Annotated in this window: 45 protein-coding genes and 2 pseudogenes; 19 read left to right on the top strand and 28 right to left on the bottom strand. The window is 65.8% G+C overall.

The genetic code is table 11. The features are described 5' to 3' along the window. Nucleotides 1–216 precede the first annotated feature (216 nt). The 9 genes from CFR72_RS17235 to CFR72_RS11230 form a co-directional block, all read right to left on the bottom strand. A complete protein-coding gene (locus CFR72_RS17235; protein WP_146220715.1) occupies nt 217–417 on the bottom strand; it encodes a hypothetical protein in 201 nt (66 codons plus the stop codon). Nucleotides 418–735: 318 nt separating this feature from the next. After that, nucleotides 736–1,689 carry a ribokinase gene (locus CFR72_RS11265; RefSeq protein WP_208630024.1) on the bottom strand — a complete coding sequence of 318 codons (954 nt, stop codon included), beginning with the start codon at nt 1,687–1,689 and terminating at the stop codon, nt 736–738. Nucleotides 1,690–1,732: 43 nt separating this feature from the next. Then, nucleotides 1,733–2,128, bottom strand: coding sequence for a GFA family protein (locus CFR72_RS11260; protein ID WP_233044377.1), 396 nt, complete (start codon nt 2,126–2,128; stop codon nt 1,733–1,735). A gap of 55 nt (nt 2,129–2,183) precedes the next feature. Then, nucleotides 2,184–2,651 carry a hypothetical protein gene (locus CFR72_RS11255; RefSeq protein ID WP_146220714.1) on the bottom strand — a complete coding sequence of 156 codons (468 nt, stop codon included), beginning with the start codon at nt 2,649–2,651 and terminating at the stop codon, nt 2,184–2,186. Between the two features lie 114 nt (nt 2,652–2,765). Continuing rightward, nucleotides 2,766–3,209 carry a hypothetical protein gene (locus CFR72_RS11250; RefSeq protein WP_110914037.1) on the bottom strand — a complete coding sequence of 148 codons (444 nt, stop codon included), beginning with the start codon at nt 3,207–3,209 and terminating at the stop codon, nt 2,766–2,768. Beyond that, nucleotides 3,194–3,832 (bottom strand): 5,6-dimethylbenzimidazole synthase, encoded by a 639-nt coding sequence (bluB, locus tag CFR72_RS11245; RefSeq protein ID WP_110914036.1) that lies wholly within the window; start codon nt 3,830–3,832, stop codon nt 3,194–3,196. Before bluB ends, CFR72_RS11250 begins: the two co-directional genes overlap by 16 nt. Before the next feature lie 62 nt (nt 3,833–3,894). Continuing rightward, nucleotides 3,895–4,533, bottom strand: a complete 639-nt coding sequence (locus tag CFR72_RS11240) for a hypothetical protein (RefSeq protein WP_110914035.1) — start codon at nt 4,531–4,533, stop codon at nt 3,895–3,897. 217 nt (nt 4,534–4,750) lie between these two features. Continuing rightward, nucleotides 4,751–4,945 (bottom strand): hypothetical protein, encoded by a 195-nt coding sequence (locus tag CFR72_RS11235; RefSeq protein WP_110914034.1) that lies wholly within the window; start codon nt 4,943–4,945, stop codon nt 4,751–4,753. Nucleotides 4,946–5,109: 164 nt separating this feature from the next. After that, nucleotides 5,110–5,988 (bottom strand): aldose 1-epimerase family protein, encoded by an 879-nt coding sequence (locus tag CFR72_RS11230; protein ID WP_110914033.1) that lies wholly within the window; start codon nt 5,986–5,988, stop codon nt 5,110–5,112. Between the two features lie 275 nt (nt 5,989–6,263). Between CFR72_RS11230 and CFR72_RS11220 the strand changes: the two genes are divergently transcribed. Next, entirely contained in the window at nt 6,264–7,349 is a 1,086-nt protein-coding gene (locus CFR72_RS11220; protein WP_146220713.1) for a hypothetical protein, read from the top strand. Nucleotides 7,350–7,825: 476 nt separating this feature from the next. Here CFR72_RS11220 and CFR72_RS11215 read toward each other — a convergent pair whose 3' ends face one another. Continuing rightward, nucleotides 7,826–8,539 (bottom strand): Crp/Fnr family transcriptional regulator, encoded by a 714-nt coding sequence (locus CFR72_RS11215; protein ID WP_110914030.1) that lies wholly within the window; start codon nt 8,537–8,539, stop codon nt 7,826–7,828. A gap of 381 nt (nt 8,540–8,920) precedes the next feature. Then, nucleotides 8,921–9,607: a TetR/AcrR family transcriptional regulator gene (locus tag CFR72_RS11210; RefSeq protein ID WP_110914029.1), complete on the bottom strand. Its 687-nt coding sequence runs from the start codon at nt 9,605–9,607 to the stop codon at nt 8,921–8,923. Between the two features lie 844 nt (nt 9,608–10,451). Between CFR72_RS11210 and bcsA the strand changes: the two genes are divergently transcribed. The 5 genes and pseudogenes from bcsA (at nt 10,452) to CFR72_RS11185 (ending at nt 23,784) form a co-directional block, all read left to right on the top strand. After that, nucleotides 10,452–14,948 carry a UDP-forming cellulose synthase catalytic subunit gene (bcsA, locus tag CFR72_RS11205; protein ID WP_408869974.1) on the top strand — a complete coding sequence of 1,499 codons (4,497 nt, stop codon included), beginning with the start codon at nt 10,452–10,454 and terminating at the stop codon, nt 14,946–14,948. A 225-nt stretch (nt 14,949–15,173) separates the two neighbouring features. Next, nucleotides 15,174–15,857, top strand: coding sequence for an SGNH/GDSL hydrolase family protein (locus CFR72_RS11200; RefSeq protein ID WP_110914028.1), 684 nt, complete (start codon nt 15,174–15,176; stop codon nt 15,855–15,857). A gap of 70 nt (nt 15,858–15,927) precedes the next feature. Beyond that, nucleotides 15,928–17,088 carry an acyltransferase family protein gene (locus tag CFR72_RS11195; RefSeq protein ID WP_110914027.1) on the top strand — a complete coding sequence of 387 codons (1,161 nt, stop codon included), beginning with the start codon at nt 15,928–15,930 and terminating at the stop codon, nt 17,086–17,088. Continuing rightward, nucleotides 17,060–22,540, top strand: a pseudogene (locus CFR72_RS18380) (cellulose synthase subunit BcsC-related outer membrane protein). The gene CFR72_RS11195 and the pseudogene CFR72_RS18380 overlap by 29 nt, the downstream one beginning before the upstream one ends. Before the next feature lie 206 nt (nt 22,541–22,746). Then, the gene (locus CFR72_RS11185) at nt 22,747–23,784 is read left to right on the top strand and encodes an MBL fold metallo-hydrolase (RefSeq protein WP_110914026.1); all 1,038 of its coding nucleotides are present in this window, start codon (nt 22,747–22,749) and stop codon (nt 23,782–23,784) included. Between the two features lie 50 nt (nt 23,785–23,834). Here the strand turns inward: CFR72_RS11185 and CFR72_RS11180 are convergent, their stop codons facing one another. Continuing rightward, entirely contained in the window at nt 23,835–24,446 is a 612-nt protein-coding gene (locus tag CFR72_RS11180; RefSeq protein ID WP_167400358.1) for a TetR/AcrR family transcriptional regulator, read from the bottom strand. Between the two features lie 682 nt (nt 24,447–25,128). On the opposite strand from CFR72_RS11180, the gene CFR72_RS11175 reads away from it, so the two are divergent. Further along, nucleotides 25,129–25,326, top strand: coding sequence for a hypothetical protein (locus CFR72_RS11175; RefSeq protein WP_110914024.1), 198 nt, complete (start codon nt 25,129–25,131; stop codon nt 25,324–25,326). A 72-nt stretch (nt 25,327–25,398) separates the two neighbouring features. Here the strand turns inward: CFR72_RS11175 and CFR72_RS11170 are convergent. Continuing rightward, a pseudogene (locus tag CFR72_RS11170) lies at nt 25,399–26,940 on the bottom strand (alginate export family protein). 726 nt (nt 26,941–27,666) lie between these two features. On the opposite strand from CFR72_RS11170, the gene CFR72_RS11165 reads away from it, so the two are divergent. The 4 genes from CFR72_RS11165 to CFR72_RS11150 are packed head-to-tail and all read left to right on the top strand — an operon-like array spanning nt 27,667 to nt 31,482. Further along, the gene (locus CFR72_RS11165; RefSeq protein ID WP_110914023.1) at nt 27,667–28,692 is read left to right on the top strand and encodes a sulfate ABC transporter substrate-binding protein; all 1,026 of its coding nucleotides are present in this window, start codon (nt 27,667–27,669) and stop codon (nt 28,690–28,692) included. Beyond that, a complete protein-coding gene (gene cysT / locus CFR72_RS11160) occupies nt 28,689–29,576 on the top strand; it encodes a sulfate ABC transporter permease subunit CysT (RefSeq protein ID WP_110914022.1) in 888 nt (295 codons plus the stop codon). The genes CFR72_RS11165 and cysT overlap by 4 nt, the downstream gene beginning before the upstream one ends. Before the next feature lie 8 nt (nt 29,577–29,584). Then, nucleotides 29,585–30,400, top strand: a complete 816-nt coding sequence (locus CFR72_RS11155; RefSeq protein WP_110914042.1) for a sulfate ABC transporter permease — start codon at nt 29,585–29,587, stop codon at nt 30,398–30,400. Further along, complete coding sequence (locus CFR72_RS11150) at nt 30,397–31,482, top strand: sulfate/molybdate ABC transporter ATP-binding protein (protein ID WP_110914021.1); 1,086 nt, start codon at nt 30,397–30,399, stop codon at nt 31,480–31,482. Before CFR72_RS11155 ends, CFR72_RS11150 begins: the two co-directional genes overlap by 4 nt. 259 nt (nt 31,483–31,741) lie before the next feature. On the opposite strand, the gene CFR72_RS11145 is transcribed toward CFR72_RS11150, so the two are convergent. Then, nucleotides 31,742–31,921, bottom strand: a complete 180-nt coding sequence (locus tag CFR72_RS11145; protein WP_110914020.1) for a CsbD family protein — start codon at nt 31,919–31,921, stop codon at nt 31,742–31,744. Between the two features lie 349 nt (nt 31,922–32,270). Continuing rightward, nucleotides 32,271–32,492: a hypothetical protein gene (locus tag CFR72_RS11140; protein ID WP_110914019.1), complete on the bottom strand. Its 222-nt coding sequence runs from the start codon at nt 32,490–32,492 to the stop codon at nt 32,271–32,273. Nucleotides 32,493–32,601: 109 nt separating this feature from the next. Here CFR72_RS11140 and CFR72_RS17230 point away from each other — a divergent pair, with 109 nt between their 5' ends. Next, nucleotides 32,602–32,820 (top strand): hypothetical protein, encoded by a 219-nt coding sequence (locus CFR72_RS17230; protein WP_146220712.1) that lies wholly within the window; start codon nt 32,602–32,604, stop codon nt 32,818–32,820. A gap of 41 nt (nt 32,821–32,861) precedes the next feature. On the opposite strand, the gene CFR72_RS11135 is transcribed toward CFR72_RS17230, so the two are convergent. Then, nucleotides 32,862–33,146 carry a hypothetical protein gene (locus CFR72_RS11135; RefSeq protein WP_110914018.1) on the bottom strand — a complete coding sequence of 95 codons (285 nt, stop codon included), beginning with the start codon at nt 33,144–33,146 and terminating at the stop codon, nt 32,862–32,864. A gap of 179 nt (nt 33,147–33,325) precedes the next feature. On the opposite strand from CFR72_RS11135, the gene CFR72_RS11130 reads away from it, so the two are divergent. Next, nucleotides 33,326–34,549: an MFS transporter gene (locus CFR72_RS11130; RefSeq protein WP_110914017.1), complete on the top strand. Its 1,224-nt coding sequence runs from the start codon at nt 33,326–33,328 to the stop codon at nt 34,547–34,549. 33 nt (nt 34,550–34,582) lie between these two features. Here the strand turns inward: CFR72_RS11130 and CFR72_RS11125 are convergent, their stop codons facing one another. The 3 genes from CFR72_RS11125 to CFR72_RS11115 all read right to left on the bottom strand — a co-directional run bounded on the left by CFR72_RS11125 (nt 34,583) and on the right by CFR72_RS11115 (nt 36,117). After that, nucleotides 34,583–34,783, bottom strand: coding sequence for a hypothetical protein (locus CFR72_RS11125; RefSeq protein WP_227744461.1), 201 nt, complete (start codon nt 34,781–34,783; stop codon nt 34,583–34,585). Nucleotides 34,784–34,840: 57 nt separating this feature from the next. After that, nucleotides 34,841–35,146 carry a hypothetical protein gene (locus CFR72_RS11120; RefSeq protein WP_244182262.1) on the bottom strand — a complete coding sequence of 102 codons (306 nt, stop codon included), beginning with the start codon at nt 35,144–35,146 and terminating at the stop codon, nt 34,841–34,843. Between the two features lie 167 nt (nt 35,147–35,313). Further along, nucleotides 35,314–36,117 (bottom strand): SDR family NAD(P)-dependent oxidoreductase, encoded by an 804-nt coding sequence (locus CFR72_RS11115; protein WP_110914015.1) that lies wholly within the window; start codon nt 36,115–36,117, stop codon nt 35,314–35,316. A 172-nt stretch (nt 36,118–36,289) separates the two neighbouring features. Between CFR72_RS11115 and CFR72_RS18310 the strand changes: the two genes are divergently transcribed. From CFR72_RS18310 to CFR72_RS11105, 3 genes are all read left to right on the top strand, one after another. Then, the gene (locus CFR72_RS18310; protein ID WP_261310160.1) at nt 36,290–36,418 is read left to right on the top strand and encodes a hypothetical protein; all 129 of its coding nucleotides are present in this window, start codon (nt 36,290–36,292) and stop codon (nt 36,416–36,418) included. Nucleotides 36,419–36,472: 54 nt separating this feature from the next. Further along, nucleotides 36,473–36,655, top strand: coding sequence for a hypothetical protein (locus CFR72_RS11110; protein ID WP_110914014.1), 183 nt, complete (start codon nt 36,473–36,475; stop codon nt 36,653–36,655). 131 nt (nt 36,656–36,786) lie between these two features. After that, nucleotides 36,787–36,972, top strand: coding sequence for a hypothetical protein (locus CFR72_RS11105; protein ID WP_146220711.1), 186 nt, complete (start codon nt 36,787–36,789; stop codon nt 36,970–36,972). 120 nt (nt 36,973–37,092) lie between these two features. Here CFR72_RS11105 and CFR72_RS11100 read toward each other — a convergent pair whose 3' ends face one another. Together CFR72_RS11100 and CFR72_RS11095 are read right to left on the bottom strand one after the other, a co-directional pair. Then, nucleotides 37,093–38,013 carry a metallophosphoesterase gene (locus CFR72_RS11100; RefSeq protein ID WP_167400357.1) on the bottom strand — a complete coding sequence of 307 codons (921 nt, stop codon included), beginning with the start codon at nt 38,011–38,013 and terminating at the stop codon, nt 37,093–37,095. Nucleotides 38,014–38,431: 418 nt separating this feature from the next. Continuing rightward, entirely contained in the window at nt 38,432–38,584 is a 153-nt protein-coding gene (locus CFR72_RS11095; RefSeq protein WP_110914011.1) for a DUF3309 family protein, read from the bottom strand. 251 nt (nt 38,585–38,835) lie between these two features. Between CFR72_RS11095 and CFR72_RS11090 the strand changes: the two genes are divergently transcribed. Further along, nucleotides 38,836–39,123 (top strand): hypothetical protein, encoded by a 288-nt coding sequence (locus CFR72_RS11090; protein ID WP_110914010.1) that lies wholly within the window; start codon nt 38,836–38,838, stop codon nt 39,121–39,123. 10 nt (nt 39,124–39,133) lie between these two features. On the opposite strand, the gene CFR72_RS11085 is transcribed toward CFR72_RS11090, so the two are convergent. From CFR72_RS11085 to CFR72_RS11060, 6 genes are all read right to left on the bottom strand, one after another. Next, nucleotides 39,134–39,565, bottom strand: a complete 432-nt coding sequence (locus CFR72_RS11085) for a hypothetical protein (RefSeq protein WP_110914009.1) — start codon at nt 39,563–39,565, stop codon at nt 39,134–39,136. Between the two features lie 450 nt (nt 39,566–40,015). Beyond that, complete coding sequence (locus CFR72_RS18070; protein ID WP_233044357.1) at nt 40,016–40,606, bottom strand: hypothetical protein; 591 nt, start codon at nt 40,604–40,606, stop codon at nt 40,016–40,018. Between the two features lie 98 nt (nt 40,607–40,704). Continuing rightward, nucleotides 40,705–41,208, bottom strand: a complete 504-nt coding sequence (locus CFR72_RS11075; RefSeq protein ID WP_146220710.1) for a hypothetical protein — start codon at nt 41,206–41,208, stop codon at nt 40,705–40,707. A gap of 631 nt (nt 41,209–41,839) precedes the next feature. Beyond that, entirely contained in the window at nt 41,840–42,163 is a 324-nt protein-coding gene (locus CFR72_RS11070; RefSeq protein WP_146220709.1) for a hypothetical protein, read from the bottom strand. Nucleotides 42,164–42,288: 125 nt separating this feature from the next. After that, nucleotides 42,289–42,795 (bottom strand): hypothetical protein, encoded by a 507-nt coding sequence (locus CFR72_RS11065; RefSeq protein WP_110914040.1) that lies wholly within the window; start codon nt 42,793–42,795, stop codon nt 42,289–42,291. A gap of 141 nt (nt 42,796–42,936) precedes the next feature. After that, the gene (locus tag CFR72_RS11060) at nt 42,937–43,950 is read right to left on the bottom strand and encodes a Gfo/Idh/MocA family protein (RefSeq protein WP_110914006.1); all 1,014 of its coding nucleotides are present in this window, start codon (nt 43,948–43,950) and stop codon (nt 42,937–42,939) included. Here CFR72_RS11060 and CFR72_RS11055 point away from each other — a divergent pair. Both CFR72_RS11055 and CFR72_RS11050 read left to right on the top strand, forming a co-directional pair. Beyond that, entirely contained in the window at nt 43,949–44,251 is a 303-nt protein-coding gene (locus tag CFR72_RS11055; RefSeq protein ID WP_146220708.1) for a hypothetical protein, read from the top strand. The genes CFR72_RS11060 and CFR72_RS11055 overlap by 2 nt on opposite strands. Nucleotides 44,252–44,264: 13 nt before the next feature. Beyond that, nucleotides 44,265–44,678 carry a hypothetical protein gene (locus CFR72_RS11050; RefSeq protein ID WP_110914004.1) on the top strand — a complete coding sequence of 138 codons (414 nt, stop codon included), beginning with the start codon at nt 44,265–44,267 and terminating at the stop codon, nt 44,676–44,678. A gap of 201 nt (nt 44,679–44,879) precedes the next feature. Here CFR72_RS11050 and CFR72_RS11045 read toward each other — a convergent pair. Continuing rightward, nucleotides 44,880–46,089, bottom strand: a 1,210-nt coding sequence (locus tag CFR72_RS11045; RefSeq protein ID WP_208630023.1) for a phosphoethanolamine transferase, incomplete at its 5' end; no start/stop codon positions are given.

Below are 46,089 nucleotides of genomic sequence, written 5' to 3'. Positions count from 1 at the left end.
GGATGATCAGATGCCTCGAGCATGGTTCTGCCCTCCAGAGAGTTTCAGCAAGCACACTCTGACACGGCGCGGCTCGCTATCCACTCCTCATGGAATCTGAATGTGCGAGGCCGTGGGCGCAGGGAACATCCGGGCGGCCTGATCCCGCCCCGGTGGGCCGGATGTCAGGATATCCGTAAATATCCTGACATGAACGGGGCCTGAAAAATGATCTGGTTAGCGTTGGTTATAAATGAGCGCGGAGAGAAGGTTGCCATTTCCAACAATATTGGAACTTGCATCCAGTGTCCGGTTCAGGATCTTGTCGTAATTTCCGATAACGACGCCATTCTGGCCCTTTGCAAGTACACGGTCGCCCATGTCGTCGATATATCCAATAACCCTGTTGCTGGAATCTCGTACTACTTCTGTGGCCATTGTTATATTTCTTCCCTAAATGCCTAGTTATTAAATAACTATAATCAAAATTCGCAATCAGTAATAATGTTAAAACCCCATGCCTAACCCGCGTTTTTCCAATGCATTCTCTCCCCTTGTTCCCCGCACCTGTGTAAAGGTCATGGTTTCCAAAGGTCCGCGACCTTTGGTGGGGGTTCGGGGGCAAGGCCCCTGAATGTGCAGGGCCGTCGGCGCATGGAACATAGCGGCCTGCCCCGGCCCCGGCAGGCACACGCCCCCTGCACCCTGATCCATTAAAACGCATGGTGTCCAGAGGCCCGCGACCTCTGGCGGGGTTCAGGGGCGCGGTCCCTGACGGTCAAGCAACGCTTCGACCTCCTCCGCCGTGGGGGCGGCGTCTGCCGCGCCGGGGCGGGTTGTCGCCAGTGCGCCGCACGCGGCGGCATAGCGCACGGCCTGCTCCATTGGTGCGCCACAGGCCAGCATGCGCGCCAGTCCCGCGCCGAAACAGTCGCCCGCCGCCACGCTGTCCACCGCCGTTACGGCGAAGGGGGGCACGAACCCGTCCGTCCCGTCGCGGCGGGAATGGAAGACGCCGCGCGCGCCCATCTTGATGATGGCGCATTCCACCCAGCGCCGGTGCAGGATGGCGGCGGCCGCGCGGGCGGTGGTGGCGTCGGTGGGCAGGATACCGGTCAGGGCCTGCGTTTCGGTCTCGTTCGGGGTCAGGATGGTGGCCAGCGTGAACAGCGCATCGGGCAGGCCGTCGGGCGGGACGGGCGCGGGATCGACGATGATGGTCATGTCCTGCGTCCGTGCCTGGTCACACAGGCGCACGACGATGTCCGGCGGGATTTCCATCTGCATCATCACCACGCGCGCGCCGTCGAACACACGCGCCAGTGCCGGGACATCATCGGGGCGCAGCGTCATGTTCGCCCCGCCATGGACCAGGATCTGGTTTTCGCCCGCGTCATTGACGGTGATGAAGGCGCGCCCCGTTTCGCCCCCGGTTTCGGTGTGCACGAAACGCAGTCCCACGCCCGCGTCGGTCATCGCGGTGCGCGCAACCTGCGCCAGCGGGTCATCGCCCATCTGTCCCGCCAGTTCGACCACGCTTCCCAGACGCGCCAGGGCGACCGCCTGGTTTGCGCCCTTGCCGCCCAGTCCTGTTGTCGCGCTGCGGACATGCATCGTCTCCCCCGCATGGGGGAAGCGGTGCACGCGGCAGACGAAATCGACATTGATGCTGCCGATGACGGCGATATGGCCGGTGGGGAGCGGGATCATGACGGACCTCGTGCTGCAATCGGGGGAAATGGGAACGCGCGCGTCATGACGTGGCGGGAATGTCCTCCACATCAATGCACCAGCGCGCCTTGGACGCGGTGAAGATCTGGTGGCGTGGCGTCAGGCCCGGATCGGTATCCAGCGTGCCCGCCGGTACGATCATCCGCCCGCCGTCGCGCGTGGCATGGGGCAGGGGTGTGTGGCAGGTGGCGCAGGTCGCGGTGGCGAAGCTGCGCGCGGTGGGCAGGTCCCAGCGCCGGACCTGTCCCGCGCCGGTGCGCCAGTGCAGGTCGGCGGGACGGACGATCAGGTTGGCGGCAAAGGACGAACCGGTCGTCTTGCGGCACCGTTCGCAATGGCACAGCACGAAATCCAGTGGCGCGGCGGTGATGTCATAGGTCACGTCGCCACACAGGCAGCTTCCGCTGATGATGTCCATGAGCATGTGTCCTGCGAACGGGTTGGTGAAGGAGTGAATGTTTTTCAGGCAGTCCCTAGCCCTTCCACAGGGGGCCGGGCATTTCGTCGTAATGGTCCACCAGCATGTCCAGCAGCAGCGCCAGCGCGCCGGCGACATGTGTCTGTTCCGTGCCGAAATGCGCGGCGATGGCGGGCATGGTGCGTCCCTCCACCATCAGCAGCACCAGCAGGCGTTCGCATCGCGTGCCGATGGCGGTGCGGATATACTTGTAACGCTCGATCGCGCCCAGCCTGCTGTGCGACGGGCCTTCATGCGCGGGGCGGCGTCTGGGGTCGCGCTCCATCTGCGGGTCGTTGTGGCCCATGAAGCCGATGGCATAGTCGATGGCCCAGAATTCGGCGGCCAGCGCATGCGCATCCACGATCGCCCCGCTGCGGCGCAGCGCCGCAAGTGCTGGACGATGCTCGTACACCGCGGCGACATCGGGCCGTTCGGGCGGCGGCACCGCAGACGGGTGGCAGGACGGAACGGCAGCCGACACGCAGGAATTCTCCGGACTGTGGCGGGACCGGCGCAGGGGGCCGGGAATGTTAATGCAACCCTATCATACCTTCGGCGCAGATGCGATGGCCTGCCGCCGGGCATGCGCGCGACGTCAGGGGATGTTGCGCATCTGCTGGCGCAGGCGGGCTTCCTCGCGCTCGAAACGCGACCAGTCGCGGGCATAGGGATCATCGCCGGGGACATCTGATGCGATGGCGGGCCTGTCGGTATTGTCGGGCGCGTCGCGGCCGGGGGTGGGGCGGTTCATGTCCTGCCGCGCGGCGGCACCCGCGCGGGCATCGGCGGACCATGCGGCGCGGGCGCTGTCGTGCTGCGCGCGCATGTGGGCCATGGTGCCCTGCCATGCCTGCGCGCTGCTGGCGGCCTGCTGGTGCATGATGCCCGCCATGGGCGATGACAGCGCGCCGGGCCATCCCGCATTGCCCCACGCCTGCGCCCGGGCGTCATGCCCCGCACCGGCACAGCCCAGCAGCACGGCCAGCACGATCCCGCCCCATCCGGCGTGGTGGCGGCGGGGCGTCAGCGTGCGATCCATTGCTGGCGCGCGGGATCGCGCCGTTCCCAGCCACGCCGTTGCAGTTCCGGCGTGTCGGAAGGGTCCTGCGGATATCCGACACACAGGTACGCCACCAGTTCCCATCCCGGATCCACGTCCAGCATGCCGGCGACATGCGCGGGGTCGATGATGGAGACCCAGCCCACCCCCACCCCCGCCGCTGTCGCCGCCAGCCAGAAGGTGTGGATGGCCATGACCGTGGACCATGTGGTGGTCTGCGGCATGGTGCCCCGGCCCAGGCCACGCCCCTGCGCCGGGTCGTTGTCGGAAAACACCGCGACATGGTGCGGCGCATCGTCCAGGCCGGCAAGTTTCAGCCGCGCGTAATCGCCCGCGTCGGACCCGTCGCGCGCGGCGAGGGCTTCGGCATTGCAGCGCGCGAAATCCTCCCGCACGGCATGCCTGCGCGCGGGGTCGTCTACCCGGACGAAGCGCCACGGTTCGCTCAGCCCTACCGACGGCGCAAGGCACGCCGTCGCCAGCAGCCCGTCAAGCACCGGGGCGGGGACGGGATCGCGCCGGAAATGGCGCACGTCGCGCCGCCAGCGCAGCAGGGTTTCGAATTCCTTGGTAAACGTGCCGGAAAATCCGGGCTGGGTCATGACTGTTCCTTCGTGTGGCGGGTGCGGGCGGGGCCGCCATGGATCGCGCGCAGGCGTCGCGTTCAGTACCGGCGGCCATAGGCTGCCGGGCCGGGTTCCTCGGGCTGTGCCGGGCCGGCGAAGGCCGCGTCCTCCCAGAACCCGCCCGCCACTTCGTGCAGTTCGTCGAAGCTGGCCTTGTACCAGTCCACCTGGGTCGCGGTGCGCGCGGTGATGGTGAATTTCATGAACGGCTTGCCCGTGTCCCCACCATACGACCATCCCTCGCGCGAGAGGAATTCGAAATTGCACTGCTCACGGTGGCCAAAGCGCTGGAAGGCATGGTCCACCACGACGGGGGCGATCTCCTCCGCCGTGGCGCGCATGTAGAAATTGGTCCGCCGGCGCAGCAGGGGCGTGTCCACGTTGTCGAGGATGCCCATGCTGTCGAGTTCATTCGCGCTTGAGGCGAAGCGCCCGGCGTCAAAGGAGACCTGCACCGTGCAGCGGCCATACGCGCCATTGCCGGTGACGGTGACCCCGAAGCGCGCGTAATCGCCAAGGCCGGGGATGCCGACGCTGGCGGCATGGGCCACGGGGGCGGGGACAAGGGCGGGAAGGGCCGCGGACAGGCCCAGCACCAGCGCCCCCGACAGCGCGGTGCGCGACGTGTGGCGGAATGTGCCCCGGTGGAAACGGGGGCGGATACGACAGCGCGCCATCACGAATGTCCGGGCCTGTATCGGTCGTTCACGCGGGGTTCCTTATGCTGTGGTGCCGGCGGCGCATGGCGTGGCGCATGGCGCAAACAGATGTGGCGGCGCATCGCTGCGCCGCCACACATTATGGCATCATGGGCATGGAAAAGCATTATCCCCGATGCGCTTTATCGCGCCCCTTCCCCGATCGCGGGGGCCGGGGGCGCGACAGGCCGGGGCCTCAGCCGCGAATCGTGGCTTCGATGGCCGTGCGGACCGACATCGGCACCGCGACGCTGTTGAGCGTCGCGAGTTCCGTCATGCCGCGACGGCGGAACGCGGCGGCGAACCAGGCGAACAGACCGGCGGTCGCCTGGCGGGTTTCCTGCGTGCCGGGGGGAAGGCCGGTTGCGGGGACAAGGTGAAAAGTACTCATCTGAGCGTTTCCATGAGCCTTGGCGGGCACGATTGCCGCAAGCTGCTCCTGAGGCGGACGCTACGCCGTATTTCGCTGCTGGCAATATGATATTTTCGCAGCGTTTTCCCCCGTCCCATGATGTTTTTGCAATGCTTGTCCCGCAGGCGCCGCCGGGGGCGGTTTCAGACCGGGGCGACGTTCCATCTCGCGTGCCATTCCTGTCCGGGCGGCAGGTGGAACAGGCCGGGCTTGGTGGCGAATTCGCCCCTGAAATCCTGCGGGCTGCTCATGCCGTACCACGGTTCGATGCACAGGAAGTCGGCCCCCGGCTTCATCCACAGGCCAAGCTGGCGAAAACCCTTCCATGTGAAGCGCAGGCCCGGGCCGTTGGGGATGCGGTAGGTCAGGCCGTGGCTGGCGGGATGGTCGAGGATCAGCGCATCCTTTGCGAACAGGCTTTCCGACAGGGCGAGTTCACGTCCCACGATGGGGGTGGGGAACAGGTCGGGCGACAGCAGGCCGCCTGCGACGCGGCGCACCTTTTCGGGTTCGGGCTGGTCGAATTCGATGATGTGCGCATCCTTGGGCACGTCGGGGCGCAGCGGCCACACGAAGGCCGGATGCGCGCCGAGCGAGGCGGACAGCGTGCGCGTGGGGTCGGGATTGATGACGCGGTAATCCACCTCCAGCGCGCCATTGGCGATGCGGTAGGCGATCTTCAGCCGGAAGGCAAACGGGAACAGCGCGCGCGTCTGTTCATTGTCAGCAAGTTCGAGCACGCAGCCATCGGCATTGCGTTCGATCCAGCGGAAATCCATGTCGCGGGCGAAGCCGTGCTGCGTGATGCGGTAGGGTTTTCCGTCGAACAGCGCCGTGTCGTTGTCGAGCCGCCCGACAATGGGGAACAGCACGGGGGAGTGGCGCTTCCACGCGTCCCCGGCGTTCCACAGCAGGTCGCACCCAGCAAGTTCGTCATGCAGCGCGCACAGTTCCGCCCCATGCAGCGCCACCGTGGCGCGCAGGCGCGAATCGCCAAAGCTGTGACTGACGTCTTCATTCATCGCGTGTTTCCTTCTGCCGTGCGCATCTTCATGCGCGTCATGCGGGCAGGATGCCCGATTGTGCGGCCACGCCGCCAGCCTTGTGACAACAGGTGTGGTGTGCGCCCCCAAAAACATTCAGGAGTTTTTGGTGAAGCTTTTTTCAAAAAGCTTCGAAAGACGCCGCCTTTCTGGAAAAATCCGGCACCCCAAGACTTTTATTACTTTCGCCCTGTTTGCGCGGACACAGGCGCGGCGGTAGAAAGCCCCATATTCACCACAGCCACGGGACAGGCATGACGACGACGCCATCCTCCATGCCCCGGACATGGCGCGCCTTCGCGCTCACGCTGCTGGCCGTGGGGCTGTCGGGGGTGGGGGTGGTGTTCGCCTTCATCGCCGGCATGGATGCGTGGAATGTCCTGCCGGTGCACCTGCCGCTGTCGCGCGTGCCGACGGGGGGCAACGCGCGTTACACCATGGGGGCGCTGGCGCGCGACGGGCGGTTCGATGCGGCCATGCTCGGCACCTCCACCGCGCGCCTGATCCGGCCGGACATGATGGGGCCGCTGTTTGGCGCGCACTTCGTCAACCTCGCCATGAATAACGCCACCGCATGGGAACAGGACCGGCTGCTTGAGGTGTTCATGCAGGCCCATTCCGCCCCGCGGGTCGTCATGCTCGACCTTGACCATGTGTGGTGCCTGTCGGGCGATGACGCCGCGCGCGGACCGCATGAGCAGTGGACGGAATGGGTCTATTCCGCGCCGCCATGGCAACGGTACGGCCATATGCTCGACCTGTATGCGTTGCAGGAGGCCGCGAACCAGGCGCTTTACCAGCTTGGGCTGAAGGCCGACCATGCCGGGGCGGACGGATACCAGAGCTTCGTCCCCGATGACGCGACCTATGACCGTGCGCGGGTCAGCGCCAATTTCGCGCTGTGGCTGTCGGCCACGCCGGTCGCATCCCCCACGGCGCGGGTGGCGGCCGCGCCCTCGCTCGCGCTGCTGCCGCGCCTGCTGGCGCGCATCCCGGCCGATACGCTCAAGATCGTCTGGTTTCCCCCCGTCGCGCGGGAAATGAAGCAGCATGCAGGTCCCGCCCGCGCCATGGCCATCGCACAGTGCCGCGCGCGCATCGTCGCGGACATGGACCATGTGCCCAACGCCATCGTGGTCGATTTCGACATTCCCGGCCCCATCGCCGACGTGCGCGACAGTTTCTGGGACCCGCTGCATTACCGTACGGGGGTGGCGGCACGCATCACGCGCGACCTGGCGCGGGCGGTCCATGACCCGGAACGTCCCGCCGGGGAGTACGTGGTCCGCGTGGCGCACCTTTCTCCACAGGTCCGCGACATGGCGCGGCCGCCATCATGATGGTGTGTCCGGGGCATGGAAAGATGCCCGCATGAAAGGGGTGGACATAGCTTGCTTCACGAGTCGTTGCAGGCATCCGGGGACGTGCGCGGCGGGTGTGGATTCTTTTTGGCAGACAGGACTCGTATCTTGGCCTGCTTGGTCATATAACCGTTCCCCTTTTGGATCGGTATGCGATTCCTTGGCGGTTTTCCGCCATTTTTCAGAATCGCCGCAGAAGGCCGCCCATGCAGGATGCTCACAGATTTCCGGAAAGGTCTGTGGATAACTTTGTGTATAGTTTGTCGGGTGTGGGGATTGTCGGGGGTGGTCCGCGTCATTTCCCGGTTTGTTCCGGCGGATGTTCCGCCCGGTGTTCTCCTGCGCGCGTGGTCTCTTGCCCGGTATGCGCCCTGTCGGCCTGTTGCGGGCATGGGCGCGCCGGTCCGCGCCGGCCATATCGGCCGCAGGGGGCAGGGCAGGGCGGGCGGGCGCCCTTACAGGATCGTGCAGGACATCGCGGCAAGGCGCGACGGGGCCAGTAGCTGGATGACCTGGCGGGAGCGGTGGATCATCTTTTCCTGGTGAAAGACGCTCATCAGTCGCGACACGGTTTCCGTGGACAGGCCGAGGTAATCCGCAATGTCCGCGCGCGACATCTGTAGCGAGAACGGAAGGTGGATGTCGCTGCCATTGTTGCGCGTCGCCTCCCTCAGCAGGAAACCGGCCAGCTTTTCACGCGCGGTCTTGCGCCCCAGCGCCAGCAGGCGTTCCTGTATCATCACCAGTTGCGATGTCGTCTCCTCCAGCAGGCGCGACAGGATATCCGGCGCGTTGACGAGGATATACTCGAACATCGTGCGGCTCAGCCTGTTGACCGTGACATCGGAGATCGCCTCCGCCTGGAACATGTAGAGTTCCTGCGAACTGGTGCCCAGGATATGCCCGCTGCCGACAAAGCCGACGATCTGGCTGCGGCCGTTGGGCATGGATTTCGACAGCTTCACCGTCCCGTGGCGCACAAGGAAGGTGTAATGCGCGGTGGCGCTTTCCTCGATGATGACGTTGCGGGGGCGAAAGCGCGTCTCCCGGCAGGTGGTGTGGTGCTTGTTGCAGAAGTCCACGATGTCGCGGCACAGGCGGTCAGGCATCGGGGGAAAGGACGGTATCCCGTTGTGCGCCGCCGGGGAGGTGAAGGGGGTCGTGGGCATCGCGATGCTGTCTTCTTCTGCCGGTGAAAGGGGGAAGCAGGCCGTTGGGACCGCCTCTCGTCAGCCTGTCTCTTGTGGCCGTCATGCGCTGCGGGTCAGGGCGCGGCATGGATGGGGCGTTCCATCATGGCGGCCCCTGCGGGCGTTACGAAGGGGCGGACACGCGATGTCGGCACGAAACAGGCATGGGGATAACAGCATCACACATGCATCGTGTCAATAATTTATGTATTTTTATTTAAAGATTCCTAAAAAATACATTAATAATTCAAACTATTTTTTATGAATAACCATTATTGTTACAGGTTTGTAAAGCATTTGTGTGCAGACATCCCCATCTGTCGCCACGAATGCTGTAACATGTCCCCCGTCCGTTCCGTATCAGCACGGCCCATCGGGGCGGGCGACGTCGCGGGCGGCCATCATGCCCGCTGGCGCATGCCCCTGCAGCAGGCGGTTGGTCGTGAACAGGTCGAGGATATGCGCGACGAAGGTGCGGATGCTGTCCTCGCGCTGCTGTTCCAGCGGGATGTGCCCTTCGGCGATCATCCCCGCGAGGCCGTGGCTCATGGCGAAGATGCAGTATCCGGTATGCGCGACGCCCTCCCCCGCCGGGGCGGTGGCGCAGTCCGCCGATTCGGCGCAGGGGAATTCCTCCGCCTCCATCAGGTCGCGCAGGCGGTTGAAGGTGCGTTGCGCCGCACGGCTATAGCGCGGGTGCTGCGCCGTGTCGGTCAGGTAGCCGAACATCATGCGGTAAAGCTGCGTATGGCGGCATGCGAACTCCACATAATGCGTGACCGTGCGTTTCAGCGCGTCATGGCGGCTGGCGGAGCGGTGGGCGATATGGCCGATCATGTCGGAAAAATCATCCAGGCAGTCGGCCGCGATCTCCACCAGCAGCATGTTGAGCGACGCATAGTGGTTGTAGAAATTGGCGGGCGCGACCCGGACCTCCCGCGTCAGGCGTCGGACCGACAGGTCCTCCAGCCGTTCGTTCTGCAGGATGCGCAGCGTGGCCAGGCGCAGGTCCTCGGCCACGTTGCCCTTGTGATAGGGGCGCGCCATGGGGCTGGTTCATGTCAGATATTGCATTTCTGATATCAGATTCTTGCATATCCATGGCTTTGTGCGATCTTGCTGCGGGGAATCGTGTAACGCATGGGCCGCGCCATGTTTGCCACAATGGCATGGTGGCGCAGAACCTGCCCGCAGGAGGAGTGATGTAAACGGTACCCAGCCATTCCCGGAATCTCAGTGTGAAAAATGATCAGGTTTGATCTGTGACATGCCATGCATCCCTGCTTGGGGGTATCATACCGCGCATCCTGATTCGTCGCCGGGGGGAGGGCGCCGGCACGAAAAGGGGAAAGTATGTGTGGTATGAATTATAGTCCCATGGTGTAAGTCATATATTCTTAAAGCATGCCGAAAGCCCGGAAGTCCATGCGGGGGACAGGGGAAAAATCAGGAAATAATTCCTTGTTGTCACAATATTACGTGCGAATGGTGTATGGTGTTTTAACCTGTCCGGTTCTGGAAACGGTACTGTACCGTATGGAATCGGATTATGTCGACATGATGGCCACGAACCCGTTTTGCCGCCCGCAGGGTCATTAAGTTGCTTGACACGTTATGGGGTGGCCGGTAGATGCTTTTTTAAGGCAATATTAACAGTGTTCATAAGTGCCTGAAATCAGGACGGATATGAGGGCCTGTCAGACCTGTCCCGACAGGGGGCGATGCCGGGCCATGGCGTGATTGCGGCATGGAAGCTGTTGGCTAATGACATGGATGTCGGGATGGACCCGGCTGTCTTGCGGAAATCGGGGACGTGCGGGCACGTCGCCGGAAGGGCCGGACGGTCGGGCATGTCCCGTTTTATTGGAATTCCGAAACGATGTACGGGACGATGATGTACAGGGATATCCTGAAACGCCTGCGTCTTGAGCAGTTTGTAAACTCCCCCATCGTTTCCACCTTTTCCCCTTTCGTGATGATCGCCGTCGGGGTTTTCCTGATGCTGATGGTCGGCGGCGTCACGATGTCAACCAACAGCCAGGCGCTCGTCTCGTGCGGGACGCTCCTCCTGTTCTTTGTGCTCAAGGGGCGCAAGGGGCGGGGGATCACGTGCTTCCTGATGATGCTCTCGCTGCTGGTGTCGCTGCGCTACATGGTTTGGCGCCTGACCACGACGCTGGAACTGCACTCGCCATTGCAGGCGGTGCTGTCGCTGCTGCTGGTGCTGGCGGAACTCTATGCGCTGATGACGCTGTGCCTCAGCTATTTCCAGATGTCATGGCCGCTGGACCGCAAGCCGCTGCCGCTGCCGCCCGACACCGCCGACTGGCCCGTGGTCGATGTGTACGTGCCGTCCTATAACGAGGAACTCTCCCTCGTGCGTTCCACCGTGCTCGGCGCGCTGGCCATCGACTGGCCGGAGGACAAGCTCAACGTCTACATCCTTGATGACGGGCGCCGCAAAAGCTTCCACGCCTTCGCGATGGAGGCGGGCGCGGGCTACATCATCCGCGACCAGAACAACCACGCCAAGGCCGGCAACCTCAACCACGCCCTGCGCGTGACGGAGGGGGAATATGTCGTCATCTTCGACTGCGACCACATTCCCACGCGCGGCTTCCTGAAGAAGACGATCGGCTGGATGATGGCCGACCCGAAGCTTGCGCTGCTTCAGACGCCGCATCATTTCTATTCCCCCGACCCGTTCCAGCGCAACCTTGCCTCCGGGCAGCATGTCCCGCCGGAAGGCAACATGTTCTATGGCCTGGTGCAGGATGGCAATGATTTCTGGGACGCAACGTTCTTCTGCGGCTCGTGCGCCGCGATCCGCCGTTCGGCGGTGCTGGGCATCGGCGGGTTCGCGACCGAGACGGTGACGGAGGACGCGCACACCGCGCTGAAGATGCAGCGCGAGGGATGGCACACCGCCTACCTGCGCGAACCGCTGGCCGCCGGGATTTCGACCGAACGCCTGATGCTGCATATCGGCCAGCGCGTGCGCTGGGCGCGCGGGATGCTGCAGATCATGCGGCTCGACAACCCGCTGCTTGGCCCCGGCCTGCACTGGCAGCAGCGGCTTTGCTACCTCTCCGCGATGTCGCACTTCCTGTTCGCGATCCCGCGCCTGATCTTCCTTGCCTCCCCGCTGGCGTTCCTGTTCCTGGGGCAGAACATCATCGCGGCTTCGCCCTATGCGATCCTGGTCTATGCCTTCCCGCATGTCTTCCACTCCATCGCCACCCTGTCGCGGGTGGAGGGGCGGTGGCGCTATTCCTTCTGGAGCGAGATCTACGAGACGACGCTGGCGCTGTTCCTGGTGCGGGTGACGATCATGACGCTGCTGAACCCGCGCAAGGGGGAGTTCAACGTCACGGACAAGGGCGGCCTGCTGCAGAACGAGTATTTCGACCTCAACGCGGTCTATCCCAATGTCATCCTTGCCGGGATCCTCGCCGTTGCGCTCGTGCGCGGGATCGGCGGGATGCTGTGGGAATATCATGACAGGCTGGCGCTGCAGTCCTTCGCGCTCAATACGCTGTGGGTGGCCGTCAGCCTCATCATCGTCCTTGCCTCCATCGCGGTGGGGCGCGAAACCCGCCAGATCCGGCACAAGCCGCGCGTGCGCGCCAACCTGTCGATCACGCTGGTGGACGAGGAAGGGCACCATTACCACGCCCATACCAGCGACATCTCCCTTGGCGGGATCGCGGCGCGGCTTTCGACGGAACACGCCCTGCCGACACAGACGCGCATCACGATGCTGTACCAGGACAGGAAGGACGGCATCGACGTGCGCATCCCCGCGCTGATCCTGTTTTCCAAGCCGGGCACGCTGCACCTGCAATGGTGTGTCGATGACCTTGAGGTGGAGCGCCAGATCGTCGAGTTCATGTTTGGCCGCTGCGATGCGTGGGCCAACTGGGCCGATTTCCAGCCCGACCGCCCGCTGCGCAGTTTCCTGATGGTCCTGCGCAGCATCGGCGGCCTGTTCCGCCGTGGCCAGAAACTTTTCCGCTGGCAGGCCCCGCAGGAAGCGCCGCTGGAGGAAGCCGAACACGTCAAAGAAGAAAAACTGGAGAAAAAGAGCCTCGTGCTGATGGGCCTGTCGGCCGCCAGCGCGCCTTCGCTTGCGCAGGCTCCTTCCCCCGCCACGCCCGCCCCGGGCGGACAGGCGGAGGCCCCGACGGTGCCGACGGCACCGCCGCCGCCCACGCAGCCACCGTTGCAGCCGCCGCCGGGCACGCTGCCGACGGCCCCGCAGCTTGCGCCGGCCTCTGCCGGGGAACAGGTGCCCCCTGCCACCGCGGTACAGCTTCCGGCCGGGCCTGCGACGCAGCAGTTGCGCGCACGCCTGTCCGAACGGACCGGCGTGTCGCCAGCCGCGCCGTTTGGCGACACCAATACCGGCGCGCTGCCCGCGGATGCGTCCGCCCCGCCGATCGACCCGGCGGATGCCGCGCGTGTCGCGGATGGGGAAATCACGCGCACCTCCACCTTCCGCGACCTTGGCCTTGCGACCGGGCCGCTGACGCTGCGCGGATTTTCGCCGCTGCAGGGCCTGGATGTCATCGTGCCCGCCAACCGGGTGGTGACGCGCGCGCGCATCACGCTGACGGGGGCGCTGTCGCCCTCCCTCCTGCCGGAGGCCAGCGCAGTGAGCGTCACGCTCAATGAACAGTATGTCGGCACGATCCGCGTCGATCCCGAACATCCGCGCTTCGGTCCGGTCAGCTTTGATATCGACCCGCTGTATTTCACCGGCGACAACAAGCTGAACTTCCACTTTGCCGGGGAATACCGCCGCGACTGCAACGACCTTTACAACGAGGTGCTGTGGGCGCGCATCTCCGACCTGTCCACCGTCACGCTGACGACGACGCGCATCGCGCCCGACCGCAAGCTGTCGTACCTGCCCGCGCCGTTCTATGACCCGAACCTGCGCACGCCGCTGCGCGTGCCGGTGGTCATGCCCAACCCGGATGCGCACGGCATGCTCAAGGCGTCGGCGCTGGTGGCGTCGTGGTTTGGCAAGCTGGCGGATTTCCGCACCGCGTCCTTTCCCGTCTCCACCACCATCCCGGCATCGGGCAATGCGGTCGCGATCGGGGAAAACCTGCCCATCGACACGCGCGGCACGCGGCCTGTCGGCCCGACCCTGTCGGAAGTCGAAAACCCCAATGACCGGCTGGGCACGATCCTGGTCATCACCGGCCGCAACGCGCAGGAGGTGGAGGTCGCGGCCCGCGTGCTGGCGTTCTCCCCCGATACGCTGGGCGCGGTGGCGACGAAGGTGGTCGATGACGTGACGCTGCAGCCGCGCCGCCCGTATGACGCGCCTGCCTTTGTCCCCACGGACCGGCCGGTACGCTTTGGCGAGCTTGTCGCCGCAAGCGACCTGCAGGGCGGGGGGTTCGCGCCGCCGGTCATGGCGCTGCCGTTCCACCTGCCGCCCGACCTGTATTCGTGGCGCAACCGTCCCTATCCCATCGACCTGTGGGTGCGTACGCCCGGCGGGCCGGTCGTGGACCTGGAGACGTCGCGCCTGGATGTCCACCTGAACAACAACTACCTCGACAGCTTCACGCTCAAGCCGCCAAGCCTGTGGCAGGCCTGGTCGGAACGGCTGGTCAACCAGCACGCGGGCGCGGTCGAACATGCCGCCGCCCTGCCGTCATGGCTCCTGTTCGGGCAGAACCAGTTGAAATTCAGCTTTGACGCCCGCCCGATCGACCGTGGCGTGTGCCGCCGCACCCCCGATGACATCCACATGAGCGTCGATTCCGATTCGTGGATGGATTTCCGCCGTGGCTACCATTTCGCACGGCTGCCGAACCTGTCCTACTTCGCGGAGGCCGCGTTCCCGTTCTCGCGCATGGCGGACCTGTCGGAGACGACGGTCGTCGTGCCGCACCACCTTGATGTGGGCACGGCGGGGACGTTCATGGACCTGATGGGCTTCTTCGGTTCGACGACGTGGTATCCGGCGTCGGGCGTGCAGGTGGAGGACGTGAGCGAACTGGCGGACCATCCGCCGCAGGGTGACATTGTCGTGCTGGCGACGGCGGGCGATGCGCCGAAGTTCGCGGAACTGCTTGCGCGCTCCCCCTATGAACTGTCGGACGGGCATATCCGCGTGGGCCAGCATATGGGCCTGCAGGGGATCTGGTACCTGTTCCAGGACCATGACCATGCCGGGTTGCAGGACGGGGTGCAGGCCAACCTGAACGCGCCGATCGCCGGGGCGGGTGTCCTGATCGGGGCGCAGTCGCCGTACCGTTCGGACCGTTCGGTCGTCGCCCTGATGGGGGATACGCCCGGCCGCATGCATGACCTTGTCATGGGCCTGCGCAGCAAGGCTGCTGCGCCGCCGTGCCCGCAGGCGCCTTGAAGAAGGCAACCAGATCAAGGACACGCCTGACGCAGGGCACTAGGACTGGTGCATTGCGCGCGCCGTGCGATGCCGCGGGCCGGCGTGTCCCCGGTGGCATGCCCCCGGTGGCATGTTCCCGGCGGCGTGCGCCACGGGTGACGCGCGTGCCTGCATCGATCCGGCATGCCGGCGCGCACATGACGCGCCATGGCATGGAAATACGTTGAGGGAGTTTACTGAAAGATGAGCGCACTTCTTGCTGGCCTGACGCTGCTGATCATCGGGGACAGCCATGTTGCCTTCAAGGATTCGCTCCTGTCGGTGCTGCCGGACGAATTTTCCCGCCAGGGGGCGAAGGTCGTGACCTATGCGGTGTGTTCGTCCACGGCGGCGGACTGGGTCGTGCCCACGCCCAACAACGGCTGTGGCGCGACGCAGCGCATCGGCGACGAACCGGTGAAGCCTGCCGACATGAAGCCCGCCGCCCCGCCGCAGATCGGCGGCCTGATCCAGAAATGGCATCCCGACGCCGTCATGGTCATCCTTGGCGACACGATGGGGGCCTATGGGCAGAAGGCCGTTTCCGCCAGTTGGCTGGAGGAACAGGTGAAGACCCTGACCGATGCGCTTGGCGGTACGGCGTGCATCTGGGTCGGGCCGACATGGGGGCAGTACAGCCCCCGCTATGGCAAGACCGACCAGCGCGCGCAGGAACTGGCGGGCCTGCTGAGGGCCGATGCCTCGCCGCCATGCACCTATGTCGATGGCACGCAACTGATGCCCAGGGGGAGCATCAGCACCACCGATGGCATCCACGCCACCACCGCGAGTTACCGCGCATGGGGGGATGCGATCATCCGCGCCACCCTGCCTGATCTTGAAAAGCTGAAGGATGCGGCCCCCGGCGGGCCCCCCGCGACGCCCTGAGTACCGGCGTCGTCCCCCGCTACTCCATTTCCGCGCCCCATGTGATCCTCCCCATGTGCAACACAGGCCGATGCAACAGATGACCGCCATCATGCCCGCCAGACGCAAATGGCGCGACGGACTGCGCGAGGAGTTCTTTCCCCGCGACCGTCGCCGTGACATCGACGGACTGCGCGCGCTGGCGGTTGCGGCGGTGGTGCTGATGCATGCGGGATGGCTGTCGGGAGGGTTTGTCGGCGTGGACATCTTTGTCGTCATCTCGGGCTATTTCATGGGGCGTTCGGCACTGATGCAGGACCCGTTCCAGCCCGCGCGCTTTGCCTGCCGGCGGCTGTACCGCCTGCTGCCCGCGCTGTTGTGCATGGTGGCGGTGATTTCTGCTGGGATGCTGTGGTGGGTGCTGCAGAGCGATCGCGCCGACATCGCGCTCAATGGCGCCTATGCGCTGGTGTACCTGTCGAACATCTGGGCGGCGGGGCATGTCGGCTATTTCGAGGGGCAGGCCCTGGCCTATCCGTTCCTGCACACCTGGTCGCTGTCGCTGGAGATGCAGTTCTATGCCGTCATCTTTGTCGTCGCGGTCATGCTGCCGCGCGTGCGCTGGCGGCTGTATGCGCTGCTTGGCATCCTTGCCGTGTCGGCGGGATGCAGCCTGCATGACCATCTTGCGGGGGACGGGCAGGGGTACTACCGCATCACCGACCGCATGTGGGAATTCGCGCTGGGCACGCTGATCTGGATGCTGCCGCGCCCGCGCCTGCCGCGCGCGGTGGCCAACGTGGCCTATGCGCTGGCGCTGTGCGTGCTGGTGGGGGCGTGCGTGTTCTATGTGCGCGATTATGCCTGCCCGTCATGGGGGGTGGTGTTTCCCTGCCTGGCGGTGGTGGCCATCATCATGCTGCCGCATACGGACGTGGCGCGCGTGACGCTGGGGCCGGTGTCGCCGCTGGGGGTGATTTCCTATTCGGTGTACCTGTGGCACTGGCCGGTGATCGTGCTGGCGAATTACCTGCTGATGTTCCAGGTGGCGGGCCTGACGATGGCGGGCGTGCTGGTGGTGGCCCTGCTGGTGGGGCTGCTGAGTTATGTTTTCGTGGAACGGACCTTCCTTGATTACGAAGGACGGGCCGGCACCGTGGCACGCAACCGTGGCGCGCTGGCGCTGGTGTGCGCCTGCGGACTGCTTTCGGCGGGGTTGGGATATGTCTCCTATACCTCGCGTGTGCATTGACGTGCGGGCCAACGGACCCGTGGGCAGGGATATGATGCAGCATCGTGCAACCGTGCCGGGGCCTGTCGTGCCCCGGCTTTCCCACGCGTCCCGCGGGCGTGCGCCGCGCAGGTGCGCCACCCTGCTGGGGGCAACGGCCCTGTGGGGCATGGCGATGGGCGGCATGGCGGTCGGCGGCGTGGGCGTGGCGGGCGTGCTGGTGTGCACGCCGGTTGCGGCATGGGCGCAGTCCGCATCCGCGGGCATGGCGGGGGACGATGCGACGGACTGGGGGGACGGCACCCCGGCCCCCGCCCCGTCATCGCAGGCGACGCGCACCGCCGCCCTTGACCCGGCCTCGCTGGAAATGCGCCCCGTCACGTCCGCGCCGGATCCCGCGTCGCTGGAGATGCGTACCGCGCCCTCCGCCCCGGTGCAGGCGCCCCCTGCCGCGCCCGCGGCCCCTGCGGCCCCCATGTTCGAGACGCACCCGGTCGCGTCCGCCCCGGCCACATCGGGGACCCGGCCGGGCGCGCCGGACCCGGCCTCGCTGGAGATGCGTCCGGCCCCCCTCGATCCGGCATCGCTGGAGATGCGTTCCCCACCGCCTGCCCCCACCGCCGCGCCAGTAGCACCGGCCACGCCTGCGCCTGCCAGTACGTCCGCGAAGGCGTCTGCCCCTGCATCGGGCGGCGCACCTGCCAGCGCGCCCACGAAGCCGCCTGCCAGCGCACCGGCCAGCACGCCTGCCCCCGCGTCGGGCAGTACACCCGCCAGTTCCGCGCCAGGCAGCGCGGCATCCCCCGATACGGATACCGACATCGGGGACGACGCCCCGGCCGACGCGGCGGAAGGGACGTCCACCGGTCCCGCGCCATCGGGGAAGGCCGCGGCCACGCCCGCACCTGCCAGCACACCCGCGAAACCGCCCGCCAGTGCGTCGTCCGACACGCCTGCACCCGCGTCGGGCAGTGCCCCTGCCAGTTCCGCACCCGGCAGCGTGACGTCCCCCGATACGGATACCGACACCGGGGACGATGCCCCGGCCGATGCGGCGGAGGGGACATCCACCGGCCCTGCGCCATCGGGGAAGGCCGCGGCCACGCCCGCACCTGCCAGCACACCCGCGAAACCGCCCGCCAGCACGTCGTCCGGCACGCCTGCGCCCGCGTCGGGCAGTACACCTACACCCGCCAGTTCCGCGCCCGGCAGCGTGGCGTCCCCCGACACGGATACCGACATCGGGGACGACGCCCCGGCCGATGAGGCGGAAGGGACATCCACCAGCCCCGCGCCATCGGGTAAGGCAGCGGCCACGCCTACGCCTGCCAGTGCGTCCGCAAAGACGCCTGCCCCTGCCGCCAATGTACCGAACGGTAACAGACCTGCCGCCCCCGCGTCGGGCAGTACACCGGCAGGTGCCGCCGCCAGCGGCGGGACCGGTGCCGAGCCCCCGGCCGATGCGACGGAGGACCTATCCACCGATCCCGCACCATCGGGCACGGCAGCAGGCGCGTCCGCCCCCGTCGGCACCCCTCCGGCCAGCAGCGCCGCAGCCAGCACGAAAGCCGACACCGCCCCCGGCGGCAGCGGGGCCGATACCGGGGGCATGTCCCCCAATTACGGACGGCAGGAGGCAGCCCCCACCCCCGCGCCGCGCGTGCCGGATTCCCATCCCTATATCGTGTCGGACCAGGACGAGGCGAATACCCCGTTTGCAGCGCCCCCGACCGACATCACCCCCATGGACGCACAGCGTTCGCAGGCGATCGACGCCGCGACGCAGCGCCTGGCCCATGCGACGGAAATCTTCGACCTGCTGCTGGAGGAGGGGCATTACTGGCTGACGCATCGCGACATGGTCCGCGCCCATGAGGCCGTCCACCGCGCCCTGCAGATCGATCCCGACAGCACCGATGCCCTGTTCCTGCAGGGACGGATCGAGGTGGCGCGCGGGAATTTCGAGGACGCGACGCGCCTGGCCAACGAACTGTCCCACCATCAGGGTGTCGCGGACGAGGTGGCGCAGCTTCGCGGGATGATCCGCACCGGCCCGCTCAATGAAAAGCTGCTGGCCGAGGCCCGCGCCCTTGTCGCGCAGGGCAAGATGCATGACGCGATGCTGAAATACCGTCAGCTTTTCGGCCAGGGCGAACCGCCGCCCGAACTGGCGATGGAATATTACCGCATCCTTGGCGGCACGCCGGTCGGCTATGCGGAGGCACGGGAGAAACTGGCCGATTATGTCGCGCGCAACCCGCATGACCTTGGCGCGGCGCTGACCTACTATCAGGTCCTGACCTATCAGGCCGTGTCGCGGACGGAGGGGATGGCCGGGCTTGAACGGCTGATGTCCGGGCAGGTGCCCGCGGGCATCCGGACCGAGGCGATGGCGGCATGGCGTGGCGCGCTGCTGTGGGAATCGGTGTCGGGGCAGACGGTCCCGCTTTATGACGAATGGCTGTCGCTGCATCCCGATGACCGCGAAATCCGCGACCTGCGCCAGCGCGCGCTGGCGGAGCAGGGACGGCTGGATGCCGCGAACGACCGCATGCAGGGCTATACCCTGCTGGCGCAGCGCCGCTATGGCGATGCGGAGGCGCTGTTCCGCAAGGCGCTGGCGGTTGATGACACGGATATCGAGGCGCTGGGCGGTCTGGGGTATGTCGCCGAATCGCGCGGGCAGCGCGAACGCGCGCGGGCGTATTTCCTGCGTGCGCGGGCGCTGGACCCCGACCATGTGGCGCGCTGGGACGTGGCGCTGAAAAGCCTCGATGGCTGGAACATGGGGGCGAAGGGCGGCCGTGGCGGCGGGCCGGACCTGCTGGTGGCGGGGATCGCGCGCGCCATCGCGCTGGGTGAATTCGGCCGCGCGCAGGAAGGGCTGGAGGTGCTGGCGCGCCGCCGGGGCAGCCAGTTGACGCTGCTGTCGCTGCGCGGTGCGCTGGCGCGGCGCGAGGGCAACACGGCCGAGGCGATCCAGGATTATCGCGCCATCGTGCAACGCTGGCCCGACAATGCCGATGCGCTGTTCAACCTGGCCGACATCGCGGCGCAGGACGGGCAGGAGGACGAGGCCCGCGCCCTGATCGCGCGCCTTGGCCGCGGGCATGAGGCGATGGTCGCGCATGTGCAGGGGCAGATCCTGGCGGCGCAGGCGGAACGCGCCACCAGCGATGACCAGCGCATCGCCCTGCTGCTGCGCGCGGTGGAGACCGACCCGCGCAACCCGTGGCTGCGGCTGCATCTGGCGCAGGCGCTGGACCGGACCGACATGCCCGAACGCCGCGCGCAGGCCGCACGGATCATGGAATCCCTGACCGCCAGCCCCACCGCCAGCACGGAGGCGCTGCAGGCGGGCATGATCTATGCGCTTGACCACAATGACGACGCGATGGCGCAACGCCTGCTGGCGCGCATCCGCGCCGATGACCGGTCGAGTGACGTGGACGTTCTGGCGCAGCAGATCGCACTGGCGCAGCAGATCCGCGACATTGACGCCGCCCCGCATTTCGACCGCACGGGCCTGATGGCGCTGGCGGATCGCGCCGATCCCAGCGGGGCGCGCGGGCGGATGATCGCCAATGCGTTCATCGACCACAACATGCCCCAGGCCGCGCGGGAAGTGCTGGTGCACGAGGAAAGCCTGACCCCCGACCCGCAGCCGTGGGAGATGCTGTCCTATGCCGGGCTGTACCTGCAGGTACATGATGCGGCCGATGCGCGTCGCTGCCTTGATGTGTATGACCAGATGGCGCACAGGCCGGATGTGCATGTCACGTCGGACCAGACGCGCCTGCGCCTGCAGATCGGCCTTGCGCTGCGCATCCTCGATGCGGAGGGGCTGGACGCCCACGGCCATGCCCGCCGTGCGCAGGCCGAACTGGCGCCGCTTCTGGCGCAGTACCCGAACTCGGTGGACCTGCACCTTGCGATGGGCCGTGTCTATCAGGCGCGGGGCGAACCCGTGCGCGCCCTGGCGGAGGATCAGGCGGCGCTGAAGCTGCGGCCCGGCAACATCTATGCCCTTGCCGCCGCCGCGCGCGATGCGGGCGGCGCGGATGACATGAAGACGGCGCGCGCCTATGCCGCACGGCTGGAGGCGGTGGCGCCCGACAGCCCCCTGACATGGGAAATCCGCGCCGAACTGGCCCGGATGGACCATTCCATGCGCGAACAGCTTTCGGACCTGGACCATGTCCATGCGCAGCAGTGCGACATGCCTGGCGTGGTGCATTGCGGGCGGCGTGAAAGCCTGAAGCCGGATTACCGCTGGCCCGATATCGACAGCCAGTATGTCAACCTGCGTGGCGCGCCGCTGCCTGATACGTACCATTACCTGCATCAGGACGACCAGATCCAGGCCACCGACCGGCAGCGTGTGTACCTGCGCGATTCGATTTCGCCGCAACTGGATGCCAATACCTTCGTGCGCAGCCGTACCGGCACGCCGGGCCTGCGGCAGTTGACGGAATTCGCGGTGCCGATCACCGCGACCGTGCCGTTCGGGACGTGGGACCATCGCCTGTCATTTTCCGTCACACCGACGCTGCTGTTCACGGGCGACCCGCTTGATCGCGCCAATTCCGCGAGGCAGTTCGGGACGGTGGCGGTCAATGGCGCGCATGCGTGGGCGTATCATCATTACGACACGCAGGGCGTGGGGCTGAACCTCAGCTACTTCAACCGCTGGTTCAATGCGGATGTCGGGTCCTCGCCCCTGGGCTTTGCGGAGACGAACGTGGTGGGGGGCGTCGAATTCTCGCCGCACCTGACCGACAACCTGATCCTGCGCATCAGCGGCGGGCGGCGCATGGTGACCGACAGCGAACTGTCCTATGCCGGGGAACGCGATCCCGGCACCGGGCGGCGCTGGGGCGGGGTGACGCGCAATTTCGGCCATGGCGCGCTGGAATGGGGCGAGGCCGGGTGGAATGCCTATGCCGGGGGCGGGTTCGCCTATCTCGAGGGGCACAATGTCGAAGGCAATACCGAGACCGAGGCCGGGGCCGGGGGCAGTGCGACCGTATGGCAGTACCACGAACGCCAGCGCCTGCGGGTCGGGGCGGACCTGATCTATTTCGGATACAAAAAGGATTCCTACTTCTTCACGTGGGGGCAGGGGGGCTACTTCTCCCCGCATGAATATTTCGCCGCGATGGTGCCGGTGTAATGGTCGGGCCATACCAACCGCTGGACATGGTTCCTGCGTGGCGAGGCGGGATATCAGGAATATCACAGCAGGGGCGCGCCGTACTATCCCACCAGTTCGCTGCTGCAGTCGGAGGTCACGCCCCCCGATTCCTATGGCGGGTATGGGGCCAGCGGCCTTGCGGGGAATGCGCGCGGGCGCATCGTCTATCAGGTGGACCACCGTTTCCGCGTGGGGCTGGAGGGCGGGTACACCCGCTCCGGCCCGTGGTCGGAAACCGACGGGATGCTGCTGTTCCATTATGCCTTTGACGGGCAGTGAGGACAGGAGCGGCAACAAGGGTTTCCGGGCGCCGCCTTTTTTCAAAAAGGCGGCGTTCTTCCCAAGCTTTTTGAAAAAGGCTTCAACAGGCACTTTTTTATGTTTTCTTCGGCGGCGCCGTGCGTTTCCCGTGCAGGAGGGGGGCGGATTTGCCACGGGGGAACCCGGCGCGACATACTGCTGTCTTCGCGCCGGAGAAAGCCTGCATGCCGCCATTTCGTGTCACCGACCATTGCGATGGGACCCGTTTTTACAATCCCCCCGCCATCCTGCCGCAGGGCTGGACCCCGCGCAGGCTGCGTGCGCTGGCGATCTGGAAATGGCAGCGCAACCGCCCGCCGTCGGACTGGCCCGCATGGATCGACAACCCAGCCCCCACCGGCGACCCGTACCAGCCACCCGCACCCGGCGCGGTGCAGGTGACGTTCATCGGCCACAGCACGTTCCTGCTGCGCATCGCGCGCGCGGACGGGTCGGTGGTGACGGTGCTGACGGACCCGATCTTCTCGCAACGGTGTTCGCCCGTGCAATGGGCCGGGCCGAAACGGGTGCGCGCGCCGGGCCGGGCGCTGGCGGACCTGCCGCCGATTGACGTCATCCTCGTCTCCCACTGCCATTACGACCATATGGACCTGCCATCGCTGCGTGCGCTGGCGCGGCGGGGGGACGACCCGGTGGTGGTCGTGCCGCTGGGCAATGCGCGCCACCTGCGCGGGACGGGAATGCGGCGCGTGGTCGAACTCGACTGGTGGGAGGGGGTGGAGACGGCCGGCGTGCGGATCACCGCGACCCCCGCGCGCCACGCCACCGCACGCACCCCCTTTGACCGCAACCGCAGCCTGTGGGCCGGGTTCATGATGCAGGTGCCCGGCGCGGAGGGACGCATGCAACGGGTGTTCTTTGCCGGGGATACGGCGCATGGCCGCCACTGGGGCATGATCCGCGAACGCCTGGGCGCGCCGGACGTGGCGCTGCTGCCGATCGTGGCGTACAACCCGCGCGACCTGATGGCGGGCGTGCATGTCACGCCGGAGGAAGCCTGTGCCGGTTTTGTCGAACTTGGCGCGCGGCGGGGGATCGGCATGCATTTCGGCACGTTCCGCCTGACGGATGAACCGATGGACGAACCGGCGCAGCGCCTGGCGCGCGCGGTTGCGGTGGCGGGACTGCCGGCGGACAGGTTCACGACGCTGGAACATGGCGCGTGCTGCGATGTCGTCTGCGGGGAGACGGCCCAGGAGTGAAAAGCAGGGTGGCGGTTTGCGAAAGGCGGCGTCCTTCGCGAAACCGTGGCCTACAGCGTGAGGGAGGGCCTGCAATCGGGCAGCAGTCCCTGCAGGATCCGGCGCGTGGTTTCCAGCGCGCGCGTCAGGCGGCGGGTATTGCGGTGGATCTTGAACGCCACCGCGTTGCCCAGCCAGAAATGGAACAGTTCGCGCGCCACGTTCGCCGGTTCGATGACGGGGCAGATCGACCCGTCGCTGATGCCCGCGCGAATCCCCCCGTCCAGAAGCCCGACCAGCATGTCGATCCCGCGTTCCATGACCGCGCGCATGCCGTCGGACAGTTCGCTGACCTCTGACCCGATCTTGACGATCAGGCATTTCTGGCGCGGGTCGGGGCTGGATTCACGTTCCGCCCATGAGGACCAGTACGCCATCATCCGGTCCAGTCCCGTCAGGTGCGGGCTGGCAAGGAACATGCGGATCGCCTCTGCATGTTCGCACATGTTATACTGTAGCAGTTCCTGCCCGAACATGTCCTTGGAGGAGAAGTAGTAATAAAACGACCCCTTGGGCACGTGGGCAGCCTCCAGCACGTCATTGATGCTGGTATTGACAAAGCCCTTCCGTGCAATCAGGGGCCATGCCTGTTCCAGCAGCCTCAGGCGTGTGGTGGCTTGCATTGGTGTGGCGGCCATTCTGACGGCTTATCTCCTTGGCGAAGGTCGGGCGGGCCATGGCATGTGTCCGGGCGGACATGGCGCGATCATGCGCATGGCGTGGGAGTGTATCGGGGGCAATAAACCGTAAACATACTTGAAATATAAATGTTTATTTAATCTGCCTTGGTGAATTCGCTTCGCCTGTCATCACTATCAGCTTTGAACAGTTTTGTCAGGCGTCCCTGATGTTGGGGAATGTATCAGTCCATGGCGCGGCCCCTATATCCGCATCTGGTGCGTGGTTTAAGGGGGGAATCCAGAAAATGTGGTGTCCCCGCTGATGTCTGGTCCTGCGCGCGAGGGGCGCCGTCCCGGCGTGACGGGCGAATATTGGTGTAACCATCTGATAAAATGTCGAAAATATGGCAACTGCAAAAACACATATATATCCGTATAATATACGTTAGAACGAAACAGAACTGTTTAATCTTGACATCGCCCCATGACGGGATATGATGCGGCCCATATCGCATCGCCATTCCCCTGGAAGGTCAGTCCCATGGAACCATATACCCGTGGATATAGTCGATGTCCTGCTTTCTTTGCGCCGGCGTGGCCCCGGCATTTCCGTCCAGTGCGATAGGCACCCGTGGGGTCTGCCGGAATCGTCTGGAATACAGAAAGATTTTTTCGGATACAGATCATGCTGGAATCAACAATTATTGAAATCGACGGCATCTTTGTCGGTACCGCCATCGTGCTGACCAATGTGGTCGGGCGGCGGTTCTATGCCACCCATGACAGCGTGCGCGCGCTGCATAATGTGGTCCTGCCCGACCTGTCGAGCCTGCGCCGCCGCGTCGCCTCCCTGTTCCGCGCCGCCGCCCGTCCTGCCCCCTGACCTGTCCAGAGGTCGTGGTTTCCAAAGGGCAATGCCCTTTGGTGGGGTTTCAGGGGCAAAGCCCCTGGGCCTTCAGAACCGGAAGACGAAGTTCGACTGGTAATAGGTCCCGCTCGACCCGCCTGCCTCGTTCAGGGCGCGTGACGTCATGAAGCGCGAGACGTACTGCGTCCATGACAGGTGTGTATTGATCTGCCACGCCAGCGACGCCTGCGGGGCCATGCCGATGAACTTTCCGCCGAAGTTTCCGGAAAAGCTGTAGGCGCCAGAGGATTTGTAAACCCGGTCATTGGTGCTGTCGCGCCAGAACAGGGGATATTTGATCTGGATGCTGACGGACTTGAACGGCGTGATGCGCACCAGTGGCGCGAAACTGATGAGGTTCGACGCCGTCATGTAGGTCGTGGTGTCGAGGTAGTTGGTCTGCGGATTGAACGGCGAGATATAGGTGCCGATATCCCCGCTCTTGCTGGCGTCATTGCCGCCGGAATACACATCCGTCTGGATCCCGGCAAAGGTGTGCAGGCTGTCCTTTGGCACGCGGTATCCGACGATGGAGTTGATGGCATAGGCGCTGACATTGCGTGCGACGTTGGTCTTGGCATAGCGGAACACGCCGCCCTGCCACACCGCGCCGACGGAAAATTCGATCGGCCCGGCCTGCCCGTGCCAGCGGACGCCGAAATTGTTGCGCGTGTTCGACCCCGTCGCCGTGCCCGTCTGCGTGGCGATGGCGCCTGCCGATCCAGACAGCTTGTAGCCGATATAGAACGCATCGACGAAGGAGTAGCCACGTTCGCCAAGGAACCGGAAATCCGGCGGCGCCCATGTGGTGTCGAACCCGTACAGCCGCGTGGAATAGTTTTCGGTGTCGTGGAACATCTTGTTCTGGCTGTCATTCGTCTGCACGAAGTTCCAGCCATCGATGCGGATGCGGTCCCAGATGGCATAGGCGCGGAACCCGTCCCATGACAGCGGCACGTTCGGCGTCTCGCGGTTATAGAGCATGTAGGACGGCGCATCGAGGAACTGCTGCCGCCCGAACATGAACCCCGTTTTCGCGCCGAACAGGTTCCACCGCGTCTCCACGAACGCCTGCTGCGCATCCAGCCGCTTGCGATAGGTGGAGCCGTATCCGTATCAGCCCCACCCGCCGGCATCGGCGTTGATCAGTTGCCCGAAAAACCGCAGGTGCGACCCGATATGCAGGTCCGCGCCATACAGGTTGCGCACGCCAAAACGGCCGGAATCGTTGGGTTTCTGCGTGCCGAGGTTGGGCCGTGTCTCGAACCAGTTGCGCAGCCGCGTCTCGCCCGAAAAACTGATCCACACCAGCCCGTCAGGTGTCAGCGGGATGTATTTCAGCACGTCGAACGGGTCGGTGTGGTTCTTGCTGTTGCGCAGGCGGCTCCAGTCCTCGGCCCAGGGGGCGACGCCGTATTGACCGACCGGTCCAAAGCCCGCGGATTCCCCGTTGCCGCGATTGAACACGCCCCAGTCATAGGGATGGCCGTTGATGCGGTTCTGCGCCCCGGTCATGACGATCGGCTGTCCCACCGGGTTGGCATGGGGATAGGTCTGGATCGGCGGGCGCGGGCCGACATGCACTGTCATGTTTTCCGCCTGTCCCCCCGACACCGGTGTGGCCGGTGCAGGGGAGGGCGTGACATGTGACGGCGTAATGTGTGACGGTGTGGCATGCGTGCGCTGCGCCAGTGTAGGATGCGCCGCGTCGGGTGTGCTGTGTCCCGGTGTGGTGGCGGCCTGCGCGCGCGTGGTGGCCACGCCCCCCCATGGCAGCGCAAGCGCAAGGGCCGCCGACCCCGCCAGCGGCGCGGCACGCAGGCAGCGCGCATTCCGTATGATGACGGAGGCGAAGCGGGAGGGCATCGCGCCTGCTGTGGCTGACCTTGGCAAGGATGTCATGGGAAGACCATCTCGGTGAGAAGGGAGGGAGGAAACGGGGGATGCAATCTGGTCCATATCCGTAATGTGATTTTATAATACGGTCAACAAAGTTAAATATGAAAAGTGACACTTCACATGTGCATATTGGCGGCGGCAGGGCGCATGGCGCGCATGTATGATCGTAATTGCATGAAATATCAGATAAAAAATAAAACTCTCGTCCTGCCTATGGTGACATATAAAACACATGTGAATCGTTAATTGCCGCGAAACACGTCCATGGAAGATGATTATTGACAGGTTTCGCGGGCGTGACCTAGAGTATTAAACGATCTTGAATGGTTTAATTATCCCCCGTCCGGCCGCCATGCCGTGCGGCTGTCTGCGGGGGGATGTCCGTCATGCGTGACGCCGCCGGGGAAGACCTGTTCCATGAAGCCATCATTCCTTTCGAACCGCCGTGGTTTCCTTCAGGCCGGGCTGGGCTGTGCCGCGCTGCTGGCGGGGCGTCCGCGCGCGGCGTGGGCGGCGACGACGCTGCTGAACGTGTCCTATGACCCGACCCGCGAACTGTACCAGGAGGTCGATCGCACCTTTGCCGCGCAATGGGCGCGCACGCATGGGGGGGCTGCGGTGATGGTGCGGACCTCCCACGGGGGATCCGGCGCGCAGGCCCGTTCGGTGCAGGAGGGCGCGCCCGCCGACGTGGTGACGCTTGGCCTGGCCTATGACATCGACATGCTGGCGGCGACCGGGCTGCTGCCCGCCAACTGGCAGGGGCTGCTGCCGCACAATTCGACCCCGTTCACCAGTACGATCGTCTTTCTGGTGCGCAAGGGCAACCCGAAAGCGATTCATGACTGGCCCGACCTGATCCGCGACGGGGTGCAGGTCATCACCCCCAACCCCAAGACATCGGGCGGCGCGCGGTGGAACTACCTCGCGGCATGGGGCTGGGCGCTGCGCCAGCCGGGCGGCACGCCGGACACGGCGCGGGCGTACCTGCGGGCGCTGTTTTCCCACGTCCCGGTGCTTGATACCGGCGCGCGGGGCGCGACCAACAGCTTCGTGCAGCGCGGGACCGGCGACGTCCTGCTGGCGTGGGAGGACGAGGCCCTGATGGCCGCGCGCGACATCGGGCCGGACCAGTTCGACATTGTCGTGCCGCCGCTGACGATCCTTGCCGAACCGCCCGTCGCGGTGGTGGAGCGCAATGCGAAGGCGCATGGCACGCTGGAAATTGCGCGCGCCTATCTCGATTTCCTGTTCACCGATGCGGGGCAGCGGATCGGGGCGAAACATTATTTCCGCCCCGTCACGCCGTCCATCCTTGCCGAAAACCGCGCGACCTTTGCCGATACCCGGACGTTCGACATCGCAGCCCTTGGCGGCTGGACGCAGGTGCAGAAGACGCATTTCGCCGATGGCGGCGTCTTTGACGGCATCTATGCCCGATGACACCCGGCCGTGACGTGACGGCGGGGGGCCTGTTCGCGTGGCGCGGGCGGCGGCAGGGCCTGCCGGGCATGGGTGTCGGGCTGTCGCTGACATTCGTGTGGCTGGGCGCGCTGGTGGTCCTGCCGCTGGTGGCGCTGCTGGCGCGGCCATGGGCGGAGGGATTCGGCAGCGGGATCGCCGCCTTCGGCCACCTGCTGCATGACGGGCGGATGGGGGCGGCCCTGCGGGTCAGCTTCGTCTGTGCCCTGGTGGCGGCGGCGCTCGATGTGGTGGCGGGCGTGGTGATCGCATGGGGACTGGTGCGCGCGCGGGTGCCGGGATGGCGCGTGATCGACGCGCTGGTGGAACTGCCGTTTGCGCTGCCGACCGCCGTGGTGGGCATCACGATGGCGACGCTGTATGGCCCGCATGGCTGGATCGGCGCGCCGCTGGCCCGTGTGGGGGTGAAGGTGGCGTTCACGCCGGCGGGCATCATTGTCGCGCTGATGTTCGTGGGGCTGCCGTTCGTGGTGCGCACGATCGCCCCCGTGCTGCGTGCCCTCCCGCCGGAGGCGGAGGAAGTGGCCCGCACCCTTGGCGCGACGCGCGCGCAGGTGGTGGCCAGCGTGGTGATGCCCGCGCTGTATCCCGCGCTGCTGACATCGTTCGCCATGGCGTTCGCACGCGGCGTCGGGGAATATGGCTCGGTCATCTTCATTGCGGGGAACCAGCCGTTCCATACCGAAATCGCCCCGCTGCTGATTGTCATCCGCCTGCAGGAATATGACACGCAGGGGGCCAGCCTGATCGGGCTGGTTCTGGTGGGGATCGCGATGGTGTCGCTGGGTCTGATTGCATGGCTGCGCCACCATGTCGGGCGTGGCGGTGGCGGGGGCGCGGCATGAGGGCGGATATGACGGACCGCGCCGGGCGGTGGGCGTTCGCCGCCCTTGTCTGGGCGCTGGTGGGGATCATGGTGCTGCTGCCGCCGGTGATGGTGTTCGCCGCCGCCCTGTCGCATGGGCTGCGCCCGGCGTGGGACGCCCTGTGTGATCCCGATGCGCTGTCGGCCATCCGGCTGACGATGGTCATCACCGCGCTGGCGGTGGCGATCAACAGCTTTTTCGGCGTGATGGCGGCGTGGACGCTGGCGCGGTTTTCGTTTCCGGGGCGCGGGCTGGTCATCGTGCTGGTGGAACTGCCGCTCAGCGTCTCTCCCGTGGTGGGGGGGCTTGTGTGGCTTCTGGTGTTCGGCACGCAGGGATGGTGGGGGGCGGCGCTGGAACGCTGGGGCTATCCCGTCATGTTCGCGCCGCCGGGCATCCTGCTGGCGACGCTGTTTGTCACCTTCCCCTATGTCACGCGCACGATGATGCCGATGCTGCGCCATATGGGCCGCGCGCAGGAGGAAGCGGCCGTGACGCTGGGGGCGGGGATGTGGCGGGTGCTGTGGCATGTCACGCTGCCCGGTGCGCGCGCGGCGCTGGTGTCGGGGGTGCTGATGACCACGGCGCGGGCGATGGGCGAATTCGGCGCGGTGTCGGTGGTATCGGGCCATATTCCCGGCCTGACGGAAACGATGCCGCTGCATATCGAGACACTGTATAACGGATACCAGACGGTCGCGGCCTTTGCGATGGCGGCGCTGCTTGCGCTCATGGCGATGGCGGTGGTCGCGGTGCGGGGCCTTGTGGAACGCGCCGCCGTGTCGATGGGGGATGCCGCATGAGCGTACGCCTTGAAAACCTGACGCGCCGGGTGGGGGGACGCCCGATCGTCGATGACGTGTCGCTGGACGTGGCGGAGGGCAGCTTTACCGCGCTGCTTGGCCCGTCGGGCGCGGGCAAGACGTCGCTTCTGCGCATCATTGCCGGGCTGGACCCGCATGACGGGGGGCGCGTGCTGCTTAATGGGCAGCGCGTGGACATGCTGGAGGCGCGGTCGCGCAATATCGGCTTCGTGTTCCAGAACTATGCCCTGTTCGACCACATGACGGTGGCGCGCAACATCGCGTTCGGCCTGTCCATCCGCCCGCGCCGCATCCGCCCCGATCGTGCGCGGATCGCCGCACGGGTGGAGGAACTGCTGGAGCTGATGCACCTGCCGGGCATGGGCGGGCGGTATCCGCACGAACTGTCGGGCGGGCAGCGCCAGCGTGTCGCACTGGCGCGCGCGCTGGCGACGGGGCCGCGCGTGCTGCTGCTGGATGAACCGTTCGGCGCGCTGGACCCGCTGGTGCGGCGCAGTATCCGTGGCTGGCTGCGTGAACTGCATGACCGGCTGGGGCTTACGACCATCCTTGTCACCCATGACCGGCACGAGGCCAGCGAACTTGCCGACACCATCGCCCTGATGCGCGACGGCCGCATCGTGCAGGCCGGCACCCCGCAGCAGTTGCACGACGCGCCGGCCACCCCGTTCGCCATGGAGTTCATGCATGACGTGACCCGCCTGCCCGGACGGGTGGCGAATGGCGCGTTCATCGCGGACCTGCCGGACATGCGTCCCGTCGCGGTCAATGGCGGGGACGGCCCGGCAGAGCTTCTGGTGCGGGCGGCCGATGTGCGCCTGCTGCCGGGGCAGGGGGCGGCGACGGCGTGGCTGCGCCAGGCCAATGGGCCGATCGGTACATTCGATGTCATGAGCGGCCCCGATACGCTGCGCCTGGAAAGCGTGGTGCCACCGGGGGGCGGGCGCATCGTCGTGAACTGCGCGCTTGACGCCGCCGCCGGACGGGTGGCGCGTGACGGGCGGTGGCTGGAGGGGCGGGATGCGGCGCTGGAACCTGTGCGGGGGCGTGGGGTGGTGTGACGGCGTCTGTGCCTCAGGGGCGTTGCCCCCGAACCCCCACCAAAGGGCATTGCCCTTTGGAAACCATGACTTCTGGCGAAACAGGGGTGTGGGTGCGTACATAAAAAACGCACGCCATGGGGGCCATGGCATGCGCGAAGTGGTCGTCTGCGCCCCCGGGGGCCGGGGCTGTGTTCCTCCCCTGCGCGCCTGAAGGGCGGTGGGGAGGAACGGCAGGGGGGACGGAATTGAGGCTCCGTCTCCTCCGGTCGCAGGGGGGTCAGATCTTGTTGATCGTGCCCTTGACGCTACCGACGGCCTTTTCGGCCTGTCCCTTCAGCTTCTGGGCCATGCCCCGGGCTTCGAGATCCTCGTTGCCCGTGGCCTTGCCGACGGTTTCCTTGATGGAGCCCACGGCCTTGTCGGTCGTGCCCTTCAGCTTGTCGGTAAATTCACCCATGATGATGGTTCCTGATTTCCTTGGGTTCGTGCCCGCACCCCGGGGGGTGTGGACACGTCTGCTGGCGTGATCGTCGCGATCGGCCATACGGGGTCAACGCCATGGCTGGCGTCGGGTTGCATGGATGCGAAAAAATAACGCACCCTTTATCATGGTGTCCCATGTATTGATTGAAGGTTAATTTCCCGACAGGAAATGATGGTCGGTATTCATGGCGGACATGTCATGAAATATGTCGCCGGTTACACATGGCATGCGGCCCCGTTACTGGCGCATGGGCACCGGCGCATGGACGCATGCCTGCATGCCCGGCCCCGGACGGGGATTTCCCATGCCGGGGCCTGCCCGCTTACCAGTAGGGATAGACCGGCGGCGGAGGCGGCGGCGGCGGCGGCCCGTAATAGCCGCCCCATACCGGCGGCCTGTGCCAGATGCGTGGCGGCGGCCCGCGCCAGCCACGGCGTTCGTAACGCGGACCATGGTGGTAACCCGGCGGCATCGGCCGCGCCACCGCCAGGGCGGGGGCCAGACCCACCATCAGCGCCAGCGCGCCAAGTATCGTTTTTTTCATCCTGCATTCTCCACTAACGGGTCTGCCGGGTGACATATCACAGGGCCATTGCGGCAGGAGTGTGGAAAGATCACGGCAAGATCGCGCGTCGTGCCCTGTCCCGCCGTCCATGACCGCAGGGAATGTCGCGCATCCGGCCCACCTGCGCGGACGGCGCGGCCGCATGCTGGCGCGCCACACCGTTCAGCGCATGACCATCTGCAACACCACAAGGAACGTCAGCGCCACGGCGATGGAAATCACACCCTGTATGATCTGTTCTTTCATCCTGTATCAGGCTCCCCGGATCTGTGGTGGCGCGCATGGTGGCGTGGGGGCGGCCATATGACAACCTCCCGCCTGCCATCGCGCCCGTCACCGGGGGGGAACCTACCATCCGCGTCCACCGCCGGGGCCATGGCCATATCCGCCGCCCGGCCCACCGCGCCCGCCATAATATCCCCCGCCGTAATACCCGTCGCGGCGGTGGTGGTGGTGCCAGTCCCGCCCGCCATAGCATCCCGCCAGGGAGACAAGGCACAGCATGAGCGCCAGTGGACGTATGGCCGGGCGCAGGGCTGAACGCACGCTGCCGGCCTGCGCGGGAGTGGCGCGGGTGTCCCGCCCCCGCGCAGGGACCTGCGTGGGGGTGGGAAGGGTGTGGAATGTCGTCATGATGATCTTTCTCCCATGGTCCGTCATGGACCCAGTAGAAGCACAGGGGCAACGGATGGTGGCGCGCAGGGTTGCCGGTTTCGCGCACAATCCCCTATCCCTGTTCGCCGGGATCGCGCCTGCGTGCCGGCCTGCCCTGACGTCCGTATCCGGCGCCGTGAACAAGGAACCCTGCCGACATGCCAGTGGAATATGGCGGATATTTGCCCGACGACCGGCGCGGCGCCCCCGGTGGACCGTCCGGTGGCCTGCGGCGGCGGCAGGTGGCGACGCGACTGGTGTTCCTTGTGGTCGGCTTTGCGCTGGCGGCGTGGGGGCCGCTGGTTCCGTTCGCACGGGCGCGGGCGGGCCTGTCGTCGGGGGGGCTGGGCCTGCTGCTGCTGTGCCTTGGGCTGGGGTCGGTGGTGGGGATGCCGCTGGCGGCGCGCCTGCTTGCGCGCGTGGGGTGCAGGCGGGTGCTGCTGGTGGCGTGCGCGCTGCTGTGCCTGATGCTGCCGGGGCTTGCGCTGGCCTCCACCGCCGCGACGCTGGCGGCGTGCCTGCTGCTGTTCGGTGCGGCGATGGGGGCGATGGACTGCGTCATCAACGTGCAGGCCGTCGCGGTGGAACATGAAAGCGCGCGGCCCATGATGTCGGGATTCCACGGCATGTTCAGCGTCGGCACGCTGCTTGGCGCCGCGGGGGCCAGTGGTGGCTTGGGCCTGGGACTGTCGCCCGCCGCCATTTCCGCCGCCGTCGTGGCCTGTGTCGGGGGGACGACCGCGCTGGCGGCGGGCGGCCTGCTTGGCCCGCAGGACGCGATATCCCCACCCCCGCGGCAGGCGGGGGCGCGCCGCCTGGTCCTGCCGCACGGGGTCGTGCTGCTGGCGGGGGCGATGTGCTGTGTCGCGTTCCTGGTCGAGGGGGCGGTGCTGGACTGGAGCGCCGTTTTCCTGTCCACCGCACGGCACCTGCCGCCCGCGCGGGCGGGGGCGGGGTATGTGGCGTTCTGCGCCATGATGGTCGCGGGCCGCCTGTCGGGGGACGCCATCGTACGGCGCATGGGCGATGCGTGGGTGATCGGCATGGGCGCGGCCTGTGCGGCGACGGGGCTGGCGCTGGTCGTGATGGTGGCGGCCCCGTGGGTGGCGTTTGGCGGGCTGGCGCTGATGGGGGCGGGATGCGCCAATATCGTGCCGGTCCTGTATGGCGCGATGGGGCGGCAGCGTGTCATGCCCGTCGCCGCCGCCGTGTCGGGGGTCACGATCATGGGCTATGCCGGGATCCTGGTCGGTCCCGCGCTGATCGGGATGGTCGCGCAGTACAGCAGCCTGTCGGTGGCGTTCATGATGCTGGCGGCGCTGCTGGCGCTGGTGGGCATGGGCGCGCGGGCGGTTACGGGCCCCCGCGCGCGTGGATCCTAGAAGTTTCCGGGAAGTTTCCGGCCATGTTTGCCTTCAGTTGCCCGTGGCGCGGTCGATGCTGCGTCCCGCCTTTTCCGCCGGGCCCTTGGGCGGGTCGAATGTGTCCTGCACCTTGTTGCCGAATTTATCCAGCTTCTCGCCCGCTGTCTCGTGATGGCGCTTGCACCCGGACAGGCCGGTACAGGCCAGCGTCAGCGACAGCATCAGGACTGTCATCGTGCGTGTTCGTGTCATGAAGGAGGCTCCTGCTGGGGGAACATCGAAAACGCGCCGCCTGCCGCCGGGTTGCGTTCAGCTTTGCCCGTCCGGCGGGCGTGCCGCGACGGGCGGCATGGCCTGCGTCACGCCGCCGGGGGCGTCGGTGCCCGGCGGGTTGAACATCGCCCGGCAGCGTGGCGACAGGCGATCGATCTTGCGCTGCATGCACGCGGTGATGCGTTTTTCATCGGGGATGGAGGTCGCGCACAGGCGCAGCGCATCGCCCTGGCACGCGCGGGCCTGCTGCTGGCGGGTATGTTCGCGCGACCATGCGCCCGGCGCCGTGGCAAGCAGCAGGCCGCCAAGCAGGATTGTCCCCCGGAATGAAAAGCGTCGCATCACCTGTCCCGTTTTCCCTTGTCATGGTCGTGCCGATGCCAACGCCTGGGAAACGGACGGGTTTGGTATGGCGGAAAAACGTGACAGGCCGGTTTTTCAAGGGAACCGAAGTCTTCGGATGCCGCCTTTTTTGAAAAAGGCGGCGTTCCTCAAGGCTTTTGTCCGTTTTACAGGATGCCGCCCGCGATCGGCAGGTTTACGCCGGTCATGTAGCTTGAATCCTCGCCCAGCAGGAATTCGACCACGCCGGGGATTTCCTCGATATTGCCATAGCGGCGCATCGGCACGCTGCCGATCATCTGCTTCGCCACTTCCTTGGGGTCGGTGGAGAAATACTGGCTGCCGACCTTCGCCTGCAGTTCCACCTGCCGGTCCCACATCATGCCTGGCCCCATGAAGGCGGGGCTGATGGCGTTGACGCGGATGTTGTACGGCGCAAGGTCCTTCGACGCCGCCTCCGTCAGGCCGATGATCGCGAATTTCGACGCGCCATAGGCCGCCATGTTCGGCGGTCCCTGCACGCCCGCCATGCTGGCGGTATTGACGATGCGGCCGAATTTGCGCGCGACCATGTGCTGCGACACCGTGCGCAGGACATGGAACGCGCCACGCACGTTGATGTCCATGACCCGGGCGAAGTCGTCCTCGGGGTACTCCTGCACCGGCGCGAACGCCCCCTGGTATCCGGCATTGTTGAACAGGAAGTCGATGGCCCCGAATTCCGCCACGACCGCCGCCACCGTATCGCGCACCGCCGCGATGTCGGTGACGTCGCACACATACGAACGCGCCTTCACCCCATGCGCGGCCACGGCCTTTTCCGCCGCCTGCAACGCCTGCGCATTCATGTCGAGCAGCGCCACCGCCGCGCCAGAGCGGGCCAGACGGTGCGCGCAGGCCAGGCCGATATTGCCCCCCGCCCCGGTCAGGAGTGCCACCTTGCCGGAGAATTTCGCGGATTTTTCAGTCATTTCACGTCCCTGGTCATGTCCATGGGTCAAAAGAGGCCGGTTTTCGCAGGCAACTCATCGCCGCGCGGTCTGTTGACACCGTATGGATGGGATAACCCATGTCAACACGGTCCGTTCAATACGGGCCATGTCGTCAACACGGATCACATGGGAGGCGCCTTTGGGACGCATCATGAAAATCACCACCGCTGTCGTCCTGCTTGGCGCGCTGTCGGCGTGTGACAAGCCAAAGCCCGGTGGCGGCGGGTCGGATGATGGCGGCGGCCCCGGCGTCAGCAGCAACGGCACGCCGCAGAAATAGGGCGCCGTCCCGCGAATCCCCGAACTTCTGGTCATTCTGAACAGGGAGTGTCCGATGCGACACGCCACGATGCGTCTTGCCTGTCTTCTTGCGGTCTGTGCCGGGCTTGCGGCCTGTGGCGGGCGGCATGCGCCCCCGCCGGGTGGTTCCAGCTATCCCAACGGCGTGGGGGGCGTGGGCGGTTCCCCGCAGCAGTCCGGCGCCGGTCCCGGCAGTGCGGGCGGCCCCGGCATGTAGGGGCCGCGGTTGACATTCTTATGATCGGGGATGGGGCGAATTCATGAAAAATCCACATTCCACAGGCCATGATTGCGATATGTTATGTGCCTGTGGGGATTACGTTGCCCCTGCATGACGGAGGTTACGCCATGAAACGCTCGATCCGCCAGATTCCACGCGAAATCCGTGATGAGTGGAAGCAGACATTGCTGCATGCATGGGACCGTACGGGCCGTCCGGTCCTGCGGGAATGGCCATCGCAGACAGCCGTGAAAGCAGTGGTGGAGGACGTGGCGCGTCACGAATGTGGCTGCGCCGTCCCCACGGGCGCATAGCCCGACCGGAGAATCACAAGGAAGTTTCTGACGGGGCTTCGGATCGAAAAAGCCTCGGGGAACGCCGCCTTCAGAAATAAGGCGGCGACCGGGGCTTTTTGTGGTTTTCAAACGGTTATTTCACACATCCTCCGGCACGTCCCACGTTTCATGCGCGGTGATGACCTGTACCGTGCCGTTGCGGATCGCGGCGGCGGCGACGATGCCGGTCGCGCTCGACCCCGCATCCAGACCCAGCCTGTACCCTTCGGGCCGCAGGTCGCCCGGCGGCTTGCTGGCGCCGTCCGGCGTGGTGGGAATGCGGTGTTCGAACGTGTGGCCGTGCGCCACGAACCACCCGCCCGGCCACGGGTTGGGGGCGGTGTAGAATTCCTCCCGTATCCACAGGGGATTGTCGTCGTCATGGGCATGAAGCGGGTTGTAGCGCCGCGCCCAGGCCACGGGATCGGCCACGGTGGGGTTGATCCCCGCATGCAGCATCAGAAGCGAACCAATGGTGCGGAACGTGGCGATGGGCGGGCGGCCATCCGCGCCGGGTTTCCACCGGGCGATACCATGATCCAGCACGGATCGCGCCACGTCCGGCGCAAATCCCGCCGCGATCGCGGCCTCCAGCAGCGCGCGGCGCCGATCCCCATGCGGATGCAGCCATGGCGTCAGCCAGTCCCCGCCCCCGGCGACGAAGATGTCGGGATATTCCGCGTTGAAGATCGGCGCGAACAGCATCTGTTCATGATTGCCCGGCAGTGCGTGAAAGGTGATGTCCGTGCCCGCAAGCCGCCCCGCGCGCGCATATTGCAGCACATCCATCAGGCAGCCGATGCTGTCCGGTCCCCGGTCGATCACATCGCCAAGCGAGGTGCACGTCGCGGTGGGGAAATGCCGTGCGCAGTACTGCCACAGCGCATGCAGGTGCGCGCGTTCGCCATGCACGTCGCCAATGACGAATTCGACATGCCCGTGCGGCAGTGACACGGGGGCGGGCAGGGCCGCGCCGACGCGCAGGGTGATGTGCGGTGGCATGGGCGGCAGTGCATGCATGACGGGCCGTGTTCCTCCTGCTGTGGCGTGCGCGGGATATGGCGCGATCATAACCGATTCGCATCCGGCATTGCATCATGCACGACGTAACGGAACGTCATGTGGTTCAATATGCCCGCATGGAAAGAAAATCCCCCCGCAGATTTCCGGGTCTGCCAATGCGGCGTGCCCTGCGGCATGACGGGCATGTATGGGGGCGGGGTTTCGCGCCATGGTGCCGGTCCCATGACGCGCGCGGTCGCGCATTGTCCCGTTCAGTACAGGCGCGCATGGCATTGCGGGGCGTCACCCGCCACGAAGCGGCGGAGGCGGCATGCGACAGGGTCCACCGCCATGCGCCGTACATGAAAACAGGCGGCACGGAAGGCACGGCCGCCTGTCGTCATCCACCCTGCGCCTTACGGGCGCGCGTGTGGCGTCATATTCGTCCCATGATCATCAGCACCACCAGAACAAGCACCACAAGTCCCAGCGCACCCGAGTGGTAATAGCCCCATCCCGCGCTGTATGGCCATGTCGGCAGGGCCCCGATCAGCAGGATGACGATGACGACGAGAAGGATGTTGTTCATTGTTCGGACCTTCGGGAAGGGGGCATCGCCACAATATCGTGACCGGGGTCATGGCCGGGGGCAGCGTGGCGACATCGTGGGGCGATAACCCCACATCCGTTGCGAAGTTCCCTGCCATATCGCGCCCGGCCATATCGCGGGGACGGGCGGATGTTGTCCGACCGGTCCATGATGCGCACGCTCGGGGGGCGTGCGGGAACTTTGCCCCGTCCCGCCGGTTTGGGGCAGCACAGAGGTTGAGGACAACATTCATGTGCCCAGCATCACTGCCATCGCGTCCCGGACCCGGCCTTGGCATCCAGCCGGAGGCCCCGCCCGACCCGCATCCGGAAGACCACGATCCCACCGCCCCCGGCCCGGGGGAGGAAAATGACGTGCCCGCGCCGCTGAAACTGCCCGAACATGACGGGGAGGAGGAGGATGAGGACGACGAGGACGTGGAAACGTGGGACAATGAAGGCGGCGAGGATCCGGAAGGGGAAGAAGACCTGCTTTCCAGCGATCCGGATGATGACCCCGACGGCTATCCCTGGCGCTAGGCGTTGGCGGCTACAGCATCGCCAGCACGACCGGGATCAGCGTTCCCACCGCCAGCAGGCCGTAATGCAGTTTCTTCTGCCGCGTCTGCGTCAGGCCGATCCACACGCCCAGCACGGTGGAGACGATGAGGCTGGCGGATACAAGGGCGAAGAACCAGCGCAGCAGCAATGTCGGCACGGGCGTGGATTCGGGCGGCCGTGGCCGTGGCGGCCCGCTGTCCCCTGCGGGGCGCGGGGGGCCGGGACGTGGCGGTTTCGCGCGGAAGGCCTGTTTCTTGTGCAGTTCGCCCAGTTTTTCGATGATCGGGACGGGAACGTACCCGTTATGGGATTCGTGAAACCCGAAGATCTGGAAAATGCCCGTCAGCGCGAAAAACAGCAGGCTCGGGGCCGCGATCAGGGCCGACCATCCATGCACCCGCCGCACCGTGATGCGCGGCATCAGGTGTGTGCCCCCGGGCGGAAAAATACCGAAATATCACACATCTTCACCAGGGCCCGCCCTCGCTGTTCCCATCCCCGATGGATGGTGTCCCGTCATTATCCATAAATGAGAACGCTTCGCAACGGGATGGCGAAAATGTCACGAAATGTATAGGGGCGGCGAGGCCGCAGGTGCGTGAAACACCCGGGCGCCGCCCGGACCCGGCAGGGATCGCGATCCCTGCACCCTGAATCTGTTTATCAAAGTCATGGTTTCCAAAGGGCAATGCCCTTTGGTGGGGGTTCGGTGGCAAAGCCACTGAAATGGTCGGCACACGGAATACCCGGGTGGCTTGCTCCGGCCCCGGCAGGGATCACGATCCCTGCACCCTGATCCGTTTTAAAAGTTCTAGTTTCCAAAGGGTAATACCCTTTGGCGGGGTGCAGGGGCAGCGCCCCTGCGAAAGGGTCAGTGGCGGAAGTCCGCAGCACCCGGCAGGTCGGCGGCCGGGGTTGTGGTGGTGCCGATGCCGCCGGGGTCGTTCATCATGCCGCTGGGGCCAAGGCCGGGCGTGTTGTCGCGCGCGGAAATGCCGGTGTCATAGGCGCCGCTGCCATATGTGCTGCTGCTGCCCGTGCCGCCGATATAGCTGTTGGCGCCGGTATTCGCCGTCCCGCCGGTGGGGGTGTTCGTGGCGGGCTGGCCCATGTCGTTCATGCCGCTGGTGCCTGCGCATCCCTTGGCGATCTGGACGCGGTGCAGGGCCTCCATCTTGCCCTTTTCACGGGCCAGCAGGCCCTTGACGTCGCTGCCGGTCATTTCCGACAGCGGCAGTCCCACCATCAGGACCCCCCATGTGTCGGTCTTGCGGGCGCGGTGCTGCTTGTCCGTCAGGGTCTGCAGCACGTCGCCTTCCTTCAGTTCCGCCTCGCCCAACTGCTGGCAGTTCAGGCTGGAATAGGCAGTGTCGGGAATATAGGTGGGCCGGACGCTATCGGGGCTGGCGGCACATCCCGCCAGCAGCACCATACCGCCAAACAGCGGCACGAGCTTGTTCATGATCTTCTCCGTTCATGATGACCCGGCCTTGTCGCATGTCTGGCAATGTGTGGCTATGTAACGGCCTGTGACTTTATGTTACAAACATGGTGGCGACCTTACTCATCGCCAAAGTAATTCTCGCAAACGCCTTTGGCGCATGAGGAATTCAGCAGCACGCCGTCCTTGCTGACCTGCCCCTCGTGATAGGTATAGGTGCGTTGCACGCCCTTCTGGTGCATGGAGGGCATGCGAATCTCCAGCGTGTCGCCCACGACCTTCGTCTGGACAAGGTCCGAACAGGTGCCAAAGAAATTGGTGTGGTGTTCCTTTTTCTGGCCCACCTGCACGATGGCCACTGTCGCTGGACACAGGGAGCCACCGATGCTCTGTACCAGCACGATGTCGCTGTTGCCCATCGGGATGGGCTGCGACAGCATCAGGCCACTGTTGCCCGCAAGGACGGGATGGAGGGTATGGCCGCGCCATGTGATTTTGTCGTTGCTGACGGCGATGGCGCCGAACCGGGTCTGTGCCTGCTGCGCCTGCGCCACGGTGGAAATCCCCGCCACAATGGCAAGCCCCAGCAGTGGTCCCGAAAATTTACGCGATAGCCGCAGCATGCACCCAATATCCTTCATCCGCCCCATGTCCCGTCATCCGGCAGGCCGTCCTGCCCCCCATGGATGCCCGATATTAAGGACCAACCCCCGCACCCGTGCAAGGCGCGGTGGCGCGGCATGGGGAAAACGCCCATAGTGGAGGCGGCACGCGGCGACACGGTGATATTCTGCTGGCCGTAGCATCTGTTTCTGATGGGGAGGGAGCCTCAGGGGCTTTGCCCCCGAACCCCCACCAAAGGGTATTACCCTTTGGAAACCATGACTTTTAAACGGATCAGGGTGCAGGGATCGCGATCCCTGCCGGGTCCGGAGCAAGCCGCCCGGGTGTCGCGTGCGCCGACTGCGTCAGGGGCTTTGCCCCCGAACCCCCACCAAAGGGCATTGCCCTTTGGAAACCAAGACTTTTAGACGGATCAGGGTGCAGGGATCGCGATCCCTGCCGGGTCCGGGCAGAGCCCGGGTGTCGCGTGCGCCGACTGCGTCAGGGGCTTTGCCCCCGAACCCCCACCAAAGGGCATTGCCCTTTGGAAACCATGACTTTTAAGCGGATCAGGGTGCAGGGATCGCGATCCCTGCCGGGTCCGGGCGGCGCCCGGGTGTTCCATGCCCCGACTGCGTCACATGTCAGGGATCAGGCAGCCATACGCGTGATGGCCTGGCAGTAGTACAGGAAAGCGAGGCGCAGGGCGCGGTCGTCCGCACCTTCGGTAATCTTGCGCAGGGTCGCGGCGGTGGCGTCGTCGCCGGCCTTCAGGCGGTCGATCTCCTTGATGTCGGACACGGTGATGTCGGCGGGCGTCAGGTCCTGCCCCGGCTTTGCGGCCGACAGGCGGTACTCGATCAGCGCCTGCGACAGGGCCTGCGGCAGGGTGCGGGCATCGGCGGGGACTTCGTCATCGGACAGGATGTTGTCCAGCGCCGCGTTGAAACGGGTGCGGATTTCGGTTGCGTTCATGTGCGTATGCCCTTTTGTGGCGGTGGTGTGATCGGGTGGCGGCGGTGCGCGCCACGCGGCGGACATGGCGATACCACGTCCACGGCGCGGGGGCTAAGCCATGGGGATGCATGCCGCGCGCGCTTTTACAGCAGGTCGTGCATTTCGCTGCGGATGTCGTTGCATTTGCGCGTCAGCATCCCGGCCTGCGACGCGGTCATGAAATTGATGATGAACGCGCCCAGCAGGGAACCGAACGACAGCCCGATCAGGATCTTGCCCAGAAGGGAGATCGGGTCGTTGTAATGCTGCGCCGAATACCACAGCAGCACGAGGCTGACGACCGATCCCGTCACGCCCATGACACCGGTGGATTTGAGGAGCGAGTCCTCCTCGCTGCTGAAGGCGGCGGCCTCCTTCCACAGCAGGTACATCTTCTGGTCCATCTCGCTGATGCTGCGGTTGTGGGCGTCCTGCGCGTCGGGGTCGTTGTGGCGCGTGGTCTTCTTGTGGCGCTCCAGCTCCTGCTGGGCCTTTTCAAAGACGCGGCGGCGTTCCTTTATGGCCGGAAGGCTGATGTCCACGAAGCTCAGGATCGCCATGTTCATCCCGGCCGAAAGCTGGACGAGCGCCTGATACTCGCCCCATGTCACCCATGTCACCTGAATTGCCGCCCGTCCTGCCTGTTGGGTATCGCACGCACGGGGTTATAGACCACAATCACCCCGCATGGCATCCCCCGTGATGCAGGGCCTCCATCGCGCGGTGTTATGGCTGCGTTTCAGGGTATGGGTTCAGGGGGTGGGATCGGGCGGGATCTTGACCGCCATGTCGGCGGGACGGCGCTGCCCGGTGGACAGGATGTCCTCCACCAAGGCGACGGGACGGTATTCGATCTCGCACGCGCCGGCATGGACCAGCGTTTCAAACCGGCTGTAGACACATTCATATTCATGCGTGCCATGCAGGGTGATGCCCACCCCGTCCAGCGACAGCCCCCCGCCGCCATGGGACAGGACCAGCCTGCGGCCATTGTACAGCGTCCATGCGATGTCCCAGACCTCCGTCCCGCGATGGGTCCAGTCGAATACCCCCTCCAGCCCCGATGACAGGGTGGGCGTGGTCCACTGTACCTGCGCGGTACAGGGGGTGGCGGCCCCTGCGGGGATGTCAATGAGCGCGTCGCGCACGAACAGCGGTTCCTCCATCACCGCGCAGGCGATCGACAGGGCGTTGATGCCCGCGTCGAACACGCCATGCCCGCCGGGTTTCCAGAACCAGTTGGCGCCGGGGTGCCATTTCTGCACGCTTTCGCGCCATGTGATGCGCATTGCGCGCATGCCGTTGGCCGACAGGATCTGCCGCACCGGGGCGATGGCCGGGGCGCATGCCGCGTGCCACGACGTCATCAGCGTGCGCCGTGCGTTGCGCGCCAGGCGGTGCAGGTCCATCGCCTGCGACAGGATGGGCGTGGGCGGTTTTTCCAGCAGCACATGCCACCCCGCCGCCAGCGCCTGCGCCGCCAGCGCGTAATGGGTGGCAGGCGGCGTGCAGATCGCGACCGCATCGACCTCCAGCCCCGACTGGATCAGGGTGGACATCGACGAAAACATCTTCGTCCCCTCCGTCGCGGCCGCCCACCATGTCACCGGCACGGGATTGACGCCCGCGACCAGCGTAAATCCCCGGTGCGCGCGGATGACCGGCACATGCTGCGTGTTGGCGATGGTGCCAGTGCCGATGATCGCGATGCGGATGGGCCGGGGCGTGCGCGATGGCGTGGGGGATGGGGGCGTGGGGGCGGTCATGCGGTCGATCCCTCTACAGGCGGCATGCAGGCCGATGGTCCGGGGGCGCGGCCATGACCTGTCGGGGGTGATGGGGCATCATCATTGCGGCATTGCGCGCCCCTGTCCAGCAGCAACCTGTGCGTGTGGGGGGATTATCGCCACCACCCCGGCGTCACGCCCGCGTGACGCGGCCATGACGGGCACGGGCGGGCATGCGGCGACGGGCGCGGCGGTGGATTTTGGGCTTTTCAATTCCCTGCAACTCCATCACAGTGCGCGCCACGACGGACCTGCACGGTGGCAGGCCGGATGTGCGTAAAAGGATTGCGGACATGAAGAAGACAGGTGGCGTTGTGGCGGTGCTTTCGGTTGTGGCCGCCACGCTGGTTGCGGGGGTATCGCCCGCCCATGCGGTGTCGGAGGCGATGCTGGATTCCCTGTATATCGACCCTGCGGTCCACCTGCCGGCCGCAAGCCCGGCCTTCCCCGAATATGACATCGACGCCGACTGCACCAACGAGTTCGGTGACGAGGTGAAATATGCCTGCGTCTCCGCCGAAAAGGAGAAGGCCGCCGTCCTGCGCGGTGTGTGGGACGAATACAAGGACGCCGACAGGGTCACCTGCCAGCAGCAGGTCACTGCGCAGCGCCATATCCAGTTGTACAAGAACCTCGCCTTCTGCGTGGACCAGCGTCGCTATGACGCCTATGTGCGCCACCATCCCGAGGCGGCGCAGCAGCACTGATGCCAGACATCCAGAAGTCATGGTTTCAGGGGTTCGGAGCAACGCCCCTGAGGCCGTCGGCGCACGCGACACCCGGGCGGCTTGCTCCGGACCCGGCAAGGATCGCGATCCCTGCACCCTGATTCGTGTAAAAGTCATGGTTTCCAAAGGGCAATGCCCTTTGGTGGGGGTGCGGGGGCAAAGCCCCCGGTACATCGCGGGTCAGTCCGGCATGATATGGCATTCGGCCGTGTTATGGCTGTGGTCATAATCCACATTGATGTTGTCCCCGTCGCCATGGACCACGCGGTGCGGTCGGGCGAGCAGGGGGGAGAACACGGATTTCGTGGCGTCCCCATCGGCAAGGTGAAGCCCCGCGGCATCGGCGATGCTGTCGGGCAGGTTCCATGTCATCAGCGGCGCGTCGAGGTGCGTGCGCACGGTGTCGTACTGCGCCTGGTGATGGGCGATCCATGAGGGGGAGAGCCACATCAGGAACGGCACGGCATAGGACTGCTTCAGGTCGCCATGCTGCGTATGCCCGGCGGTGCATTCGCTGACGCGGACCCCGTGGTCGGCGACGTGGAACAGCATGTTGTCCCCCGGCAGCGCACGCAGCATGTCGGTAACCTGCGCCAGCACATGGTCGGTATAGGCGATGCTGTTGTCATAATCCGACCCGAAGCGGGCATAGGCGCGGGGGAAGCGGTCGGCCACGAATTCATGGCTGCCGAACACATGCACGACGATGAAGGTGTTGCCGTGCGCACCCTGCAGGGCATGCGCGACCTCGGGCAGCAGGGCTTCGTCCAGTTTCGGACGGCTCATCATCCCGCCATGCACGGTGGTATAGACGACGTGGCGCGCCTGTTCGGAATAGGCGCCGATCACGCTGTCATACGGGCCAAGGCGGGGATGGTTGCTGATCCACCACGTGTCATACCCGGCGGCGTTGAACAGGGAAATCAGGTCGTGCTGCGTGATGCGTGACGCCAGCACGCGGTCGAACTGCGACAGGATGACCGGCACCGCGCCCACCGTGTAATCGAATGGCGTCACCATGTCGCCAAAGCGCAGGAGCCCGTCCTCGCGCTCCATCTCCGGGGTGTCGGGCACGTGGTAGCCATACATGTGCAGGTGGTCGCGCCGCGCGCTTTCGCCAATCACCAGCACGACGACATGCGGGGGATTGCGGTCGGGCGGGGTGGTGAAGCGCACCGGTTGATGGTTCATCCGCCGCGCCATGTCGGTCACGCGCCGGGTTTCATGCCGCCCGGCAAGGTAGCCCGCAACCAGGTTCCACGGATAGGAATGGTCGTAGAAATCCTCCAGCGGGACTATCCTGAATTTTGTGCGGTGTGGTGATAAATTGCTCGAAGAGGAGCCCCCGCATGAGCATTGATAAAGACCTCCTGGACCGCCTGATGGAAGG

Source organism: Gluconacetobacter entanii (genome assembly GCF_003206495.1).
Taxonomy (GTDB): domain Bacteria; phylum Pseudomonadota; class Alphaproteobacteria; order Acetobacterales; family Acetobacteraceae; genus Novacetimonas; species Novacetimonas entanii.
Note: the sequence above shows the minus strand (reverse complement) of the source record. Positions and strands in the feature narration are given on the sequence as shown.

What these genes read in the sequence shown, in the direction of transcription:
- CFR72_RS11230 (WP_110914033.1), bottom strand. Translation starts at nt 5,988, where the DNA reads ATGAATGAAGACGTCAGTCACAGCTTTGGCGATTCGCGCCTGCGCGCC.
- CFR72_RS17230 (WP_146220712.1), top strand. Translation starts at nt 32,602, where the DNA reads ATGACCGCAGGGAATGTCGCGCATCCGGCCCACCTGCGCGGACGGCGC.
- CFR72_RS17235 (WP_146220715.1), bottom strand. Translation starts at nt 417, where the DNA reads ATGGCCACAGAAGTAGTACGAGATTCCAGCAACAGGGTTATTGGATAT.
- CFR72_RS11185 (WP_110914026.1), top strand. Translation starts at nt 22,747, where the DNA reads ATGCCGCCATTTCGTGTCACCGACCATTGCGATGGGACCCGTTTTTAC.
- CFR72_RS11215 (WP_110914030.1), bottom strand. Translation starts at nt 8,539, where the DNA reads ATGCCCACGACCCCCTTCACCTCCCCGGCGGCGCACAACGGGATACCG.
- CFR72_RS11125 (WP_227744461.1), bottom strand. Translation starts at nt 34,783, where the DNA reads ATGACACGAACACGCACGATGACAGTCCTGATGCTGTCGCTGACGCTG.
- CFR72_RS11060 (WP_110914006.1), bottom strand. Translation starts at nt 43,950, where the DNA reads ATGACCGCCCCCACGCCCCCATCCCCCACGCCATCGCGCACGCCCCGG.
- CFR72_RS11165 (WP_110914023.1), top strand. Translation starts at nt 27,667, where the DNA reads ATGAAGCCATCATTCCTTTCGAACCGCCGTGGTTTCCTTCAGGCCGGG.
- CFR72_RS11145 (WP_110914020.1), bottom strand. Translation starts at nt 31,921, where the DNA reads ATGGGTGAATTTACCGACAAGCTGAAGGGCACGACCGACAAGGCCGTG.
- CFR72_RS11075 (WP_146220710.1), bottom strand. Translation starts at nt 41,208, where the DNA reads ATGCTGCGGCTATCGCGTAAATTTTCGGGACCACTGCTGGGGCTTGCC.
- CFR72_RS18310 (WP_261310160.1), top strand. Translation starts at nt 36,290, where the DNA reads ATGAAAATCACCACCGCTGTCGTCCTGCTTGGCGCGCTGTCGGCGTGT.
- bcsA (WP_408869974.1), top strand. Translation starts at nt 10,452, where the DNA reads ATGATGTACAGGGATATCCTGAAACGCCTGCGTCTTGAGCAGTTTGTA.
- CFR72_RS11110 (WP_110914014.1), top strand. Translation starts at nt 36,473, where the DNA reads ATGCGACACGCCACGATGCGTCTTGCCTGTCTTCTTGCGGTCTGTGCC.
- CFR72_RS11070 (WP_146220709.1), bottom strand. Translation starts at nt 42,163, where the DNA reads ATGAACGCAACCGAAATCCGCACCCGTTTCAACGCGGCGCTGGACAAC.
- CFR72_RS11150 (WP_110914021.1), top strand. Translation starts at nt 30,397, where the DNA reads ATGAGCGTACGCCTTGAAAACCTGACGCGCCGGGTGGGGGGACGCCCG.
- CFR72_RS11140 (WP_110914019.1), bottom strand. Translation starts at nt 32,492, where the DNA reads ATGAAAAAAACGATACTTGGCGCGCTGGCGCTGATGGTGGGTCTGGCC.
- CFR72_RS11050 (WP_110914004.1), top strand. Translation starts at nt 44,265, where the DNA reads ATGAAGAAGACAGGTGGCGTTGTGGCGGTGCTTTCGGTTGTGGCCGCC.
- CFR72_RS11095 (WP_110914011.1), bottom strand. Translation starts at nt 38,584, where the DNA reads ATGAACAACATCCTTCTCGTCGTCATCGTCATCCTGCTGATCGGGGCC.
- CFR72_RS11265 (WP_208630024.1), bottom strand. Translation starts at nt 1,689, where the DNA reads ATGATCCCGCTCCCCACCGGCCATATCGCCGTCATCGGCAGCATCAAT.
- CFR72_RS11195 (WP_110914027.1), top strand. Translation starts at nt 15,928, where the DNA reads ATGCAACAGATGACCGCCATCATGCCCGCCAGACGCAAATGGCGCGAC.
- CFR72_RS11180 (WP_167400358.1), bottom strand. Translation starts at nt 24,446, where the DNA reads ATGCAAGCCACCACACGCCTGAGGCTGCTGGAACAGGCATGGCCCCTG.
- CFR72_RS11235 (WP_110914034.1), bottom strand. Translation starts at nt 4,945, where the DNA reads ATGAGTACTTTTCACCTTGTCCCCGCAACCGGCCTTCCCCCCGGCACG.
- CFR72_RS11115 (WP_110914015.1), bottom strand. Translation starts at nt 36,117, where the DNA reads ATGACTGAAAAATCCGCGAAATTCTCCGGCAAGGTGGCACTCCTGACC.
- CFR72_RS11085 (WP_110914009.1), bottom strand. Translation starts at nt 39,565, where the DNA reads ATGCCGCGCATCACGGTGCGGCGGGTGCATGGATGGTCGGCCCTGATC.
- bluB (WP_110914036.1), bottom strand. Translation starts at nt 3,832, where the DNA reads ATGACCCAGCCCGGATTTTCCGGCACGTTTACCAAGGAATTCGAAACC.
- CFR72_RS11200 (WP_110914028.1), top strand. Translation starts at nt 15,174, where the DNA reads ATGAGCGCACTTCTTGCTGGCCTGACGCTGCTGATCATCGGGGACAGC.
- CFR72_RS11240 (WP_110914035.1), bottom strand. Translation starts at nt 4,533, where the DNA reads ATGGCGCGCTGTCGTATCCGCCCCCGTTTCCACCGGGGCACATTCCGC.
- CFR72_RS11055 (WP_146220708.1), top strand. Translation starts at nt 43,949, where the DNA reads ATGCGGTCGATCCCTCTACAGGCGGCATGCAGGCCGATGGTCCGGGGG.
- CFR72_RS11120 (WP_244182262.1), bottom strand. Translation starts at nt 35,146, where the DNA reads ATGCGACGCTTTTCATTCCGGGGGACAATCCTGCTTGGCGGCCTGCTG.
- CFR72_RS11105 (WP_146220711.1), top strand. Translation starts at nt 36,787, where the DNA reads ATGAAACGCTCGATCCGCCAGATTCCACGCGAAATCCGTGATGAGTGG.
- CFR72_RS11155 (WP_110914042.1), top strand. Translation starts at nt 29,585, where the DNA reads ATGACGGACCGCGCCGGGCGGTGGGCGTTCGCCGCCCTTGTCTGGGCG.
- CFR72_RS11210 (WP_110914029.1), bottom strand. Translation starts at nt 9,607, where the DNA reads ATGGCGCGCCCCTATCACAAGGGCAACGTGGCCGAGGACCTGCGCCTG.
- CFR72_RS11260 (WP_233044377.1), bottom strand. Translation starts at nt 2,128, where the DNA reads ATGGACATCATCAGCGGAAGCTGCCTGTGTGGCGACGTGACCTATGAC.
- CFR72_RS11130 (WP_110914017.1), top strand. Translation starts at nt 33,326, where the DNA reads ATGCCAGTGGAATATGGCGGATATTTGCCCGACGACCGGCGCGGCGCC.
- CFR72_RS11100 (WP_167400357.1), bottom strand. Translation starts at nt 38,013, where the DNA reads ATGCATGCACTGCCGCCCATGCCACCGCACATCACCCTGCGCGTCGGC.
- CFR72_RS11175 (WP_110914024.1), top strand. Translation starts at nt 25,129, where the DNA reads ATGCTGGAATCAACAATTATTGAAATCGACGGCATCTTTGTCGGTACC.
- CFR72_RS11220 (WP_146220713.1), top strand. Translation starts at nt 6,264, where the DNA reads ATGACGACGACGCCATCCTCCATGCCCCGGACATGGCGCGCCTTCGCG.
- CFR72_RS11090 (WP_110914010.1), top strand. Translation starts at nt 38,836, where the DNA reads ATGTGCCCAGCATCACTGCCATCGCGTCCCGGACCCGGCCTTGGCATC.
- cysT (WP_110914022.1), top strand. Translation starts at nt 28,689, where the DNA reads ATGACACCCGGCCGTGACGTGACGGCGGGGGGCCTGTTCGCGTGGCGC.
- CFR72_RS11135 (WP_110914018.1), bottom strand. Translation starts at nt 33,146, where the DNA reads ATGACGACATTCCACACCCTTCCCACCCCCACGCAGGTCCCTGCGCGG.
- CFR72_RS18070 (WP_233044357.1), bottom strand. Translation starts at nt 40,606, where the DNA reads ATGAACAAGCTCGTGCCGCTGTTTGGCGGTATGGTGCTGCTGGCGGGA.
- CFR72_RS11250 (WP_110914037.1), bottom strand. Translation starts at nt 3,209, where the DNA reads ATGGATCGCACGCTGACGCCCCGCCGCCACCACGCCGGATGGGGCGGG.